The sequence below is a fragment of the Acinetobacter sp. YH01009 genome (genome assembly GCF_013420765.1).
GTDB lineage: Bacteria > Pseudomonadota > Gammaproteobacteria > Pseudomonadales > Moraxellaceae > Acinetobacter > Acinetobacter amyesii.
The window spans coordinates 1-57,671 of the sequence record NZ_VOYE01000017.1 but is presented as its reverse complement, the minus strand read 5'-3'; the positions used below and the strand labels follow the sequence as shown (position 1 = coordinate 57,671).

The 57,671-nt window shown below is 39.6% G+C and carries 58 protein-coding genes and 1 riboswitch (1 of these 59 running past the window's edge); of the genes, 28 read left to right on the top strand and 30 right to left on the bottom strand.

From position 1 onward, the window contains the following. The 3 genes from fumC to FTT76_RS14710 form a co-directional block, all read right to left on the bottom strand. On the bottom strand, window positions 1–1,158 hold the 5' portion of the coding sequence (gene fumC / locus FTT76_RS14720) for a class II fumarate hydratase (protein ID WP_180003739.1). 237 nt of this gene lie to the left of the window's left edge; 1,158 of the gene's 1,395 nt are visible here — the first part of the coding sequence; it begins with the start codon at window positions 1,156–1,158; its stop codon lies beyond the left edge, outside the window. Between the two features lie 198 nt (window positions 1,159–1,356). Next, on the bottom strand, window positions 1,357–2,364 hold the full coding sequence (locus FTT76_RS14715; RefSeq protein WP_180003741.1) for an SDR family NAD(P)-dependent oxidoreductase: 1,008 nt from the start codon (window positions 2,362–2,364) through the stop codon (window positions 1,357–1,359). Window positions 2,365–2,882: 518 nt separating this feature from the next. After that, entirely contained in the window at window positions 2,883–3,479 is a 597-nt protein-coding gene (locus FTT76_RS14710; protein ID WP_180007849.1) for a phosphatase PAP2 family protein, read from the bottom strand. Between the two features lie 314 nt (window positions 3,480–3,793). Between FTT76_RS14710 and tusD the strand changes: the two genes are divergently transcribed. Genes tusD through FTT76_RS14690 form a run of 4 tightly spaced genes read left to right on the top strand, consistent with a single transcriptional unit; the run spans window position 3,794 to window position 5,219 of the window. Then, complete coding sequence (tusD, locus tag FTT76_RS14705; RefSeq protein ID WP_078190984.1) at window positions 3,794–4,162, top strand: sulfurtransferase complex subunit TusD; 369 nt, start codon at window positions 3,794–3,796, stop codon at window positions 4,160–4,162. Window positions 4,163–4,207: 45 nt separating this feature from the next. Beyond that, on the top strand, window positions 4,208–4,558 hold the full coding sequence (locus FTT76_RS14700; protein WP_078193833.1) for a hypothetical protein: 351 nt from the start codon (window positions 4,208–4,210) through the stop codon (window positions 4,556–4,558). 13 nt (window positions 4,559–4,571) lie between these two features. Beyond that, window positions 4,572–4,859, top strand: coding sequence for a DsrH/TusB family sulfur metabolism protein (locus tag FTT76_RS14695; protein WP_078190986.1), 288 nt, complete (start codon window positions 4,572–4,574; stop codon window positions 4,857–4,859). Between the two features lie 48 nt (window positions 4,860–4,907). Continuing rightward, window positions 4,908–5,219: a TusE/DsrC/DsvC family sulfur relay protein gene (locus FTT76_RS14690; protein ID WP_111884335.1), complete on the top strand. Its 312-nt coding sequence runs from the start codon at window positions 4,908–4,910 to the stop codon at window positions 5,217–5,219. Window positions 5,220–5,301: 82 nt separating this feature from the next. Here the strand turns inward: FTT76_RS14690 and FTT76_RS14685 are convergent, their stop codons facing one another. Beyond that, window positions 5,302–5,781, bottom strand: a complete 480-nt coding sequence (locus FTT76_RS14685; RefSeq protein ID WP_180007850.1) for a helix-turn-helix domain-containing protein — start codon at window positions 5,779–5,781, stop codon at window positions 5,302–5,304. 149 nt (window positions 5,782–5,930) lie between these two features. Beyond that, the gene (locus FTT76_RS14680; protein ID WP_180007851.1) at window positions 5,931–6,830 is read right to left on the bottom strand and encodes a LysR family transcriptional regulator; all 900 of its coding nucleotides are present in this window, start codon (window positions 6,828–6,830) and stop codon (window positions 5,931–5,933) included. A 97-nt stretch (window positions 6,831–6,927) separates the two neighbouring features. Between FTT76_RS14680 and FTT76_RS14675 the strand changes: the two genes are divergently transcribed. Then, on the top strand, window positions 6,928–7,380 hold the full coding sequence (locus tag FTT76_RS14675; protein ID WP_180007852.1) for a CidA/LrgA family protein: 453 nt from the start codon (window positions 6,928–6,930) through the stop codon (window positions 7,378–7,380). Beyond that, entirely contained in the window at window positions 7,377–8,087 is a 711-nt protein-coding gene (locus FTT76_RS14670) for an LrgB family protein (protein ID WP_171262654.1), read from the top strand. The genes FTT76_RS14675 and FTT76_RS14670 overlap by 4 nt, the downstream gene beginning before the upstream one ends. A gap of 64 nt (window positions 8,088–8,151) precedes the next feature. Here FTT76_RS14670 and FTT76_RS14665 read toward each other — a convergent pair whose 3' ends face one another. From FTT76_RS14665 to FTT76_RS14595, 15 genes are all read right to left on the bottom strand, one after another. Then, window positions 8,152–8,898, bottom strand: coding sequence for an adenosylcobinamide-GDP ribazoletransferase (locus tag FTT76_RS14665; protein WP_180007853.1), 747 nt, complete (start codon window positions 8,896–8,898; stop codon window positions 8,152–8,154). Continuing rightward, window positions 8,895–9,518 carry a histidine phosphatase family protein gene (locus FTT76_RS14660; protein ID WP_180007854.1) on the bottom strand — a complete coding sequence of 208 codons (624 nt, stop codon included), beginning with the start codon at window positions 9,516–9,518 and terminating at the stop codon, window positions 8,895–8,897. The genes FTT76_RS14665 and FTT76_RS14660 overlap by 4 nt, the downstream gene beginning before the upstream one ends. Next, entirely contained in the window at window positions 9,519–10,571 is a 1,053-nt protein-coding gene (gene cobT, locus FTT76_RS14655; protein WP_180007855.1) for a nicotinate-nucleotide--dimethylbenzimidazole phosphoribosyltransferase, read from the bottom strand. It abuts the gene before it with no gap. Then, window positions 10,568–11,089 (bottom strand): bifunctional adenosylcobinamide kinase/adenosylcobinamide-phosphate guanylyltransferase, encoded by a 522-nt coding sequence (cobU, locus tag FTT76_RS14650; RefSeq protein WP_180007856.1) that lies wholly within the window; start codon window positions 11,087–11,089, stop codon window positions 10,568–10,570. The genes cobT and cobU overlap by 4 nt, the downstream gene beginning before the upstream one ends. After that, window positions 11,086–11,760 (bottom strand): 2'-5' RNA ligase family protein, encoded by a 675-nt coding sequence (locus FTT76_RS14645; RefSeq protein WP_180007857.1) that lies wholly within the window; start codon window positions 11,758–11,760, stop codon window positions 11,086–11,088. Before FTT76_RS14645 ends, cobU begins: the two co-directional genes overlap by 4 nt. 191 nt (window positions 11,761–11,951) lie before the next feature. Further along, on the bottom strand, window positions 11,952–14,123 hold the full coding sequence (gene mtlD, locus FTT76_RS14640; RefSeq protein ID WP_180007858.1) for a bifunctional mannitol-1-phosphate dehydrogenase/phosphatase: 2,172 nt from the start codon (window positions 14,121–14,123) through the stop codon (window positions 11,952–11,954). Window positions 14,124–14,359: 236 nt separating this feature from the next. Further along, a complete protein-coding gene (locus FTT76_RS14635; RefSeq protein WP_180022103.1) occupies window positions 14,360–15,580 on the bottom strand; it encodes an MFS transporter in 1,221 nt (406 codons plus the stop codon). Between the two features lie 111 nt (window positions 15,581–15,691). Further along, a complete protein-coding gene (locus tag FTT76_RS14630) occupies window positions 15,692–17,959 on the bottom strand; it encodes a TonB-dependent receptor (RefSeq protein WP_180007859.1) in 2,268 nt (755 codons plus the stop codon). 15 nt (window positions 17,960–17,974) lie between these two features. Further along, the gene (locus tag FTT76_RS14625; protein ID WP_257224561.1) at window positions 17,975–19,246 is read right to left on the bottom strand and encodes an MFS transporter; all 1,272 of its coding nucleotides are present in this window, start codon (window positions 19,244–19,246) and stop codon (window positions 17,975–17,977) included. Continuing rightward, window positions 19,222–19,614 (bottom strand): hypothetical protein, encoded by a 393-nt coding sequence (locus FTT76_RS14620; RefSeq protein WP_078190999.1) that lies wholly within the window; start codon window positions 19,612–19,614, stop codon window positions 19,222–19,224. The genes FTT76_RS14625 and FTT76_RS14620 overlap by 25 nt, the downstream gene beginning before the upstream one ends. Further along, window positions 19,611–20,243 carry a GNAT family N-acetyltransferase gene (locus FTT76_RS14615; protein WP_168378659.1) on the bottom strand — a complete coding sequence of 211 codons (633 nt, stop codon included), beginning with the start codon at window positions 20,241–20,243 and terminating at the stop codon, window positions 19,611–19,613. The genes FTT76_RS14620 and FTT76_RS14615 overlap by 4 nt, the downstream gene beginning before the upstream one ends. A 54-nt stretch (window positions 20,244–20,297) precedes the next feature. Continuing rightward, a complete protein-coding gene (locus FTT76_RS14610) occupies window positions 20,298–22,133 on the bottom strand; it encodes an IucA/IucC family siderophore biosynthesis protein (protein ID WP_180007861.1) in 1,836 nt (611 codons plus the stop codon). Then, window positions 22,133–23,590, bottom strand: a complete 1,458-nt coding sequence (locus FTT76_RS14605; protein ID WP_180007862.1) for a lysine N(6)-hydroxylase/L-ornithine N(5)-oxygenase family protein — start codon at window positions 23,588–23,590, stop codon at window positions 22,133–22,135. Before FTT76_RS14605 ends, FTT76_RS14610 begins: the two co-directional genes overlap by 1 nt. Then, on the bottom strand, window positions 23,583–25,367 hold the full coding sequence (locus tag FTT76_RS14600) for an IucA/IucC family siderophore biosynthesis protein (RefSeq protein WP_180007863.1): 1,785 nt from the start codon (window positions 25,365–25,367) through the stop codon (window positions 23,583–23,585). The genes FTT76_RS14605 and FTT76_RS14600 overlap by 8 nt, the downstream gene beginning before the upstream one ends. A gap of 590 nt (window positions 25,368–25,957) precedes the next feature. Beyond that, entirely contained in the window at window positions 25,958–26,227 is a 270-nt protein-coding gene (locus FTT76_RS14595) for a hypothetical protein (RefSeq protein WP_168378663.1), read from the bottom strand. 392 nt (window positions 26,228–26,619) lie between these two features. Between FTT76_RS14595 and FTT76_RS14590 the strand changes: the two genes are divergently transcribed. Then, window positions 26,620–27,519 carry a hypothetical protein gene (locus tag FTT76_RS14590; protein ID WP_180007864.1) on the top strand — a complete coding sequence of 300 codons (900 nt, stop codon included), beginning with the start codon at window positions 26,620–26,622 and terminating at the stop codon, window positions 27,517–27,519. A 344-nt stretch (window positions 27,520–27,863) separates the two neighbouring features. On the opposite strand, the gene ybaK is transcribed toward FTT76_RS14590, so the two are convergent. Further along, window positions 27,864–28,331: a Cys-tRNA(Pro) deacylase gene (gene ybaK, locus FTT76_RS14585; protein WP_180007875.1), complete on the bottom strand. Its 468-nt coding sequence runs from the start codon at window positions 28,329–28,331 to the stop codon at window positions 27,864–27,866. 154 nt (window positions 28,332–28,485) lie between these two features. On the opposite strand from ybaK, the gene FTT76_RS14580 reads away from it, so the two are divergent. The 7 genes from FTT76_RS14580 (at window position 28,486) to FTT76_RS14550 (ending at window position 35,359) form a co-directional block, all read left to right on the top strand. Further along, a complete protein-coding gene (locus FTT76_RS14580) occupies window positions 28,486–29,388 on the top strand; it encodes an acyl-CoA thioesterase II (RefSeq protein WP_180007865.1) in 903 nt (300 codons plus the stop codon). An 81-nt stretch (window positions 29,389–29,469) separates the two neighbouring features. Then, window positions 29,470–30,105, top strand: coding sequence for a CDP-alcohol phosphatidyltransferase family protein (locus FTT76_RS14575; RefSeq protein WP_168378667.1), 636 nt, complete (start codon window positions 29,470–29,472; stop codon window positions 30,103–30,105). A 47-nt stretch (window positions 30,106–30,152) separates the two neighbouring features. Then, window positions 30,153–31,907, top strand: a complete 1,755-nt coding sequence (locus FTT76_RS14570; RefSeq protein WP_180007866.1) for a bifunctional alpha/beta hydrolase/class I SAM-dependent methyltransferase — start codon at window positions 30,153–30,155, stop codon at window positions 31,905–31,907. 18 nt (window positions 31,908–31,925) lie between these two features. Continuing rightward, the gene (locus FTT76_RS14565; RefSeq protein WP_180007867.1) at window positions 31,926–33,278 is read left to right on the top strand and encodes a phosphatase PAP2 family protein; all 1,353 of its coding nucleotides are present in this window, start codon (window positions 31,926–31,928) and stop codon (window positions 33,276–33,278) included. Next, entirely contained in the window at window positions 33,275–33,703 is a 429-nt protein-coding gene (locus tag FTT76_RS14560) for a hypothetical protein (RefSeq protein ID WP_180007868.1), read from the top strand. The genes FTT76_RS14565 and FTT76_RS14560 overlap by 4 nt, the downstream gene beginning before the upstream one ends. A 61-nt stretch (window positions 33,704–33,764) precedes the next feature. Next, the gene (locus FTT76_RS14555) at window positions 33,765–34,415 is read left to right on the top strand and encodes a 1-acyl-sn-glycerol-3-phosphate acyltransferase (RefSeq protein WP_180007876.1); all 651 of its coding nucleotides are present in this window, start codon (window positions 33,765–33,767) and stop codon (window positions 34,413–34,415) included. After that, window positions 34,415–35,359, top strand: a complete 945-nt coding sequence (locus FTT76_RS14550) for a phosphatidate cytidylyltransferase (protein ID WP_078191012.1) — start codon at window positions 34,415–34,417, stop codon at window positions 35,357–35,359. Before FTT76_RS14555 ends, FTT76_RS14550 begins: the two co-directional genes overlap by 1 nt. 459 nt (window positions 35,360–35,818) lie before the next feature. Here the strand turns inward: FTT76_RS14550 and FTT76_RS14545 are convergent, their stop codons facing one another. After that, window positions 35,819–37,024 carry an alkane 1-monooxygenase gene (locus FTT76_RS14545; RefSeq protein WP_180009503.1) on the bottom strand — a complete coding sequence of 402 codons (1,206 nt, stop codon included), beginning with the start codon at window positions 37,022–37,024 and terminating at the stop codon, window positions 35,819–35,821. A 181-nt stretch (window positions 37,025–37,205) separates the two neighbouring features. Between FTT76_RS14545 and FTT76_RS14540 the strand changes: the two genes are divergently transcribed. Beyond that, a complete protein-coding gene (locus FTT76_RS14540) occupies window positions 37,206–38,156 on the top strand; it encodes an AraC family transcriptional regulator (RefSeq protein WP_180009502.1) in 951 nt (316 codons plus the stop codon). A gap of 4 nt (window positions 38,157–38,160) precedes the next feature. On the opposite strand, the gene lpxB is transcribed toward FTT76_RS14540, so the two are convergent. After that, window positions 38,161–39,333 carry a lipid-A-disaccharide synthase gene (gene lpxB, locus FTT76_RS14535; RefSeq protein ID WP_180003784.1) on the bottom strand — a complete coding sequence of 391 codons (1,173 nt, stop codon included), beginning with the start codon at window positions 39,331–39,333 and terminating at the stop codon, window positions 38,161–38,163. A gap of 106 nt (window positions 39,334–39,439) precedes the next feature. Beyond that, window positions 39,440–39,700 (bottom strand): helix-turn-helix domain-containing protein, encoded by a 261-nt coding sequence (locus tag FTT76_RS14530; protein WP_180009501.1) that lies wholly within the window; start codon window positions 39,698–39,700, stop codon window positions 39,440–39,442. Between the two features lie 387 nt (window positions 39,701–40,087). Between FTT76_RS14530 and FTT76_RS14525 the strand changes: the two genes are divergently transcribed. The 3 genes from FTT76_RS14525 to FTT76_RS14515 all read left to right on the top strand — a co-directional run bounded on the left by FTT76_RS14525 (window position 40,088) and on the right by FTT76_RS14515 (window position 42,785). Next, window positions 40,088–40,984, top strand: a complete 897-nt coding sequence (locus FTT76_RS14525) for a sulfite exporter TauE/SafE family protein (protein ID WP_078193863.1) — start codon at window positions 40,088–40,090, stop codon at window positions 40,982–40,984. A gap of 127 nt (window positions 40,985–41,111) precedes the next feature. Then, complete coding sequence (locus FTT76_RS14520) at window positions 41,112–42,203, top strand: 3-deoxy-7-phosphoheptulonate synthase (RefSeq protein ID WP_143221612.1); 1,092 nt, start codon at window positions 41,112–41,114, stop codon at window positions 42,201–42,203. Window positions 42,204–42,260: 57 nt separating this feature from the next. After that, window positions 42,261–42,785, top strand: a complete 525-nt coding sequence (locus FTT76_RS14515; protein WP_078191020.1) for a protein tyrosine phosphatase family protein — start codon at window positions 42,261–42,263, stop codon at window positions 42,783–42,785. Here the strand turns inward: FTT76_RS14515 and ispF are convergent. After that, complete coding sequence (ispF, locus tag FTT76_RS14510; protein WP_168378679.1) at window positions 42,773–43,261, bottom strand: 2-C-methyl-D-erythritol 2,4-cyclodiphosphate synthase; 489 nt, start codon at window positions 43,259–43,261, stop codon at window positions 42,773–42,775. The two genes, FTT76_RS14515 and ispF, sit on opposite strands and share 13 nt — an antisense overlap. 100 nt (window positions 43,262–43,361) lie before the next feature. Between ispF and FTT76_RS14505 the strand changes: the two genes are divergently transcribed. Then, window positions 43,362–44,012, top strand: a complete 651-nt coding sequence (locus FTT76_RS14505) for a hypothetical protein (protein ID WP_180003787.1) — start codon at window positions 43,362–43,364, stop codon at window positions 44,010–44,012. A gap of 93 nt (window positions 44,013–44,105) precedes the next feature. Here the strand turns inward: FTT76_RS14505 and FTT76_RS14500 are convergent, their stop codons facing one another. After that, the gene (locus tag FTT76_RS14500; protein WP_168378681.1) at window positions 44,106–45,347 is read right to left on the bottom strand and encodes a D-amino acid dehydrogenase; all 1,242 of its coding nucleotides are present in this window, start codon (window positions 45,345–45,347) and stop codon (window positions 44,106–44,108) included. A 133-nt stretch (window positions 45,348–45,480) separates the two neighbouring features. Next, window positions 45,481–45,571, bottom strand: a riboswitch (glycine riboswitch). Between the two features lie 231 nt (window positions 45,572–45,802). On the opposite strand from FTT76_RS14500, the gene FTT76_RS14495 reads away from it, so the two are divergent. The 3 genes from FTT76_RS14495 to FTT76_RS17695 all read left to right on the top strand — a co-directional run bounded on the left by FTT76_RS14495 (window position 45,803) and on the right by FTT76_RS17695 (window position 47,274). After that, window positions 45,803–46,576, top strand: a complete 774-nt coding sequence (locus FTT76_RS14495) for a hypothetical protein (protein WP_180005657.1) — start codon at window positions 45,803–45,805, stop codon at window positions 46,574–46,576. A 163-nt stretch (window positions 46,577–46,739) separates the two neighbouring features. Next, window positions 46,740–46,934 carry a hypothetical protein gene (locus FTT76_RS17700; protein WP_180005656.1) on the top strand — a complete coding sequence of 65 codons (195 nt, stop codon included), beginning with the start codon at window positions 46,740–46,742 and terminating at the stop codon, window positions 46,932–46,934. Window positions 46,935–47,010: 76 nt separating this feature from the next. Next, a complete protein-coding gene (locus FTT76_RS17695; RefSeq protein ID WP_252725827.1) occupies window positions 47,011–47,274 on the top strand; it encodes a hypothetical protein in 264 nt (87 codons plus the stop codon). A gap of 102 nt (window positions 47,275–47,376) precedes the next feature. Here FTT76_RS17695 and FTT76_RS14485 read toward each other — a convergent pair whose 3' ends face one another. From FTT76_RS14485 to prmB, 3 genes are all read right to left on the bottom strand, one after another. Beyond that, window positions 47,377–47,892 (bottom strand): GNAT family N-acetyltransferase, encoded by a 516-nt coding sequence (locus tag FTT76_RS14485; protein ID WP_180009500.1) that lies wholly within the window; start codon window positions 47,890–47,892, stop codon window positions 47,377–47,379. Window positions 47,893–48,300: 408 nt separating this feature from the next. Beyond that, the gene (gene aroC / locus FTT76_RS14480; protein ID WP_180009499.1) at window positions 48,301–49,395 is read right to left on the bottom strand and encodes a chorismate synthase; all 1,095 of its coding nucleotides are present in this window, start codon (window positions 49,393–49,395) and stop codon (window positions 48,301–48,303) included. Window positions 49,396–49,408: 13 nt separating this feature from the next. After that, window positions 49,409–50,419 carry a 50S ribosomal protein L3 N(5)-glutamine methyltransferase gene (gene prmB / locus FTT76_RS14475; protein ID WP_180009498.1) on the bottom strand — a complete coding sequence of 337 codons (1,011 nt, stop codon included), beginning with the start codon at window positions 50,417–50,419 and terminating at the stop codon, window positions 49,409–49,411. 309 nt (window positions 50,420–50,728) lie between these two features. On the opposite strand from prmB, the gene FTT76_RS14470 reads away from it, so the two are divergent. From FTT76_RS14470 to FTT76_RS14445, 6 genes are all read left to right on the top strand, one after another. Beyond that, on the top strand, window positions 50,729–51,034 hold the full coding sequence (locus FTT76_RS14470) for a hypothetical protein (protein ID WP_078191029.1): 306 nt from the start codon (window positions 50,729–50,731) through the stop codon (window positions 51,032–51,034). A 158-nt stretch (window positions 51,035–51,192) separates the two neighbouring features. After that, on the top strand, window positions 51,193–52,566 hold the full coding sequence (locus tag FTT76_RS14465) for an AarF/ABC1/UbiB kinase family protein (RefSeq protein WP_180005577.1): 1,374 nt from the start codon (window positions 51,193–51,195) through the stop codon (window positions 52,564–52,566). 241 nt (window positions 52,567–52,807) lie between these two features. Next, complete coding sequence (locus FTT76_RS14460) at window positions 52,808–54,094, top strand: acyl-CoA dehydrogenase family protein (protein WP_171263801.1); 1,287 nt, start codon at window positions 52,808–52,810, stop codon at window positions 54,092–54,094. 29 nt (window positions 54,095–54,123) lie between these two features. Then, window positions 54,124–55,323 carry an acyl-CoA dehydrogenase family protein gene (locus tag FTT76_RS14455; RefSeq protein ID WP_180009497.1) on the top strand — a complete coding sequence of 400 codons (1,200 nt, stop codon included), beginning with the start codon at window positions 54,124–54,126 and terminating at the stop codon, window positions 55,321–55,323. Between the two features lie 88 nt (window positions 55,324–55,411). Beyond that, window positions 55,412–55,897 carry a GNAT family N-acetyltransferase gene (locus tag FTT76_RS14450; RefSeq protein WP_180009505.1) on the top strand — a complete coding sequence of 162 codons (486 nt, stop codon included), beginning with the start codon at window positions 55,412–55,414 and terminating at the stop codon, window positions 55,895–55,897. 334 nt (window positions 55,898–56,231) lie between these two features. Then, window positions 56,232–56,816 (top strand): lytic transglycosylase domain-containing protein, encoded by a 585-nt coding sequence (locus FTT76_RS14445; protein ID WP_180005579.1) that lies wholly within the window; start codon window positions 56,232–56,234, stop codon window positions 56,814–56,816. 84 nt (window positions 56,817–56,900) lie between these two features. Here the strand turns inward: FTT76_RS14445 and FTT76_RS14440 are convergent, their stop codons facing one another. Further along, entirely contained in the window at window positions 56,901–57,341 is a 441-nt protein-coding gene (locus FTT76_RS14440; protein ID WP_180009496.1) for a hypothetical protein, read from the bottom strand. Between the last annotated feature and the right edge of the window lie 330 nt (window positions 57,342–57,671).

Genomic DNA, 57,671 nt, shown 5'->3' with positions numbered 1-57,671 from the left:
ACAGTGGTCATTAAAGCTATTACATGCATCACCGAGGAGTTGAATAGATTGCAATAAGTTAAAGGCAATAACAGGCATAAACACGTTTAATTCAAAGTTACCCGATGCACCGGCAACATTAATGGTTGTGTCATTTCCAAGTACTTGAGCAACCACCATTGTCATGGCTTCACTTTGAGTTGGATTGACCTTACCTGGCATGATGCTTGAGCCTGGTTCATTTTCTGGAATACGTAGCTCACCAAAACCACAGCGTGGGCCACTGGCTAACCAGCGCACATCATTGGCGATTTTATTTAAACTTGCAGCAAGTGTTTTTAAAGCACCCGACGCGAATACAGCTGCATCACGCCCTGCTAGTGCTTCAAATTTATTTGGCGCAGTGACAAATGGCAGACCCGTTTGTTTCGCAAGTTCTGCTGCTGCTTTTACAGCATATTCAGGATGTGCATTCAGACCTGTACCGACCGCTGTACCACCTAGTGGTAATTCATACAGTCCTTCTAAAGCTTGATTTAAACGCTTCAAACCATGATCGAGCTGTGAAACATAGCCGCTAAACTCTTGGCCTAATGTTAAAGGCGTTGCGTCCTGTAAATGTGTACGGCCAATTTTAACAATATCTTTAAAATCGTTAGATTTAGCTTCTAAGGTATTACGCAGTTTTGTTACTGCAGGAATTAAAAGCTCATTGATTTGTAGACTTGCAGCCACATGAATTGCGGTTGGGAATGAATCGTTGGTCGATTGAGCACGATTGACATGATCATTGGGATGGACAGGTTTTTGTGAGCCCAACGGATTACCCAGTTTTTGATTGGCAATATTGGCAATTACCTCATTACAGTTCATGTTACTTTGCGTACCTGAACCAGTTTGCCAAACTACCAGTGGAAATTGTGCATCCCACTGCCCTGAGATCACTTCTTCGGCTGCATTGACGATATAACCAGAAAGTTCCTGAGGGATTTGACCCAATGCTGCGTTAGTAATCGCTGCTGATTTTTTAACGAGACCCATTGCACGAATCATTGGACGTGGTAAACGTTCACCACCAATTTTAAAGTTTTGCAAACTACGCTGTGTTTGTGCACCCCACATCGCATCGCTAGGTACTTCAACATCGCCCATTGTGTCATGTTCAATACGTGTTTGCATAAATGACCTCATATCCTTATCTATAAAATTGAACGTCTGTGCAGAATCAAATTCTGCTGATAAATACAGTTTAGGTAACTTGTTTAGACTTGTAAATAATAACCATTATCAATTATAAGTGGTTTATTTGATAATCTTTATCGTGATTTTATAAAGAAAATCATGCACGATGATTAAATTCACCCAATACAAGACGAGTTAATTACCTCTTAATGTTTGTTGATAGAAACGCCATTCATCTTCTAGCATTTTCTTTAAATCTTGTTCAGGCTGCCAATCAAAAGTACTTTTCGCTTTCTGTGTACTTGCCCCAAGCTGGTCATATTCATGGCTTGGATAAAAAGTAGATTCGACAGTCTTAATCTCGGCCTTAGTTACTTCTGAAAGCGTATCTAATAGTTGCTGTATCGAAACCAACTCACCTGAAATATTAAAAGCCTCACAGGCGAATTGCTGCTGCGACAACCATTGCAAACATTGCCACACCGCCTTACAACAGTCGAGTACATGCAAGAAACTCCGTTCCACAGTACCATCTCCAGTTTTAGCTTGTTTGCGAAGTTCGATAAAATCTCGTTGTAAAGCCCCAACTTGCATCGCTAGTGGCACGATATTTTTTGGCAATGGCGCTACAAACTCACCTAAAACTGCATGCTCGAAAGCACCTGCGACGTTTCCTAAACGCAAAATCGCAATTTTCCACTCATTATCCGTACGTGCAGTATCCCGTATAATTTCTTCCACCATTTGTTGAGATTTCACATAGGGATTTGGATAGGTAAAATTAATTTCTGTGTCTTCTGTTAATTCTGCCGACGACTGACCATATACCGCTAAACTTGATAAATGGATCAGTGTTCGTACACCTGTTCGCTGCATGGCACGCAGCAAACTCATGATACAACTGACATTATCATTATAATATTCAAGTGGTTTAAGGACGGATTCTTCCAATGACTTAAAGCCTGCCGTATGAATGACAGCATCGACGGTATATTGTTCAAATACTTTATTGAGTGCGGGAGTATTGCGAATATCGAGTTTGACAAAAGGCACATACATGCCTGAAATAAATTCTAGTCGTTCAAGTGTTTGTAAATTTGCATTGGATAAATTATCCACAATAATGACTTCTTGACCTTGAGCCATTAAACTCAAGGCTATATGTGAGCCTATAAAGCCTAAACCACCAGTCACTAAAATCATTGTTTAGATACTCCTTATAGTTATCAAGCTTTTACAACTCTTTGGCATCATCTTGGTGTCGTCACCAACTTATCTACAGATCTAAATTTTGAAACTTCGCCTCAGCATTTTTCATGAGCCGAACAATCTGCAAGAGCATTCTAGTTTTATCTTACTGCTTTAGAATTTTGACTGTGTTGCAGTTATGGATATTAACTGTATTTGATTTACGACAAATGACCTCGCTAGCGATTCATTTTGAAGACAACACAATTAGTCGTGGCATTTGAGTGAACGCGTTTAGAAGAAGATATTTAAAAATAATCGCACTAGAAAGCATATTTCACAGCAATAAAAAGTATTAGAAGTGATCTACTCGAATGAGCAAATAGCATTGAGCAGTCTGACTATTTTTTGAGGTATAGGATCTGGATGTGAACGCCAGATGAATCATCAGAAATATTCATCTGGCAAGATGTTGGCAATGTAACTATAACAGCAGCAAACGTTTGAAATCGCAAATATCTAAGCAACTTAATTTAGCGGATATAGCCTTTTTTGATCATGGCTGAGAATAGGAACTCGTAAACTTTTAAGATCATGCTCACCAAATAAAACCCATATTTTCGCCATAAAGACAGTCCAACAAAATTCAGCAAAACCGCAATGATCAGCGCCCCTGCCATATCCATTGGATAATGCACACCTAAATAGACTCTCGACCACGCCACAAGAAAAGCGAAAGCTAGAAATACATAGCCGACAGCTTTTTGCTTTGAAAAAATATAAGAAAATGCAATCGTACTAAAAAACAGCATGTGATCACTCGGGAATGATCCATTCGGTGAATGTTCTATAATCGTGCGTCCAACATCCAAGACAAAGGGTCTAGGATAGTAAAAGAAACTTGAAATCACTTGGCTGATTAGAAATGCGACAATTGTAAAAACAGTGGCTTTAACGATTTGTTTTTTGGTGTCAAAACTGCCTTTAAACCAAGCCAAAAACATCAAAAGAATCACGATATAAAATAGATCATTGGCTATAAATATGGCAAAAGAAATAGTGAAATCTAAAGCATTGTCCGAAGCATTGATTGAATTAAATAAACTTAAATTAAATTTCTCTATATTCATGAGATGGTTTAAAAAATGAAAAGATCATAGCACTCTGTAAAATCAAAAATTGCGTTTTATTCATATAAAGATTTTTCAGTATGTAACCGTAGAGTTTATTTATGAAAAAGTGATGGCTCGAGGCTGAATCCAAATTAAACCCAATGTTATACCAATCGTTCTATTTGAAGAAAAATTTGCAATGGCAGTGCTGCCTAAATAAGCAAAACTGTGCAAATATTCAGATCATTGAGTAAATCATTGTATACTAGCTTTTTCTTCTGAACTCAGAACAAACTGTCGATCTAGACCGTTTATTCATTTAGTGAATTTCGATGAGTACTCTATTACTAATTACCTCCTCACCCACTTCGATATTGGCTTGGCATGCTTTGGGTCTTGCCCAAGCGCTGAAGCAAAAAGGCGAAAACTTTCGGGTTTTTTTCTATCAAGATGGTGTAAATGTCGCAAATGCCCTGCAATGGGTGCCAGATGATCAACGCAAACTCAGTAGTGAATGGCAAAAACTCGGCATTCGTTTACCTGTTTGCGTAAGTGCAGCTCTCGCACGTGGGATCACAGATCAGGAAAATGCACAGCGTCACAATATTCAGCAACATAATCTAGCTGAGCAATTTGAACTTGTGGGCCTAGGCGAACTCGCCGATGCCGTACAAGCTGCTGACCGTTTATTGCAATTCTAAGTATTTTGATTGCCGCGCATTTGTAGCATTGAAAAGGAAAATTACGTGAAATCTGTACTGGTTGTTTTAACCCATGCAAATCTTGCAAGCTTACAAGTACATGAAAGTCTTTCTGCGACCATGGTGCTTGCAACCTTCGGCTGTGACGTTAAAGTGTTGCTCAAAGATGCTGCGCTGAGCTTACTTCAGGCAGAACAAGAGTTTAGTCAGCTCAAGCATGCGTTTAAACTCGCTTCCAACATGGTTGATAGCTTTGAGTTTTACGATCTCACCCCGATTTATATTGAACAAAAAAATTCACAGCATCCTTTTGTGATCAACAGTGAACAAGAACTAGAGTTTGTTCAATTCAATACTGAATTAATTCAACAATTTGATCATGTGTTGTATTGGTAAAAGAGGAATGATGATGTCAAATTCTACGCTGTATTTAGTCCAAGCCAGCTATGCCAATACCCTACAGCACATCCAGCAGTTAGCCAGTTTAATCAATCCTGAAGATGCAATTATCTTGATGGGTGAAGCAGTCTTACATATTGCAGATGAACAAATTCAGCAATTTGGCACATGTTATGTACTTGAAAATGATGCTGAGATTTTAGGTAAAAGTATGAATTATAGTCATATGAAAGTGATCGACTATGCCGCTTTTGCTGATCTATGCCTTAGATTTAAACGATGTATTTCACTCAAATAATTTGAGTAAAAGCGATCCATTTCTACAATCTTCTCTTTTGGAATGAATATGAATCTTGAATTAGACCAAGATGGCCATTTGGTGGATTACACTATTTGGAATGAAGCTGTTGCCCAAGAACTGGCTAAAAGTTTAGAACTTGAGTTAAGCCCTTGGCATTTTGAAGTTTTACAAGCTGTACGACAGTTTTATCAACAGTTTGGTCACTCACCGGCAACTCGCCCACTCATTAAATTTTTAATGAAAACCGTGAGCGCTGATATTAATAATGCAGTGTTACAAGACAAATTTAACACCGGTTTGGTCGCTCGACATTTAAGTCGTTTAGCGGGCATCCCTAAACCTGCAAATTGTTTGTAATTTTAAAGTAATCTAAATACTGCTTAGGCTATTTTGGCTATATGGATGCAAATCAGCATCTTGAAGAAAGCCATAAAACAGCTTAGGCAGGTTTTAATTGATTGAGAGCGATGTAATAGGCTTGGGTAAAAACTGGTTTGACCTGTTTGGCTTGGATCGGTTCTGCACAACATGAACACACTAAAACGGGTTTAAACTTTTCACCACATGTCTGATGGACATATTCAACAGGTGATCCCAAGCCCTGATCCATATATTGATCGGCCCAATGTGTCATAGCTAAAAGGATTGGATACAAGTCTAAGCCTTTTTGCGTCAGTCGATATTCAAAACGTTCCTGACGCTCGACATAAGCAACTTTGGTTAAAATACCCTCTTCAACCAAACGCTTTAATCGGTCGGATAACACATGACGCGTCACACCGAGATTTTGTTGAAAGTCATCAAAACGTCGAATGCCCATAAATGCATTACGGATAATCAACATGGTCCAACGATCCCCTAGCACTGAAAGCGCACGAGCGATTGAACACGGTTGTTGACCAATATCATCCCATTTCATTTTATGAACCATCAAAAATAACGACCAACACCCAATTTAATTCATGCCTGTTGATTTTGCAAAATCCTTTTCAATAATCTTTGATGTACAAATCATAAATCCACCATCGTTTCAACGCATTCATTTTATCTGCTTGATCTGTAAATGAACTAAAAATGTATTTTGTCTTTATTGTCCTCAATTATTTCTAGCCATGCACGCGTTGCGGGACTCATGGCAACAGTGGTATTCCAGGCCATACTGAGTTTCCAGTCTAGGTTTGGATTTTCTAATTCAGCCATATGGTATTTTGCCGCATCAAGTTGTTCACAATAAATTTTAGGCAGGAGTGCAATCCCGACATTTGAATCTACCATTTTGGCGATGAAGTCCCACTGGCTACTTTTACACACTACATTGGGCTCAAATCCGACGTAATTTGCCGCCTGTATAATGATGTCATTGAGTGTGAAGGTATCGTCATACAATAAAAAGGATTCTTCTTTTAATTCAATCAACGAAACGGTTTTTCGCTTACGCCACTGTGAGTTTTTTTTGGACAATAGACACAAAGGTGACTCCATCACTGGAATACCACTCAGCACCGGTTTCAAGTGACCCAAAATAATCCCGACGTCGACCTGTTTTTTTAAAATGGCACTTTCTATACCTGTCGCCCCAACCTCAAAAAAGCTCAGTTCAATATTGGGGTATTTTTTATGAAACAGCGCGATTAACTGACTGAACAACACTGATGCCAATGGCGGTAAACCTAGGGTCAATTTACCTTGTTTTAAGGCACGAACTTGGGTAACGGTATCAAGCATCCGTTGTTGTTCATTCAATATCACTAAGGCATGCTGATAAATCTGCTCTCCCATATAGGTGAGCTGTGCTTCCCTTTTTCGACCTGCTTCTCCTTTATGAAATAAAGGCACGCCGATCTCGTCTTCTAACTGACGAATTAATTTACTAATGGTCGGCTGAGTGACAAAAAGCGCTTCTGCTGCATGACTAAAACTCTGTTTTTGTACGATGGTCACAAAGACTTTTAGGCTTTTAATGTCCATTATTATTCCATTTAAGCATAATTAATAATTAATTATTCATAATTATACAGGGTATGCACTTTTAAAATAGCGTCATCTCCTATTCTACTGTCGTCTCATGGATACGTTTCCACAATCTTCTTCCAAAATTACCCAGTTTCTCAAGACCTTAGCGCAGCTAAGTTTATTGATATTGATCTGGTGGATCGGCTCTTGCATTCAATCTTGGTTTAACTTGCCGATCTCTGCTGGCGTAATTGGTTTATTACTGCTATTAGCCGCATTATTGAGTGGTTTATTTAAAATGCAATGGGTTAAACAAGGCTCAGATTTTATTTTGGCTGAACTGGTTCTATTCTTTATCCCCTGTGTAGTTGGATTAATTAAATATCAAGATTTATTACTCAGCTCTGGCTGGCAGTTAATTTTAGCCGTGGTACTGGGTACCGTCTGTGTCATGGTGTTTACAGCATTTACGGTTTATTGGGGCTTTAAACTCGAGGCAAAACTTAAAGCGAAACACCAAACTGCGACAGATCATGATGTCAACACAGCAGGAAAAACCTTATGAACGATTTTGGGTTGAACAGTATCTCAGTGTTGTTTTTCGTCCTGACCCTTGTCGGTTATATTTTGGCGAAAAAGCTACATCGTAAGTTACCGTATATGGTTCTTTCCCCTGCACTATTCGTCCCGTTTGTGCTGATTATACTCATGCTTTGCTTTCATATTTCATATGACACCTATATGCAAGAAAGCCAATGGATTGTATGGATGCTCGGCCCGGCCACTGTGGCCTTTGCTATCCCCATCTATGAATATCGACAAATTATCCGTCAGCATGCGCTGAGTATTAGTTTAGGCATCGTGATTGGTATGTTAGCAGGAATTATCAGTGCTTTTTATTTGGCACAGTTATTTCAATTTGACCAAGAAACGTCTTATAGCTTGATGGCACGTTCCATTTCTACGCCATTTGCCATGGAACTTACCTCAAATATTGGGGGCTCAGTAGAATTGGTGATTCTATTTACCATGATTACTGGGATTGCCGGCGTGGCTTTGGCTGACCTAGTTTTGGCTGGGCTTAAATTGCATTCACGCTTTGCGCAAGGTGCGGCTCTTGGCAATGCCGCACATGGATTTGGTACAAGTAAAGCATTATCACGTCATAAAGAAGAAGGTGTTGCAGCCTGCTTGAGCATGGTACTTGCTGGGGTCTTTATGGTATTGCTTGGGCCATCACTTATTCATTTGGTCATTTATCTATTGGGATAAATAAAAAGCCCAGTGCAATAGCTGGGCTTTTTAAATGATGATTTAAACTGTTTCATCTGTAAAACTATGCAGCTAAATAATGTAGTGCAATGACAAACGCTAAAAGACTAGATACCTCAGTAATTTCAATCGCAGCACCAATTGTATCGCCCGTCACGCCACCAATACGCTGAATAAATTTCCATCGCAAATACAGTAAAGTACAAATAAACGCGAATATACTCACCACTCCAGTCCAGCTAAAATACAAACATGCACTTAGGCAGAGTATAAAGACCAGGTATGCCGACTTTCGTGGAATAGTTGCTGCTATCGATGAACCCAAGCCTTTTTCACGAACATACTGAGTTGTTAAAAACAAAAATAAAGGGGCTAAACGACCTAATACTGGAAATACAATTAATGCCAAATACATTTGCTGTTGTAGCAAAACATAAAGCGCCGACCATTTGAGTAAGCAAATCACGACGAGACTCAACACACCAATCGGCCCACATGCAGGGTCTTTCATGATTTTAAGTGTACGCTCGGCATCACCAAAGCCACCGACCCACGCATCTGCCGTATCTGCTAAACCATCTAGATGTAAACCACCTGTGAGCCAAATCCAGACCACAAGCAAAATACTGCTAAGTAAGATGATCGGCAGGCTGTGAAATGTGAAAGCAAGCAAGGCAAGAATGCCGCCAATCAACAATCCCACCGCTGGATAAAACAGCAAAGACTGTCCATTTTGCTGTTTCGATGGCATCGCTTTGAGTTGAATCGGGAAAGTCGTGAGAAACTGGAGAGCAATCCAAAAAGGTGTCATTCACTTTGCTCCAAAATACGAATATTTGCACGATTTTTCACAATGAATGAATTTAATTGTCCCAATTCGGCAGTCATTTTTAATAAATCATCTAAATGACTTTGCTGTGCCATACATTTTAATAATTTAATCACACCACCATGGGAAACCAATAAAACGCGGTCCCAATGATGCTGTTGAGCCTGCAAAACTAGCTCATCTAGACCGCTTAATATCCGTTGTTGAAATTGCTGAAGACTTTCTGCATTCGGTGGCGTAAATGTACTTGGACTTTGCCAAAACTGTGCGAGTAACTCTGGGGTGTTTTCATAGATATGCTTGGTTGATACTGCTTCCCAGTCACCAAAATGCATTTCTTGAAACTTCGCATTTTCAAACATTGGACGTTCAAGTTGTTGAGACAGTTCTAAAGCAAATAAACGGCAGCGCTGTAAGCCAGAAGTGACGATGACATCCCAGCTCGCTAAACCTTGTGTATGTATCACGTTCAATACATCATCTATGGTCTGCTGCATCTGCTGCCGACCATTTTGCGTCAAAGCATCATCTGTAGAGCCACGTAAGGTATGGCTCAGTTCAGTCTCACCATGACGCAATATATCTAAACGGAAATGTTCCATTTAAACTTTTTCACCAATCACAGCAGCTTGCGCGAAAGTTGCCATATTGTTATGTAAACGACATGCCAAACGAATTAAACCCAAGGCTGCACCGGCACCGCTGCCTTCACCTAAACGTAAATTCAACTTTAAGAGTGGTTCAGCTTCAAGGGCTTGAAGTAAACGTTGGTGCCCATATTCAGCCGATTGATGACCAAAGAGCATCCATTCACGTACAGCAGGATTTAAACGAACAGCGACCAAGGCAGAAACCGTACTAATAAATCCATCCACGACCATTGCTAGTCCCAATTGCGCACAGCGAATGTATGCTCCAACCATCGCGGCAATTTCCAAACCACCTACAGCACATAGCGCTTTAAAGACATCTTGGCCGACATAGTCCTGATGTAAAGCTAAAGCTTGATCAATCACTTGTTTCTTATGTGCCAATTGTTCAGCCCGAATACCTGTACCGACACCTGTCAGCTTTTCGGCCGGCTCATTAAATAAAAAACATGCAACAGCAGAGGCCGAACAGGTATTGCCAATGCCCATTTCTCCAGCGACATAAATAGACGCACCTTCAGCGATAGCATCTTCAACACTTTTACGACCAAGATTCATCGCTTCAATACATTGTGATTCGCTCATCGCAACAGTTTTAGCAAAGTTTGCCGTACCTGCGGCAATACAGTAGCGCTCAACCCCTGCATATTCATAAGCATCACCCACCGAACCACAGTCAATCACTTGTAGTTTGGCTTGATACTCACGTGCAATGACACTAATACATGCTCCACCTGTCGTGAAGTTTTGTAGCATTTGGCGTGTGACGGCTTGTGGGTAGGCTGAAATATTTTCTTCCATCACACCATGGTCACCGGCAAAGATGGTGATCCACGGAAAATCGATATTGGGCTGATCCGTGTTTTGTAATGATGCAAGTTGTACCGCAACATTTTCAAGTTCTGAAAGCGAGCCAGTAGGTTTGGTTAGCTGTAACTGGTGATTTGACGCCTGTTGCTTAGCTTCGATACTCGGATTTTGACAGGGTTCTTGCCACCAGTTCATGCTTTATCTCCTTTTAAGATCATTGGAAAACCTGCAACACAAAACACCACATGGTCAGCAATTTGACCAATTTGTTGATGTAAGCGCCCAGATTCATCGACGAATTTTCGACTGATTTGTCCCATGGGAACAACGCCCAGCCCAGTTTCGTTACTGACTAAAATAATGTCTGACTTTAATATTGGCAGCACCGTAAGTAATTTTTGGCATTGATGCTGTTGAAAATCTGCTTGTTCATGCAGCAATAAATTACTCATCCACAGCGTTAAACAATCGATAAGAATGGTTTGATAAGCCCGATCTATTTCAACTAAGCGATCAGCTAAATACAAAGGCTCTTCAATCAGCCCCCAATGCTCAGGACGGTCTGCTTGATGATGCTGAATTCGCTCCTGCATTTCCTCATCATAGGCTTGTGCTGTAGCCACATAGATGACGGCTTGAGCACTTTCTTTGGCTTTTTGTTCTGCAAGTCGGCTCTTACCTGAACGTGCCCCACCCAAAATGAAATGAATCATGACTGTGCCATCTCTATATTTTGTCTAAACTGATGTTGATAATAAGCACTCAATGCCCCTTGTAGTACTTGAGCCTGATAATGACCAAAAGTCAGCTGCTCGCTTTCAAAATCAAAGCTGTGCTGTTCAATTTGTTGGATTCTTTCAAAAATATCATCGCTATTCCATGCCTGTTTATACAAGCCCAATGTGATATGCGGACAATATTCGATTGGTGCAATTTCATTCGAACTTAAATTCAAAGCTTGACGTAGATGCTCTAACTTACGCTCTAAATCCACAATTTCAATAAACAACGCGCTTTGAAAGCTATTGATCTGACCTGCACGTAACCGAATATTAGATAGCGATAACTGTCGAAGTTGTTGTTGGTGCAGTGCCAATTCATCTGCTGAGAAATTATCATTCCATCGTTGTTCAACATGATCGATTAATTGGGTTTTATTTAACTCTTCAAAAAAGCCACAAATAAACACGGTGATATGAAATTGGCGCGTATTCGGCGTGTATAAAATATCTGAAAACTGCGCTCGAAGTGCTGTGAGATATTCCAATAATTTAGGATCCTGTATTTCTAGATACCACAAAGCATAGTGCTGACGACCTTGATGCCAATCGGGATAATCCTGATTGAGCGTCGGTACGACTTGCGTTGAAGGTTTTAGAAACACAGATAAATCACTTTAAATTCAATCTGCTTTATTAAAGCATGAATCAAAACAGACTTTACCCAATTTTGATTTAGTAATATTCAGTTAGAACTGAAATTCATTCATCTAAGACCTCTATTTAAGAAAAAAAATGCCGAGTCATACTCAGCATTTTGATTCAATATACATTGCGCACAGATATGCGTTATATTTTAGGCAAATTTCGCAGTACCTTTCTGATCTTGCGTTACAGCATGGTTTTTCCAAGATGTAAACTGCTCTGTGGACTGATCAGAAAAATGCTGCAACTGTATCATTACATTGGCCTCAATCTGTTCGATCCGTTGCAGTTGTTCAAGCTCGTTGGTCTTTTTCAGTTCTGAAAATTGCAACTGGATAAAGTTGATGACCTGATCCATCGAACATTGATTTACACTCATGGCATACATCAAACCATAGACAATTCCTTGTTGTAGATGTGTTGTCTCCAGTCCATATTTCACATTGGTCGCCAACGAGCCCAACACTCGTTCATTAATTGCAAGTTTACGTAAAGGATCTCGTGCCACACGCGCACATGGGTCTTTATACGCATGTTCACAAGAGTTTATAAAGCTTTCTGCCAATCGTGTTAAATCAAAAGCACGATTAGGTAAGCATCGTGCTAAACCAGCCTGCACCTCGTCAATGAGTTCATGCATAAATTGATCAACACGATGATCTGCAAGTGCCACACCTATGGTTTGATGATTGAACAGTGCAGATTGCCAAGCCAACATGGCATGTACGCCATTCCATAAGCGATTTTTGATTAACTGGATATCTTCAATATGATCGACCAAAATCATTTGACGCATTTTTTCTAACAAAGGACTGTTATTTTCTACATAGATCGGCATGTCAGATTCTGCGTTAAATAAAATTAAATCCATGCTTTGCAGTATATGACTTGGGTGGAAATTTCGACGCATATCCTCAACATATAAAGTGGCTTGACGTTCCTGATCAGGATTTAATTTCGTCGCATCTTCTAAGTCTAATTGAGCATTCACTTCAACTTCATCTAATTGAAATTGTTTGAAGATATTATATTTTATACGGAGCTGACGATATAAGTTTTGGTCACTTAACTTAGATACCATGCGGTTGACCACGGTATCGCAAAAATAGTGTTGTTGCATGATTTTCTCTGCAACAACCGCTCCAGCAAGCTCAGTTAAAGCCTGTTTTAAATGTGACATTAATAATTGTTTTGCTCCGACTTTGTTCAAAATGATCAGCATCGTTAGAGGTTCGATGGCTTTCTCATCATGTGCAATATGTCGTGCATACAGGCCTTGTGCAATGGTTTTGGCCTCTTCTGCAATCGCTTTTTCAGGCAAACAGATGGCAACCAAACTTGACTCTGTGTACATCTCTTGCATCTGCTGAATATTTTCAGCATCAATGACTGCCATGTTTTCAATGCGTTCGTCATAAGACAATTGACCATAGCGAATACAATAGGTACCAAATGCATTGACCGCAGAACGATATAAAGGGTTACGAGTCGATGCATAAATTTTTTTCGGGCGTGTATAACCATCCCAATGCGACAAAATTTGTGCTAAATAACCACCACCAATCGCCCCAAAACCATGAATACCGACTGTGAGTTGATTGAGTGTTTGTGGAAAAGCCTCTTGCACAAGTGGCATCTCTAAATGCGCGGTGAACGGATCAAGTTCCGTCAAGCAGTCATACATACATTCATAATAATATTTGGCTTTGGACAGCATGTTTTGATTGGGCGATTTAATATCTTTAAACAGTACGGTAATACCGCCAGCGTCAAAGGCTGAAGTCACACCATTTTCCGAATCTTCAAACATCAAACAATCAGCAGGACTTAAATTCAGCTTTGCGGCAGAACGTATAAATATTTCCGGATGCGGTTTACCATTTTCAACTTCATCACCACAGACTAAGACATCAAAGAACTTATACACATTGGCATTGATGAGATACTCTTCTGCGATTGCGCGGCGACTCGATGTTGCTACGGCCATTCGTAGTCCTGACTTGCGTAAGCGTTCTAAAACTTGAACCAAGCCTTTTTTGATCGGTACACCAAACTGACGAACATGCTCCAGCTCTAATTCATCTGCACGTTTGCGAATATCTGCGTATGGAATGTTTTCATCATATTCGGCTTGGGCCAATCGATGCGCGCTTTGTGCACTTAGCCCCAAACAATTCATCAGATACGATTCGGAAAACTCAACACCGGTCAATTCAAGAGATGCCTGTTTCAATGTTTGAAACCGTAAACGTTCAGTATCAAACATTGTTCCATCCATATCAAAAATGGCGCCCAGAACCAAATCATTATTAAATTTAAGCATTTAACCTCCGTTATTTTTTTATGTAAAAAGAATAACGGAGAAAACTATTGATTCAGTACTTTGAGAATTAATGAAACAATTGTGGTTATTTTTTAATCAAAAATCTTGCTTTTAAAATCTATTTTGTAAGATCAATCACCGATCAAGTAACATCATGTAATCAAAACCATCTATTGGCAGGATAGTCCTATCTTCACACCGACCTATTGAAGTATTTATACAACTCGATGCATATTTCACTCAGTCACTCGCTTCACGGTTTGAGTTTTGGTTTGAAATAAAAAGAATACGATCAGACCGAGCATCACTAAAAATAAAAAATAATACGGAAATTCTTTGTGCCACTGGTATAAACCCGTGCTAATCAGTGGCCCGACAACAAAGCTCAAAGCCTGAGTGGCTGTACACCAACTTGCCACCTTGGTCTGTAACGCACTGGGCGCCGTTTGCGCTGCACCCGTTGTAAATGCAGGGATTAAACACGCAACCGATATACCATATAACAGGTACGTGGCTTGGAATATCCGTAATTCATTGGTGAAAACCGAAATTAGCAAGGCTGCAGCCATGCTAAACAGCCCAACCCACAGTAAGCGATATACAGACCAATTTAAATATTTAGAAATCAGTGTTTGCATCACCACCAAAGCAATACCCACGATGAGAGAACACTCTGCAAAATGCACTGCGCCTTCTGCAGCAGTCATATTAAAGCGGTCTTGAATATAAAACCCGGCCGTTAAATTTACGGTCACGATGGCAAGATAGAGACTAAATCCCAACATTAACCATGGATAGCATTGCTGAATGCTCAAATCCGTAGATGCTGCCTCATGCTTTTCTGTCACTGGCTTTTCAACGCTATGCTGTTCGGTATGTCGGTCAAAGCTGAACACCAAGACCACAGAAATCAACGCTAAAATAATGATTGCTGCCCAAAGCGGCGTCATGATTCCACCAAAGCCCAGCAGCAAGGTGGTTAGAAATGGACCAATGATCACGCCTGCACTATTTAATGCACCGAATTTTGACATTGCTTGTGAACGCTGCTGCTCATTGCTAAAACGGGTCATCACATAAGTTTGCAAGGCAATCTGTGGCATCGCCATAAATACCCCAGTCGCTGCGCGTGACAACATTAATAAACTAAATAGCAGCAACATCCCTATATGAACAGTAAGGCCATACATCAACACGGCTGTAAATAGCCCCCATGTCACAGCCATGCCCACAAAACCGATACTCAACAGTTGATAAATCGAAAACTTGGATTGATTTTTTGAAATGTAAATGGCACCGACAGCCATCAGCAGCGCACCGACGGAAACCATCGCGCCACCTTGTAGCTCAGTAAGTTTTAACTCACGAACCAATGGCGCCAACAGCGGCAATATCATCGAGAAACTTGCACCATTGGCAAGACTGGCAGCAATAAACAGTTTATTATTTCGATCCATTATTTTTGTTATCCATTTTTAATGGCTACGTTATAAACAATAGAGGTGACTTAAGCCACCTCTATTTTGTAAGTCACGATACCGTGCTTTAAACCTGATTCAGGCTTTAAATCAGTATTTCACCGTATAACTTAAACCGTAGGTGCGACCTTGAGCCGCTAGGCTAGAAATTGGGCCATAGACAGTTTCAACCGACTGACTGTATACCGACTTATAATCCGTATTCCACACGTTGTAGACACCAAAGCCCACATTACCCGGTCCTACTTTTGCATTGGCAATCACGTCCATCGTTGCAAAGCCTTTAATTGACGCTGCTGGAGCAGATCCATATTTCACAGCGTCTTTTTGGGCTTTGTCTGTACCGCCAATCGCTAAAGCTTGAACACGTAGGCTCATGTCATTATCAAATTGCCACTCTGAAAATGCTGTACCTTTTAAAGGTGCTACACGAATGGCATCCAATTCTTGCCAGTCACCTTGGGTATTTTTAAATTGGCCCGTGGTATATGCAACTGTGCCCCCAACCGTCCAATTTGGTTGAACTTCATAACTGGCATTGGCTTCGACACCATAGATACGTTCATCGGTATCAATAACATCAATGGTGTAATTCGGCGCACCAAATTTCAGGCTTTTATCTGAGTCATTATAAAAAGCCGTGACTCCTGCATTTAAACCACCGGCATTTTGTACACGCCAACCGAGTTCATAGTTATTGACTTTAATCGGGTCAATGGTTTGGCTATTAATCACAGAATTTGCCGGCACATCGCGCAGCATACGTTGCACATCGGGCAAGTTTGAACCTTGTGAGAAATTAGCAAACACTTGCTGTGCATCTGTTAAGTGATACACCGCGCCAACATTAAACAGCGTTGCATCATGTTTTACTTTGCCGCCATTCAGTGTTTTCGCCACATAACCTGGGGTTAAATCTGCAGTAATTGCTTCCATATAAGGCACAGATGAATCGACATCGCTTTCTACACGTTCATGGCGAATGCCTGCTTGTAAGCCAAGTCGGTCGGTTAATTCATATTGCGCTTGGGCAAATACGCCAAGTTTTTCTGTTTCAACATCTGGGCCAAAGGCATAGTAGTTAAACGGCTGATAACTCAAACCATTACTTTGAATAAACGTTGCGCTGTCATACATTTGGATATTTTGTTGATCTTTTTCATTTTCATAGTCCACACCATAGGTTAAACCCAGTTCACGACCATTTAAGTTAAGATCTTTTTGTAGAGCAACACGCGCGCCTAAAACATCGATATCGGTTTCTGACTGATACACCAAGAAGAGTTCAGGTGCCATTTGACGTGCAGATGGGAACCACCGTGCTTTTTCATTTCGATAATAGGTTTCAGCGTTTAGACGGTGGCCTAAAATATCTTGATTTTCATATTGTGCGTTGACGCTATAACGTTCAGTTTGTGGTTGTTCAGCAAGTTGTAAGCCTTTTACCGCATTTAATGACAACGGCAGCTTGCCACCCACGGGCTGTGAGCGCAGCGCATTTAAATTTGGACCATAGTCAGGGCCATAGTCACTATCTTGCTCATCATTATAATATTGCGCGCCAAAACTCAGCGTTTGACCATCGGCAATTTTCCAACTGACACGACCATTTAGATCTAAAGTGTCGGTATCTTGACGGTCTGTTTGTGCAATTTCAGGTCCAATACGGTTGCCATGACTATCTTGTATTTCACCACGTTTGGTATAGCTTGCACCTAAAGTTCCGCGTAAATTGCCTTGATTAAAGTTCATGGTTTGTGCAGCTTCATAAGCCAGAGCATCAGACTTAAAGTTATTACCAGAAGTAACACCGACTTTCGTTTCAAAACTCAGCGGTTCAGATCCACCTCGTTTGGTGATGATATTGATAATACCGCCTGTCGCACCTGAACCATAAATACTACTTGCGCCAGAGACCACTTCAATTCGTTCAATCATCGACGGGCTAATACTCGCCAGTTGTCGAGATCCATCACGATATCCCGTTTGCGGCACACCATCGATCATGTATTGCACCACACGTCCACGCATGGTCATCCCATAGTTAGACGTTGTACCACTCGATGGAGTCAGTGATGGCACCAATAAACCAACAATATCAGCTGTGCTTTTACCTGCATTGGCTTGTTTTTCAATTTCTTCTTTAGGAATGCTGTACACCGTACCCGCAATATCTGCAATGCTTTTCGCAGAACGAGTTGCCGTCACAACAATCGGTGCCATTTTAGTAGCTACTGCAGTTTGTGTTTCAACTGCAGTATTTTGTGCTGTGTCCGTTGTGACGTCTTGTGCATAAAGCTGAGTGCAAATTGCAAGGCTGAGACACGTCAGTTGCATCGGTAGAGCTAAACGTTTCATATTCTTTTCCATTTCTTAGAGTTCCGATTGAGTCGGAAGTGTTTGAGTTTTAAAATTTTGTGTTTTTAAAACAATGCGCTGACTAATTAAGACGCTGATTACTGAGCCAATTGCCAATACCAAGTAAAAATGTCCATAGCCTAATGATTTTGCGAGAAAGCCTGAAAATGCACCGCTAATGAAGTAAACGAGCAATTCAAAGCACACTAATATGGTGAAATCGGTACCCGCCTGTTCTTTAGAACTGGTCTGCATGAAATAGGCATAGAGTGATGTCATGGCGATATAACGAATGGCTAGCATCAACACGACAAATAGACCTAAAAGCAGATGCCATTGATTCAACCACTCCAATACAACGGCTGCCCCAATGACGGCATATAGCAATGTACGTAACCATCCTGCCCAGACCAACAATTGCGTCGCTTTGATTTTTTTCAGCAATACAGCTGCACTAACAGCTGCAATCAGACCGACACCGGCACCGACCACAGACATCAACACCCCGATCTGAGACAGTGACCATTTTTGATCGATCAACATGGGATTCAGCATTGCCATAGCGGGTGCTTCCACCACGCGATAACAAACGATGAGCAGCAAGGCCCAACGAATCGCAGGTCGTTTAAACGCTTGTCGTAGGCTTGGTTTGGCTTTGGCAATTTGAGTTTGTGGTTCTTCTTGAATAAAAAACACAGCAAACATGGTTAAAAATGTCAGCAGCGCTAAAGTTGTGAGCGCTGACTGCCAACCCCAATATTGGTAAATCCATAAAGTTGCAGCGCCACCAAGCATGCTACCGACGGCCACCCCAATGCTCTGTGCCATACTGCCCAGACGGTAATTGCCTTCGGTAAATTTCTCTACGGTATAACCATCAATCGCAATATCTTGCGTTGCCGCAAACGTTGAAATCCATAAACCAACAATGACAAATAAAGTCAGCCCATAAGAAAACTGCGTAAAGGCTAAAACCAGTACCCCCAGTACCAATGCGATTTGCGTAAACAACAGCCATGTTTTACGTTTACCGAGTTTTTTGACATAGAGCTGATCGATCCAAGGCGCCCAAAAAAACTTGAATGCCCATGGAATATAAAGCAGCGATAACATGCCGATCCAGCGTAAATCTACCCCTTGATGTCGTAAAATGGCAGGCAAAGCCACATTGTAAAAATACAAAGGCAATGCATGTGCTAAGTACAAAATAATCACGACGCTCAAACTCAGGACTGAAATTTGAGATGGTGAAATTGCATGATTTAATTTTCTTGAGTGTTGTTGCATATCCACCTCTGCACTGCCCATTGCAGCGCATCAGACTGTTCTAATGAAACGTAATAAGGCACACGCCACGCTGCATGCAGCGCGGGTGTATTTAAACGTTTGAAGTCATCTGGATCTTGCGCAATACGCACCAGACCCAAACAATATTGAAAAAAGAGATGTTTAAACTTCTTGTACCAAACGGCCTGTATTTGCCGATATTCTTCAGGAAAAGTCGTTCCCTCAGCCGTTTGCATAACCAAAACAAAGGGCTGACTTTTCAGAAAAAAGCGCTCAACTTGAGTCAACCATTGTTCAAACTCTTCCACTGAAACATGCGCTGAAAAGCGCATGTCCAGTATGTGCATGTGGGTGCAGCGATAACTCATGACACCGCCTTAGCTAGTTGCTGATGCTGAAATGCCTTGGAGTCGTTTAAGTAATGACCAAATTTTGAATAAAATGTTTCTCTAAAGCAGTAATACAACATGGCGGTCTTTTCAGGCATTGGGATTAGGCGCTGCGCTTCATAGCACATGTCTTCAACTACGACGGCATAAGGCTTCACACTATGATCAGGCTCTCCCACAATCTTGGCTGATGCAGCATTTTCAAAGATATAAAAACTCAATAAACGCATGACGGGACGTAAATAGCCTTTACCAAAAACGGACTTTTCACCAAATAACAAATGCCAACCTAGATCAAGCTCATCACCGTCGTAGTACAAACCTAATCGATCCCGTTTTCCTTCGTAGATCTCTGTGTAGCCCACATCTTCACCATTTACCCCCACAATCAAAATTCGGTGATGATCATCTGCCAGCATTTTTTCGTAATACACTTTTAGTTCAGTTTCTGACTTATTGAGCTGCCACTGTGGAATAACATGCGGTTCATGCATCCATTTATGAACCAAAGCCATATCTTCTGGATATTGCATTTGTCGTAAGTAGTATTGCGTCTCATTCTCATGGTATTCATAAAAATCAGGTAGTTGTCGTGATAACGTTGTCATGATGTCGTCCTTTAAATTTGTTTAATCTTTTCTGTTCTTAGCTCAAAAATCTGTTTATGACGCAATACGATTAGTTGTCGTTTTCTGTTCGGCGGTATGCTGTTGTTTCGCCCACTGATTTAAAGTGCTTGGACTCACAGGGTTTGCAATAGGATCTAAAAATACAGGTACTGGTCGTTCTGCTTCGTCGTTATAACTGGTAGTAAACAGTCGAACACGGTTCAGACAAATTTTCTCGAAACGTGGACGGAACATACTGAATTTTTCAATACGATCTGCCAATTCAGGATGTGCCTGATGAAATTCGTCAATCACGGTGGAGATGGTTTGCCAAAACTCAAGTTCTGTATGCTGTGGATAATCTTCAAGGAAGACATTAGAGATATAGCGGTAATGCACCATGAACAAACCTGTAAAGATAAAGTGACTAAGTTCTTCAGCAGGATGGCGCAGTAAAATTTGCCCTTCAGTTGGTAAATTTTCGAGTTCAGGAAAATCTTCATCAACTAAATTGACATCATCAATAAAGTCCTTCAGCACCATTTTTTTCGGTAAGCCATTTTCATGGATCAACATGGTGTTTTCACCGTGGGGAGAAAAAGCCAAACCATATTTGTATAAACAAATCAGTAGCGGTGTTACACAAACTTCAGCAAAACGTTTCAGCCATTGCAAAGGGGTCAAACCTGAAGCCTCAATCAACACGGATAAAATAGACCGACCATTTATGTCTCGATGCAACAATGCTGCTTGGGAAAGTGCTAACTGGTGTTCACCAATACATGGCTCGACACTTTCACGCCATAAACAACCAAACAATTCTTTAAATTGGTAAGGCGCACCGTCTATCTGATCAAAACATGGCTGTTGCAAAGTTAAACTTGCAACTTCACCCAAAAATGCTACCTGTGTTTTTTGCAGGTCTACATCATGATGTTGAATGTCCTTCAGCCAAGCGGTCACCGCAGGTGCAGCTAAATTTCGTTTTGAAGGCAAACCTCGATATACCGCCGTATTAAAGATACTGACAGGTAACTTTACATAATGACGTTCAGGATGACTGGTATTGCATAAAGTACGAATTGATTGCATTGGCGCATAGTCATCTTGTCCAATGTCCAGCTCTACAATGCGCTGATCGACGATTTCATTGGCATAGGTCGGGATTAACCACTGATGCCATTGCCATGCATGTACAGGAATAAAGAAATACTCAGCAGCATTTAAGGCGTTGTCCGCCAATTGCTGTTGAAAATCGTGTAATTGCGCAGAATTCAATTCATGGCGATATAAGCTTTTCGCATACCAAGCCTCGGTCGAACGAAACTCAGCTAAATCACGATGAACAGCTAACCACAGAACTTTGACCGTTGGAGAAATCTCTGGTGCTGAGCTTAAATAATCATCATAGCCAAAGCCCATACGCCCCTTACTCATAATGAGCCATGGGTGTCCACGTAACATGCCTTCAATTTGATAGTGTGGCGCTGACAGCACAGCCTGACTCAGCAATCTTTGCTCATCAAAAACATGTGCTTCAGCCAACCATGTATTGTTCATTTCTTTAATCAAATAGGCCTTGGTAAAAGGTTTCACTTCAGCTTGATTTGAAAAGGCACGAATAAATTCATGTAGATTCCATGCGGGCTGTGCTGTCGAATCACCTAAATCTCGAACACTCCCTTCAACTATACGCCAATGCCCAAGCAGAAACTGAGTCGCTTCAAATTGATACGTTTTATCATCCAGATTGAGTTGCCAAGTGTTATTTTCCACTGGCTGAATTTGAATAATTTCTTCATATAAAAATTCAGCAATCGCCATTTCAATCAGTCTTTGCCCTGCACGGCGCCACTGCGTTTGATTTATCTGTAATTTTGCAAATGTCATTATAATTTCTCGAGTTTAACCGCATTCTGTTCTTGCTTATTCGGCATTGTTGTATTGCGGTTCATTGCATAGTTGGCAATGGTTTTTTTTACGGAAAATGGTCTTTGGATATTGGTTGGCGCTGATTTCTTTACAATGCCCATACTGTGCATTTCAGCATTTTCACTGGGTGAAAAATGTTGGAAACTTTGCGCTTGATCACCTAAATCGTATAAGTCAAAACCCAATAATTGATTGGCAATGATCGCTGCACGGTGAGCACCCAACCCTAAATCAGGAGTCCCGACACCGTGACTGTGCATTTCCTGATTTTGAACAAAGATCTCCCCAACAGCGTCATGCTGTACGCGGTAGTCCTGACTGATTTTCCAGCGACCGAATTCATCACATTGAATCAGTGGTTTTAGATATTTGAGATATTGCCACTCTGGACTGTGATATCCCGTTGAAGCCACGACAAAGTCCGCATCTAGATAGAATTGTTCTGCCGTGACTTTATGCTGAAACTGCAAACGGATGCCCGCACCATGAGGCTCGGCATCGACCAAACCCACCTGAGCATGTAAATGCGTCTGTTGAATATTTTGACCAATACTCCGGTGATATAGTTTTTGGTAAATATCACGGATGGTTTTTGCACTGATGCCCTTATATAACAAACCTTGTTGTTTCAGTTGTTCGGCTTTATTTTCAGGACTTAGTTGATAAAAGTGCGTAGTATAATCCGGACTAAAATGCTCTAAACCCAGCGGCGCATATTCCATCGGGAAAAAACCATTAGAACGGGTCAGCCAATGCAATTTAAACTGCGCTGTTGTCGTCTGATCCTGCAAATATTGACGATCAAACAGATCCATAAAGACTTCGGCCGAAGACTGGCCTGATCCCAGTACAACCACATTCCCTTTCATGTGATTTAACGCTGCATTGCAATAATTTGCAGAATGTAAGCAACGCTCTGGATATTGCTGTTGAATGTCTTTTAGACACTGTGGTAAATGCGGAACATTCCCCGAACCAATGACCAAATTTCGGCATTGATAACGTCTAAAACGTCCATCTTGTTCAACCATGACTTCAAAGCCTTGCTCTTGGGCATAAATGGCTTTTACGGTTGATTGATATTGAATATGCTCTAGTTGGTCTGCAACCCATTGACAATAATGGTTATATTCACGTCTAGGAATCTGAGCTTGTTCTAAAAAATAGAATTTGTATAAACGCTGCTGCGCCTTTAAGTAATTTAAAAAACTAAAAGGACTGGTTGGATCGACCATGGAAACCAGATCGGCCATAAACGGCACTTGCAGTACTGTATTGGGCAATTGCATACCCGCATGCCAGTCGAACTGTGGTTTCTTTTCAAAAAATTGATACTGCAAATGATTTTGCTTATGTAGCAAACTCGCCAAACTAAGGTTAAATGGCCCTAAGCCTATCCCAATAAAATCAAGCATATTGCACATCCTTCTGTTCCACACATAAAGGATTTGGCAACTGTACATAAACCGATTGCTGATCGACTGGGGCAATCAATTCATCCAGCTCATACAAGCGCGTCAACAGATTACCCTTATACGGCAAGGTCGGCTGATACAGTAATGAATGAATCAATGAACTTTCTGGATATGCCCGATGTAAGTCCAACAGTTCATTTTGCAATATCGATATCAACACTTGCTCTGTGACATATCCAGTTGCACCAATTGCATTGATAATGCCGAATAAAGTATTACCAAAGAAATAATAGCTAAAGCGCTCATCGACAAAGGCTTTGGAACCCACGGCATGCGCTTTTTCTTGCAACTCTGGAAATGCGCTTAAGACCTCACCTGCAAGTTCTTCGATATAGTAAAAGCCTTGATTGTCACGCAGCCATAGATATTTAGGCATTGCATGTTCAAGCTCAAGTAAGACATTTTGCTGATGTGATTCAAAAGCCATTCCGTATTGATGGTACATATACATCAGTGGTTTCAGACTAATTGCCAAAAATTGTTTAAACCAATTGATCGCAATGGCGCTTTGATCAAGTTCAGGTTGTTGTTTTGCGATTTGTTCAAATAAGGCATTAAAACGGTTTTTGGGCTGTGCAGGATGATCTTGGCACAATGATGCAATACAACTCACCTGCTGCTTTTCACTGAAAGGCTGATCACGGAAAATACAAATAGTTTCATTGACTATTTCATCATCTATACTCAATGCCATCCAAGCAGGATCATTCACCGCTTTGAGCGTTGGGCATTGCTGTAAAATACGCTCACCAAGACTTGAATGCCAAAGTCGATGGGTCATTTCACCACGGTGGCATTCTTTGGCAAGATTGACTCGGATTGAATTGGTGATCATTACAGATAGTGACGGTTTTAACATCCACGGCGCTGCAAAACTTGCCATGGTGCGTACCGAAGTTGTTGGGGAAAATGCCCAACCTTTCTCGCCAAAATCGATAATTTTTAATTTGGTTTTTAAGTTTTTAAACCATGTTTTTGACTGTAAATAACGTGCTTGCCAAGGATGCAAAGGCAATAACTTATAATGCGAATAAGCATTCAGTAGCGCTTGATCTGTTTCTGATAAATGCCATTGCAATTCGCTTTTCAATTGCGCTGATACAGCTTGATCTAAAGCTGAACCTTCTTGAATATATTCTGGAGCTACCAACCAATAATGCAGTTGGCTTAGACCTTTGGCTTCTGGCGAATACCTTTCCCAATCTTCATGCACAAAACCGACCCGACTTTTCGGTGCAGGATGCATGCTGTGCCCTAAAATTAAAGCTTGTTCCGATTCAATGAAACTTTGTTCCGCTTGGACCAAAGCCTCAAAATCATGTTCACGTAGTGTCAAAAATTGAATAAGCGCTTCACGACTTTCGATCCAACGCTCTAATAATGATGAAGCATCCAGTGTATGACCTGACTCTTGTACGAGCTGTTCAAGCAATAAATTCGCGATCGCGGTGATACTAAATGACAGTTTCTGTCCTTTATTAAAAACGTATGGGAGATCTGCAAGACGATGTCTACCAACAAGGCTGACATAAGATAGTGGTACAAATAACTGTGATTGAATGCAATCTAAAGGGATGCATAACAACGTCAAGCCTTGGCTAAACGTCAATTGTGATGAATTCTGTTGATACTTTTCCAGCAAAATACCTTTACCGGTTTCTTGTGAGTATGCATTGACAAGATGCTGCATCGCCAAGCGATTAGCAAGCTCTTTCATCTGACCATATCCTCTATTTTTAAGCTTTTCCAAGCTTTGTCATGTAATTATGTTTCTTTAACTGTGCAAGTCATGCTTAGTACGCTGGCCAGCATGAAACTATGTTAATGATAATCATTATTGTTAATAATTGCATTTTTGTGAAGATTTGCTACAGGATTGCAAATTTGGTCTTATCTCTATGTATTTAAAAATTAATTTTTTTGATATGAACTTTTCTGTTTTTATTTATACAATTTTCTGAAATGGAACTAAATGATAATTTTCTCATTTAGCATAGAACAAATGAATCGAATTGCTTATTTTTTAGCCAAATTATCACATTGTGCAACTTAAACTAAAAACCCATGTCTTTTACATGGGTTTTTATATTCTGCTTTGAACCAAGCTTTTATTTAAATCAAAGAACGAAATGTGCAGTTAAATTTTAATCATTGAAGACTTTACTGGCATCATACTGATCATGCATCTTTATTGACTATAAGCATGCATTTCATAACAAACACCTACTGATTTCTGATCCATATCTTCTATTCAGACTGGCTATACAGCATGAATGATGAATATGTACTCAAACGATTTGGTTGAAATCAATCAATTGATTTAACAACCCAATCCAAAAACTTGTGCTTATCAAAAAAGTCTGGCGCAGCATTCGCAAATACACTTTTTTCTCTGTTGTTAAATATTCCTTTGTAATAAAAAGACCTATCTGCGGTAAATTTTGACTCATCCCCTTCATGTAATTCTTTAAAGAAAATCGATAACTGCATAAATCGACTTTTAGACGCTAAACCATGTTTTTCTAATACAAAATTATAGATTTGCTCAATAATCGCTTTAGTATTTGAATAAGGCATTTTGTTGTCTCTTTATTAGATCGCTCTTTCAAATTACAGCTTTTAAATTAAAATACAACTGTTTTAGTCGGATTTTAAATACCTATTTTTTATAGGTATTTTTACATTTAAATATAATTAAGCACTATTAATGAATGAGCCTCTAAACATGAAGTTTTACTAAATTCTACTTCTGCAACTTCATGGATTTTCGTTATTCAAAGCTAAAAATAAACCCACATTTGGCGAGCATTTTGTACTAACTGAATTAAGACAATTTCGTCCACTATTACAGAAACATCTTAGATACCCTGATCTAGGTCTAATTCTCAATTTGCACTTCTAACTTTGCTTTAATACTATTCACCTAAGCACTTAAAAAAGCATATAAGCGGATCCAAGAAACATTACATATGAAATTTAACTTCAGTTTTGATATAGCCCTCTTTACAACAATATTTACTATTTACTTATTTGTTTGCGGTTACTTTTACTACGATGGTTTAATCAGCTACTACGGATTTAATCAAGTTTCACTTGGCATATCTATTCAAGACTATCTAATGTATGGATGGGTAAACGGTATGTCAGGGCTAGTAGTAGGCTTCTTAATACTTTTACTCGCTGCTTTGGTACATACTGTCTACCAAAATAATTTATATGAAGTGATGATAAAATTTATATTTGTCTTTATTACATTTATCCTTCTCTTTATTTTCAACCTGATTTTTAAAAGGATCTTAGTAAAATTGTGGCAAATTTTACTAACTATTTTTATCTATACCATTAATAGCAAAATACAAAAACCTTTATCAATTGTAGGCTTATTTTGGATTTCTCTTGGGCAATTTACGCTCAATATCATAAAACCTGCAGCTAAAGACGCCATTGATTCATCAGAGAAATTTCATAATTTTGAAGTCATAGAACACAGTGAAAAAATTGATAAAATTGTTCAAAGTGGTGGAATTTACTATGCATATTTAGTTGGTTTTTATATTTTATTTTTCACATTTACTTTTTATGTTATTAGTATTGGTAAAGATGCCCGTAAAGAAGCTGAAAATGAATTTAATAGCACAAAACATAATCAAATTATCATTGACGATGCCCTCATTACTGATTGGCTCGAAGCTAAAAAACTAACTATTACATATCCAGCTAAAGCTAAAGTTATCCATTGTGGCACGCAAAAATGTCTAATTGCCCTGCATACATCAAATTTAAAAGATGCGAATGGGCTCACTTTAAATACAAAACAAAACTACTTAATAAAGCTTGTAAACACTGAAAGTTATGTTGAATTAAAATAAAGTTATCTCTCGTGATTTTGTGCATAATTAATAAACTTGCACCTGAAATATTATGCAGAAAAATAAGTATCGAACATTTAATCAACACCCCAGACAGCAGCTGAAAATCTAATAGTAAAAGTTGTAATTATCATCAACCAAAATTTTTCGGCTGTTCCGAGATAACTAAATTTTCGCTTAAAAGAGAAGATGAGTTGTGATTATATTCCTAAGCATCTCTTCCGTACACTTGATGCATCATCGAACCACAAAGCCGCTCTATGCGGCTTTTGTTATTTTATAGATTTTGAAGTGGAAGGTATTCCCTCTAAATTCACTTAAATTTAAGTAGTCAAAAACCACATTTAATCATCAATCACATCAGCAAAGTTTGCACCCAAAACTTTTGCTAAATCTTCGGGTTTTAAACCAATATCCAAACCACGCTTACCACCACTGACATAGATTTTAGCTAAGTTCTGTGCGGAAGCATCGATCACAGTTTTTAAGCGTTTTTTCTGTCCAACTGGACTAATACCACCAACCAAATAACCAGTTAAACGCTCTGCATCTTTTGGATCGGCCATTTTGAGTTTTTTACAGCCAAATGCTGTGGCCACTTTTTTCAAATTCAGCTGATATTCCACTGGCAATACGGCAACAAAGTAATTTTTATCGTCCGTAACCATCAATGTTTTAAATACTTCATCGACCGTTAAGCCTAGTTTTTCCGCAGCTTCTAAACCAAAACTTTTTGCTTCTGGGTCATGATCATATTCATGAATGGTAAAGTCGATTTTATTAGATTTTAAGAGTTTACATGCAGGTGTCATTGCTTTTTCGTCATTCCATTCGGACAACTAGGAAAACTCGATTATAAGCCTATTCTAGAAAGACTGGCGAAGACTTTTATATTTTTCATGAACATGGCTTGTGCAATAAGTTCGAGTTGAATACATTTAAACAAAGCAAAAATTTCAAAAAAAGATGACAACACTGATTCAAGACCTCATCCAATTATTATCTGTAGTGCCCAAAGAGCAGGGCTACTTTTTAGCACAAAGTAAACCACTGTTTGGTGACCATATTTTTGGTGGACAATTACTTGCTCAGAGCATAGTCAGTGCATCCTATACCTGTACACTCCCACTCCACTCTTTACATGCCAACTTTACTTCTGCGGGTCATGCAAATCATCCCGTATTATTTAAAGTCGAAAATTTACGTGATAGCCATAGTTTTTCTACACGACAAGTGACCGCCATACAGCATGGCAAACCAATATATATGGTGATGTTGTCCTATATGAAAAACGAAATGGGTATGGAGTATCAAATACCTGAACCAGATTTGATCCAACAATTTCCACCAAGTAGCCTCAAAGAGGAGCAATTCTATAAAGCGCAAATCCAATCATCTATTTCACCTGAATATCTATCCACATTTTTACAGCCTTTTCAGCTTATATCTAAACCAATTGAATACGTGCTGACAGATTTGCCACCGTCCGGTCAAGCTTCTGTCTTAAATCAAAATCAATATGCAGAATATTTAAAACTCCATGATGCCTTAGATGCCCAATTTGACCAACTTCATATACATCAGGCCATTGCAGCATACTATTCAGACTATAATTTATATTCTGCGGCGCTCAAAACACATGGTTTAAATTATCTGTCTCCTGAACTCATCGCAACCAGCCTTGATCATTCGATGTATTTTCATCATACCTTTCGGGTGGATGATTGGATTTTCTATGACATGAATACCACTCGAACCTCGCAATCACGTGGGCTTAGTCATGGGCAAATGTGGCAAGATGGAAAATTAGTCGCAAGCACCACACAAGAAAATTTAATGCGTTATACAGGCGAATCGTCAGCCTTGTGACAATCTTTAACATTCAAATTCTTGTTAAGTTAAGCATCAATCGTATAAAATTCATGCAAATCATACCGCTATAACAATAATATGCCTTCGATCTACCAGCTTAAGCCTGCATTTCAAAACCTGCTTCGACCTTTGGTTAAATCACTTCATCATCTTGGTATTACAGCAAATCAAGTAACACTACTGGCAATGTTCATTTCGCTAGCTGTGGCATTTTTTATTTATATCTATTTTTCTCACAACGGTATTGGCATTTTACTGTTGATTTTCCCCGTGTGGATGCTTATTCGAATGGGCTTCAATGCCATAGATGGCATGCTGGCACGTGAGTTCAACCAACAATCCAAACTCGGTGCTTTTTATAATGAATTATGTGATGTGATTTCCGACTCAGCACTCTATTTTAGTTTAATTTGTTTTGCTTTTATTCAAGCTGAATTACTTATTTTAACCTGTTTTCTCGCCATACTTGCCGAATATACCGGTGTGATGGCGCCATTAGTGGGGCAAGAACGTCGTTACGATGGTCCAATGGGAAAAAGTGACCGCGCTTTTGTATTTAGCATCATCTGCGTCATCATCGTGACCTCTTCTATATTGAATGTTGGCTTAAATACATTGTCTCTTATCTGCAATAGTATTTTGATTATTACCATCTTTTTATTATTTATTACGATTTATAACCGCATTAAAAATAGCATTATCAACCCACAATAAATTTCAGTTTAGATCGTCAGTCGATTCATTATTTTGAGAACAACACAATGTATAACAATACTCAGCATACCTTTACGAGCCATGATGGAACATCCTTGTTTTATCAACATTGGGAAAATAGCAGTTTAAAAAGCAACCGTAAGAAAAAAGCGGTGATCTTATTTCATCGTGGCCATGAACATTCGGGACGAATGGCGCATTTGGTCAATGAATTGAATTTGCCTGATTTTGATTTTTTCGCTTGGGATGCGCGAGGTCACGGTAATACTCCTGGTGAACGAGGAGATGCACCGAGCTTTTCTGCATGCGTTCAAGACATTCAATATTTTGTTCAGCATATAGAACAAAATTACCAAATTCGATCAGAAAATATAGCAATTGTAGCTCAAAGCGTTGGCGCTGTTTTAGCCGCGACATGGGTGCATGATTATGCCCCTAAAATTCGTGCTTTATGCCTTGCCTCGCCTGCATTTGACATCAAACTCTATGTGCCTTTTGCAAAACCTGGCTTAACACTTCTCAATAAATTCGCTGGCAACTTTTTTATTAATAGTTATGTCAAAGCCAAAATGCTGACGCACGATACTGCACGTGCGCAGAGTTATGACACTGACCCGCAAATCGCTCGGGCCATATCGGTCCGTATGCTGCTGGGTCTATATGCAGCCTCAGATCGAATCGTTAAAGATGCACAAAATATTTTTGTTCCTACTCAAGTCTTATGTTCAGGATCTGACTTCGTGGTGCATCAAAAACCGCAATTGGCGTTTTATCAAAAACTCCCTCATCCATTGAAGGAATTTCACGTCTTAGATGGTTTTTATCATGATACTTTGGGTGAAAAACATCGCAAAATCGCCACAGATAAAATCCATCGCTTTATTCAACAATGTTTTAAACAACCCTATTCCGCACCTAAACTTTTAGATGCCGATAAAATTGGCCCGAGCTGTGCTGTAGCAGAAACCTTAAGTTCAACGCTTCCAAAGCATTCTTTAAAACATGCATTTTGGAGCTTAACCAAACAAAATCTTAAAATTGGTAGTCTCTTTTCCAAGGGTTTAAAAATTGGTGAAGAGACAGGATATGACTCCGGCAGTACCTTAGATTTTGTCTACAGAGATAAATCAGAAAGCCAAAATGCACTGGGTAAAATCATCGATCGACAATATTTAAATGCGATTGGTTGGCGTGGTATTCGCGTTAGAAAACAAAATATTGAAGCGCTATTAACGAAATATGCTTCTAAGTTACATGATGACCAACACGCGGTACGGATTATGGATATTGCTGCAGGCCATGGCCGATATATTTTAGATGCTGTACAAAAACTGCCTGAGCAGCCTGAATCCATCCTGCTTAGAGACTATAGCTCGATCAATGTACAAGCAGGTCAAGCAATGATTGAGCAAAGAGGTTTAAGCCAGATTGCCAATTTTGTAGAAGCGGATGCCTTTGATGCCACTTCATTAGCCAGTGTTGAACCTAAACCCACTCTAGCCGTGGTCTCAGGTTTATACGAATTATTTAGTGATAATGATTTACTCAGACAGTCCTTATCCGGCTTATGTCAGGCCATTGAGAAAGATGGGTATCTCATCTACACAGGTCAAATTTGGCATCCGCAACAAGAGTTTATTGCCCGTGCTCTGACCTCACATCGCCAAGGAGATGCATGGGTGATGCGTTTACGCTCACAAGCAGAAATGGATGCATTAGTTGAGCAAGCTGGTTTCAAAAAAATCGATCAAGTTATTGATGAGTTTGGTATTTTCACCGTTTCCGTTGCACAAAAAATTTAAGCTTGGACGGTCAATCTTATGCATAAACTGGATACTGAAAAAGGAACTTGGAAATACGGCCTACTGTGTTTGGCATTTCTGGCACCTTTTTTCTTCTTAAGTTATGGTTTTGCCAATCAATACGCTGCGGGCTTAGCTTCCGTACCTGTTATCGTCTTTGAATGGGAAAAATATATTCCACTTTGGCCATGGAGTATTGTGCCGTATTGGTCGATTGATCTGTTCTATGGTTTGTCTTTATTACTTTGTTGGAATAAGTTTGAATTAAAACAACATGTACTGCGACTATTTTCGGCACAAATCCTTTCAATCAGCTGCTTTTTACTTTTCCCGCTACGTTTTAGCTTTGAGCGCCCCGAACTCACAGGTTTTTTCGGGCTGTGGTTTGATGTCTTGATGGGCTTTGATAAACCGTTTAATCAAGCACCCTCTCTGCATATTGTGCTACTGGTGATACTTTGGGATTTTTTCCGTCGGCATAGCACAGGTAAGCTAAAATATCTGGTAGATGGTTGGTCCTTTTTGATTGGTCTCTCAGTTCTAACCACTTGGCAGCACCATTTTATAGATATTCCAACAGGTTTATTGGTCGGTGCCTTATGTTTATGGCTATTCCCGATGGCTGGCTCTGCGCCATGGGTTCAAAATAAACAAAGTCGGCTAAGCTTAAAGCACATTAAAATCGGCATCCTTTATCTGTTTGCTGCCTTATTGTGTAGCGCAATCGCACATGCAAAAGGTTGGTGGCTTTGGCTGCTCTATCCTGCAAGCAGTCTGCTTTTAGTTTCGTTTGCATATTTATTCAATCGTCCCCATTTTTTTCAAAAACTCAGTCATGGTGATATGACCATTGCTGCAAAAATATTGTTTGCGCCTTACTTTGTATTTGCTTGGATCAATAGCCGAATCTGGACCTATCGCCATCCTGAAGATTCTAAAATCATCAAAATCAATCAGAGTTATATTTATTTAGGTCGCTATCCGTCCAAACACGTCATGCAGCAATATGATGCTTTACTCGATTGTTGCGCAGAATTACCCACTTATCCAAAATGCTCCTATGCTCAAAACTTGAGTTTAGACCTGATTCCTTTACAGGCCAATCAGCTACATAATGCTGTAGAGTCTTTAGAACTATTCTTGAAATCTAATAACAATGATGAAGCACAAAACATCTTGGTCTTCTGTGCTTTGGGATATTCACGAAGTAGTGCTGTAGTTGCCGCATTATTATTGAAACAACATCCTGAATATTCAGTCGAAGATGTTTTACGGATTATTCGCCATAACCGTCCTTGGGTTGTGCTTAAAACACCGCAAATAAAACATTTAAATACTTATCGTTTAAAACTTAAAGGACTTGCACCATGAATTTACAACTTGTGGTGCTATCAAAGTTGTTGCAATCCACCACTGGATTGCTCATTTCAGCTTATGTAGCAGCGATCCTCACGCTCTGGCTCATTATCCAGTTTGGTAATGTGATGCTATTCGATTTGCTATATATATTAATTTGTCTAGTTTTGCTCGGAATACAACATTATTTAAGCCTGAGAATCAAATTTGATTCGGCACTTTTAGCCACTGTCGCTGAATACAGCCAAACTCAAAACCTTGAACAAACCACCAAGGAGCTGGACTTAAGTTTAATCAACTTAAAATTAATGCCTGCAAATAAATGTGGTCGCGCATGGGAGCTGCGTGAATTAGGTTGTCTGGCTTTATTTAAATGGCAGATCTTTGTGCTTTGCTTGCAATACATCGCATTCATCTGCATATTTTTACTGTATAAATAATTCACAATAATTTGAAACCATGCCAAATCCATTAGACACTTCAGGGAATGCTCACTCACCAATGAAAGGTAATTTTTTAAGCCGTTCAATTGCTCGCTATATTGCCTTTCTCACTCGTCGTGGTGCGCGGCTGCTCACGGGTGCGCGGAGTCTCTGGGTCGGGTGCAAACCGGTTATGAAACAGCGTATTTATTATGCAAATCATAATAGCCATATCGACTTTATTTTACTTTGGTCATCACTGCCGACAGATCTCAGACGGAGGACCCGTCCTGTAGCGGCTTCGGATTATTGGTTAAAAGATGGCTTTCGACGTTTTCTCATTCAAGACACGTTTACTGGCGTCACTATTCAGCGAAATCGAGAGCAAAATCAAGACCCCTTAGAACCGATCAAAACCGTATTAGCTCAAGGTGACTCGATTATTTTCTTTCCTGAGGGTACTCGAAATTTAAATGATGACGTTGAATTATTAGCCTTTAAAAGCGGCTTATTTCATCTCAAAAATCAATTTCCTGATGTTGAAATCGTACCGGTATGGATCTCTAATTTAAAACGTGTCATGCCTAAAGGCGCGCTTATACCATTGCCATTATTATCTACCGTTATTTTTGGCAAACCTTTAGAAGCCCATAATGAACAGAGTAAAACTGAGTTTTTAAACTACGCTCAGGACGAATTACTCAAATTAAAAGCATTGGAGTATCAATAATGGAATTCACCAATGCGCAAATGACCTATGTATTGTTTGGTATCTTTGCGGTTATTTTGATTATTGCCTCAACCATTGGCTCAATACTAAAATTTAAAGCGGGTTATGCGCCGGCACCGGTCATCGACAATTTAAATGCGCGGATCAATGCATGGTGGGTCATGTTGTTGGTACTTGGTGTAGCAATTTCATTAGGCAAAATTGCCTTTGTGATCCTGTTTGCGTTGATTTCACTCTTTGCTTTACGTGAATTTATCAGCTTACTTCCAACCCGTCGCGGTGATTATCTTCCTTTATTGATCGCTTTTTATTTTGTCATCCCTTACCAGTATTACTTGGTGTATATCGACTGGTACGGGCTATATTCGATTTTTATTCCGCTGTATGTATTTCTTCTTATCCCTATCGCTACACTCAAAGCCGAAGATACCACGCGATTTTTAGAGCGCAGTTCAAAAATTCAATGGGGTCTGATGATCAGCGTATTCTGTATTTCGCATGTGCCTGCGCTATTAAACCTCAAACTTCCCGGATTTGAGGGTGAAAAAATTTGGCTAGCAATCTGGCTGATCATGGTGGTACAAGCCTCCGATGTCTTGCAATATGTCTGTGGCAAGCTATTTGGAAAGCACAAAGTCGCACCGATACTTTCACCATCTAAGACCGTAGAAGGATTAATCGGAGGCATTGCTTTAGCCACTGCATTAGGTGTTGCTATGTCATGGCTTACACCCTTTAGCTATCTACAGGCTGCATGTATTGGTTTTATTGTTTGTATATTTGGTTTCTTTGGTGGACTTGTCATGTCAGCCATTAAACGCGATCGTGGTGTAAAAGATTGGGGACAGCTCATCCAAGGCCATGGTGGCATGCTCGACCGAATTGATTCCATCTGCTTTTCAGCACCGATTTTTTTCCACATTTTGCGCTATTGGTGGTCTTAAGAAATGACTAAGTTTTAAACAGAAAATTTGGGATTTTAAATGATGTTACGCACGTAGAATTACTTTTACATTTTAAAGATGATTTTTAAGTCTATTCGACGGAGTCATACATCTAAGGATTGAATAAAGATCTTAGCCTTCGGCTGGAGATACTCTTACGAAGCGTTGTTTCTTATTCGGCAAAATGAGAAGCGTGCTTCATAAGGAAACCATCTTGCGGTGCAATGCACCTCACCGACAAAACTCGTTCACTAACGTCTAATTATTCAAAGAATCGCAGAAACATTTTTGATTACAATAAGTCTTGTCTCAAACAATTTCGGATGACGTTACCGTGTATCGTTCTTTTATTTGAATCAACGTGCGCTTCTGATGTTACTGCGTAGCATCGGTTAATAATACGCACAATAAAAAATCCCAACTAAACAAGCTTGGGATTCTTCTTATCAGGTATTCGATTTAAACGTCTGAAATTGCAAACTTTTTAAAAATACTTGCACGACGTTTAGGATGAATATTGGCTTTAGTTAAATCACCTTGATAGTGATCATAGACACGTTTATCCATCATCTTAAACCAAATAGAGGGTACTAAAGCAGGAATTAGCATAGTGGCATAGCCGCTAGGCAACTCTGGCGCTTCGTCAAAATGTCTTAAAGCCTGAAATGGACGTGTCGGATACGCATGATGGTCTGAATGTCGCTGTAATTGATACAAAAATAGATTGGTCACGATATTATTGTTATTCCAACTATGTTCAGGCATGGTTCGCGCATAACTTCCATCCGCTTTTTGCTCACGCTTCAGGCCATAATGTTCAATATAATTAATAATTTCAAAAAGGCTGATTCCATACAAGGCCTGTGTAACTAAATACGGTGTCACGCCTTTACCAAACATTTTCAGCATCGAGGCATGAAAACCAGCACTCATCGCCCAACCATGAAACAGCTCATTGTCCTTCGAAAAGAAACTTAAACCTTTACGTTTTAAGCGTTGTTTCTCAATCTGCACCGCCGATTTAATTCCACCAAATACAGTGCGTGGCCAAAACTCATAAAAGGTTTCGCCCATTTTTGAGGATGCAGGATCTTCAGGTGTTGCCGCACGTTTATGGTGTCCATAAGGATGTTCAATGCGGAAATGGCTATAACCCAAAGGTGCGAGCGTCGCATGTGCCCAATAATGGTCTTTTTTATGAGGTCGATGGCAGAGTTCATGTGCTGTATTTACACCGACGCCATTGATGGCACCCATCGAAATCCCAAGTAGAACTTGATCTAATAATGAAACATCTTTACGGGTAACCACATAGCCAGCAAAAGCATTCGCTGCCATTTGCAGTGGAATAAATAATTTGACGATCCGATCATAATAGGGATCATTCACTAAAACTTTGATGTCATCATCTGTCGGGTTATTGGCATCATCACCGATCAGTGCATCTAGTGCAGGAATAATGACATGCAGTAGAAGCGGCCCGCCCATGGCAAATAGTTTTTTTGTCGGTTTTGGACCAAAATGATAACCCGCCAAGATCCCCATACCAATGACTGGTAAACCTGGACTCAATAGCCAACCATAACGTTTTTTATCTAAAACACTACCGATTTTGCTTTCTAACTGAGCGAGCTGCTGTTCATTTAATTTTACTGGTGCATTCATGCGCTAGACTTCCCTAATTACTTCTTCTGTGTTTATATTCGTAAAATATGGGCAGCCAGAACAGTTTTAAGCGTCCAAAAAAACTATGTGATCGTCTTTGGCATTTAAGGATAAATGTTGACCTTTAAGCACATAGTGACCATCTATAAATACAAAATTGATATGAGTAAATATTTGAAATATGGATGCTTTAAGTAAAATTTTTGATGATATTCATCTCCACCGATCTGAATATATTTATTTGAGATCAAAGCATCCTTGGGCTTTTCATTTTCAAGATCACAATGCCATGGTTGCGTATGTGGTGATTCAAGGTCAGTGTGTTTTGCATATAGATCAAGAGCAGGTTTTGCTTGAAGCTGGCGATCTTTGCCTTATTCCCTCAGGGCAAAACCACCACTGCAAATCTATACAGTCTGATGTCTTGGTCGAATCAATAAACATCACGCCACTGTTTCAAGAGCAACGAAATAAAACCATTGAATTAAATTCTACTGAGTCTCATGAAGCAGAAGAATTATTTGTACTAGCGATCCGTGGACATGTCGACAGCATTATGGCAAAGCCTTTAGTGAATGCCCTCCCCACGCTGTTACATACACCACATATCATGAGCAGTACCGCACCGGAATGGTTGCAAATTGGCTTACATTTTCTGGCCGTTGAAGCGCATCAGATCCGTCCAGGCCGTGACAAAATTTTGGATCATTTGGTGAGTATTTTATTTATCGAATGTGTGCGTGATTATATTGCAGCCTTGTCAGATTCAAGCAGTTGGTTGCATGCCTTGAGTCATCCTGAATTATCCAACGCTTTGGCCGCGATTCATGAACAACCGCAGCATGCTTGGACTGTCGAAAGTTTGGCAGAACAATGTTGTATGTCGCGTTCTAAATTTGCCAGTTTATTTACTCAAATGCTCGGTGAATCACCACTCGCCTATTTGCAGCAACATCGTTTGCGACTGGCAACACAGCACTTACAAATGGGGCAACTCACTATTCAGCAAATTGCCCATCGTATAGGTTACTCATCTGAAACGGCATTTAGCCAAACTTTTAAAAAGTTTTATGATCTCACACCGAGCCAGTATCGACAGCAGCATCAGCTCGCAAAAACTGAGTCATCTTAAAGGTTTAATCTAAAAGCTTTAAAATCGCTTCCACAGGGTTTTCACTGTTACCTGAAAGCAGTTGTTTATGCATGGTGATGTGCTGCATCACTTGAATTTGCGATTTTTCAGCATCCATCAAGCTTTCAATTTCTGCTGCTAATTTTTCAGGCGTTGCATCATGTTGGATGAGTTCCTGAATCACCTTTTTGCCCGCAATAATATTTGGCAATGAATAATACGGAATTTTGATCAGCAATCTCACCACATGATAGGTCAGCCAATTTAACTTATAAAAGGTCACCATTGGACGGTGTAAAAGCATCGCTTCTAAAGTCGCTGTACCCGAAGCCAAAGCGACAATATTCGATGCGTTCATCACCTGACGGCCAATTTTAGATTCGGTATCGGTGTTTTCCATCAAGCGAACTTTGGCTTGTAATGCTTCAGGAAACTGCTTGAGCAACACTTCGATTTGCTGTTTACGTGCATCATTGATTGCAGGAATCAGGAATACATAGTCTGGATGCTGCTCCGTCAAAATCTTTGCGGCAGACAGCACCAAAGGCCCTAAGCGCTCAATTTCCCCGCGACGGCTGCCCGGAAGTAATGCAATGTGTTTTTGATGCTCATCTAAGCCTAACTCGTGTTTAGCCGCAACGAGTGGATTATCTAAAGGCAACTGACTTGCCAATGGGTGTCCGACAAATGCAGCCGGAACTTGCCATTTTTGGAAAAACGCTTTTTCAAATGGAAATAAGCAAAGGACTAAATCAATACTTGCTTTAATGCCATGTACACGCCCTTGACGCCACGCCCACACTGAAGGGCTAACATATTGTACTGTTTTAATTGGTAGCTGTTTTTGCTTCAAGCTCTTGGATAAACGCAAATTAAAATCCGGCGCATCAATCCCCACAAAAACATCGACAGGATTTTCAGTCCATTTTTCAACCAGACCATCGCGTACAGCAAAGAGTTTTTTAATATCTTTTAAGACTTCAACAATCCCCATCACCGATAAAATATCCATCGGATAATAGCTGTTAAAGCCTTCTGCAATCATTTGCGGACCACCGATGCCTTCAAATTCCGCATCGATCCCTTGCTCTCGAAAACTACGGATAAGCTTGGCGCCTAATGTATCCCCGGATACTTCCCCAACCACGATGCCAATTTTCAGTTTCCGATTTTGCAAAAGTCTGTCCTTTTAACTCAATGTTCTTTAGCTATAGATTCTATACGAGTCCTTCACAAAGTTAATAGATTTCCAAAAAAAAGCTGCACGTCTTTAATTCAACATTTTAGGAATATTCATCACTGCTATTTAGCTGCTGATTAAAATTTTTCCGCCAATGGTTCGGATTTGTACCGTATTTATTCTTAAACAATTTACGAAATAGCACTGCGGTATTAAAACCTGCGCTTTCCGCAATTTTATCAATCGAATAATCTGTCACTTCAAGCAATTCAGCCGCATATCGCAGTCTTTCATTGTTTAACCAAGTGACAATAGGTAGTCCTGTCGCATGTTTAAAATGTCTGGTCAGTGTCCTTCTACTCATATTGGAATAATGGCGAAACCTTATCTTTTTAAGGCGTATGAGACTTAGCAGCAGTGGAATTTATATACACTGTTGCATATATCGATAAATAACAAATCAAAAGCTTAGAATTGAAAACCTACAGTGCATTTAGGTATTGGATATCCACTTCAGATATTCAAAGCCTTATATTCAAAATTTATGATTTCACTGCAGCATAATCTCCATTTTAACTATTAACTACTTGAGAAAACCATAATCAATAACTTAGTTTAGATAAAATTCATTTATTTCAAAATTAATGACATTCTTTATCTATTTTTTTCACAAGCAAATCACTAATCGAGACAACGACTTATATCAATTAGTCATAAGATATGCACGTTTTTTGATATTTGGCATTCAGCGATGGTCGGTCCTTTAGAGTTCATTCTGGCAGGTGTAATTGTAGGTTTCTGCGTAGGTATTACCGGTGTTGGTGGTGGTTCATTGATGACCCCGATCCTGATTAGCCTATATAAAATTGAACCCCACATTGCGATCGGTACAGATCTACTGTATGCCGCAATTTCAAAATTTTGTGGTTCTTTAGTCCATGCCCGTAAAATGAATATCGTTTGGACCATTGTCATTTGGCTTGCAGTCGGCAGTATCCCTGCGTCATTTGCGACCCATTGGGTACTGGAAAACTATCTCAGCCAATCGACACATTACAAAACCGTGTTAACCATGTTTTTGGGTTTTATGCTGACGATTACAGGGATCTCAATTATTTTCCGTGGTCATATCGAAAAATTCTTTAATAAATTTCGAAAAACTGATCAGTTGGATGATATGAGTGCGGATCTTGAACGTATCAATTTCCAAGCTAAAAATAAGCGTGCATATATCATCATCATGGGCATTATTTTAGGCGTATTCGTTACCCTATCGTCTGTGGGTGCAGGTGCCTTCGGTATTATGGCTTTGGTACTTATGTTCCCGAATTTACCAATGATTCGTATTATCGGCTCTGACGTCGTACATGCCGTGCTTCTTACACTGGTTGCAGGCTTGGGTCATATGAGCTCAGGTAATGTCGATTTTCATTTATTGGGTTGGTTATTGGTTGGTTCTATTCCTGCAATTGTGGTCGGAACTTTAATCAGCTCACGTTTACCTGAAAAAGTCATTCGTAAAGTCTTAGGCATTACCTTGTTTGTTTTAGGCATGAATTTCATCATTAATCCAGTAAAATCAAAACCTGTCGAAAAACCAACAACTGCAATGTTGATCGCACCGACGGTGAATAGTCAGCAGGTTTAAATTAACTGCCCGATTCATCACTTTTTTTTCAGAGACTTATTGATCTTTTTTATAACATTTGAATGCTATATTCATGTTATATTCGGCTCACGAAACAACCTTTTGTATAATCAAACCAGTGACGGCAATGAATACTTTACAGTCAAATTCTATTACCCAAAACGACATTGATGACGTGAATGTAAAAAGCATTCAGCCTCTTGTTACTCCTGCAGAACTAAAAAAAGAGCTACCTCTGACTGAAACTGCCTATCAAACAGTCCTTAAGGGCCGTGAAACTGTACGTAATATTTTAGATGGAAATGACAAACGTCTTTTTGTTGTCATTGGTCCATGTTCAATTCACGACACAGTCGCTGCACATGATTATGCTGACCGTTTAAAAGTTTTAAGTGACAAAATCCAAGATACGATTTATGTCGTGATGCGTGTGTATTTTGAAAAACCACGTACCACTGTTGGTTGGAAAGGTCTAATTAATGACCCAGATATGAACGACTCTTTCAACATCGAAAAAGGCTTACGTATTGGTCGTAAACTTTTACTTGAATTGAATGAAAAAGGTTTGCCTTGTGCAACTGAAGCGCTCGATCCAAACTCACCACAGTACTACCAAGATCTTATCTCTTGGTCAGCGATTGGTGCGCGTACCACTGAAAGCCAAACACATCGTGAAATGTCTTCTGGGCTTTCTTCACCAGTTGGCTTTAAAAATGGTACAGATGGCGGTTTAACCGTTGCGACCAATGCCATGCAATCTGTTAAACATGGTCATAGCTTCTTGGGCTTAAGCGACCAAGGTCAAGTTTCTGTTATTCGTACCAGTGGTAACCCATATGCACACGTTGTACTTCGTGGCGGTAACGGTAAACCAAACTACGACGCAGGTTCAGTTGCAGATGCTGAAGCGGCATTAGCCAAAGCAAAAGTTAGTGGCAAAATTATGATTGATACCAGTCATGCAAACTCAAACAAAGACCCGTACCTACAACCCCTTGTACTCAAAAATATTACTGAACAAATCCTTGACGGAAACAAGTCAATCGTGGGTATTATGGTAGAAAGTCACTTAAAAGGTGGTCGTCAGGATATTCCTGCCAACCTATGTGACCTCGAATATGGTAAATCAGTGACTGATGGCTGTATCGATTGGGATACGACTGAAAAAGTCTTGTTAGAGATGCATGAAGCACTTAAAGACGTGTTACCGACACGCTAAGTGAATGAAAAACGCCATCTTCGAGATGGCGTTTTACTTTGAAGGATTATTTGTCAGATGAATGAAATCGAAAATGCGTTAAGTCACATTGAAAACTTCCAATATATACATGAACACTTATTAACGTCCGGTCAACCATCTCCTTCTGAGCTTCAAACGATTAAAGAATATGGTGTTTCAACGGTTATTAATTTAGCACTAACCGATGCATCCAATCATATCGAGCATGAAGACCGCATTTGCCTAGATCTAGGCCTGAACTATATCCAAGTTCCGATCTCTTGGGATACCCCTTCAGATGATCAATGCCTTTTAGTACTCGATATGATTGACCATTTGGTTCAAGGTCAAACGGTTTGGCTACACTGTGCGAAAAACTTCCGTGTCAGCAGTTTGATGTATTTATATCGTCAATACTATATGGATGTTGATATGCCAAAGGCTCAAGATTTGATGCATCAAATTTGGGAACCCAATGAAACATGGACAGGTTTAATCCATGCGGTTGCCTTACAACTTCAAGGCCGTAAAGCAACTCAAGATTTACAACATGCACTGATCCATCCAGATCATTTTGCGTGAGAAATCAGTACTGTTGCAGTAGAAAGAATACCCTCTTGGCGACCAGTAAACCCTAATTTTTCGGTGGTGGTCGCTTTGATGCTAATTTGTGTGACTTCAACATCCATAACATCTGCGATACTTTGACGCATTTCTAAATTATGTTTTGCTAGTTTAGGGCGCTCACAAGCCACGGTAATATCAGCATTATTAAGTACATATCCACGATCTAAAATCAGTTGGTAGACGTGTTTTAAAAGTACTCGACTATCGGCACCTTTAAATTTTGGATCTGTATCTGGAAAATGCTGACCAATATCTCCAAGTGCCAAAGCACCTAATAATGCATCACAAAGCGCGTGCAGTACCACATCACCATCTGAATGTGCTTTGAGTCCATGTGTATGTGGAATTTGAACACCAGCAAGCGTTACAAAGTCACCTTCTTCAAATGCATGCACATCCATGCCCTGACCGATACGAATTTGAGCTATCATGCTTGAGTTCCTTGAGAAAATAATGATTGAAATCTTGTATTCACGCTTTCTATTTCGCTATAGTGTGGGCAAGCGCAACATAGTGAAAGTATAAGCGATCATGCTGTTGAAAACTGAAATAAATATCATCAAAAAATTCGGACTGGTTCTGCTCATAGGTTCTGGCCTAGCGACGTTTACGCATGCAGAAAAGATAGACTGTGATCATGCCAATACTCATGCAAAAAAAAATTACTGTTCTAACGGTTTTGAAGAACAACGTGAAAAGCTAGATGGGCTTTTTTTAACAGCGCAGTTGATTACCGATGCCCCAATACGCTTGCTGATAGATACGCAAAAATTATGGTACAGCCGAGTTCAGCAATGCAAAAACTTGGAGTGTTTTAAACAACAATTCGAGCTTCGCTATGAAGATTTGAATATTTATACCTCAATGAACCAAAGTTTAACGCAGCATTATCTTAAATTTGAAAATGGCCATTTTGCGACATCACCTGTACATTTAAAAGTGCATCAACTGGGCAAAGACAGCATCAAAATCGAAGGTATTGCCTATCGTAATCCGAACAATCGAGTTGAAACACAAACCATTCCATTTTTAGCTTACACAACACCCGAACAAAAAAATCAAATCACCGATAATGAACACGACTGCAAATATCAGTTCAATTACAGTAAAGCCTTACTCTCAGTAAAAACTGAACAAAAAGGCTGTGAACGTTTTGCAGGGATTTATCGCTTATATGATTAAGATCAATTTCAAATGACTTAGAAACATACAAAAAAGCCTCAACATTGAGGCTTTTTTGATATCTACAATTTTTTGATGTCTACAATATGTCAGTTAAATCGGATGTGTTTGCTGCACTTGCTGGCTAATCATTGCAGCTGTTGCCGCAGATAAAGTCCATCCAAGGTGACCATGCCCTGTATTATAGAATATATGATCACGCTTACCTGCATGCACTACAGGCATCATATTGGGCATCATTGGTCGTAAACCCGCCCATGGCACCACATGTTCTGTTGATAGATTAAAGTTACGATTCGACCAATCAATTAAGGGCTGAATGCGATCTGCACGAATGTCTCGGTTATAGCCATTAAACTCTGCCGTGCCTGCAACACGTAGTCGATTTGCACCTAAGCGTGAAGTCACAATTTTGGCACTTTCATCCAACAGACTCACCCAAGGCGCATTGGTCTGACTTTGTTCATCATTTAAGTTTATGGTGATTGAATATCCTTTGACTGGATAGACATTTACACGGTCACCGAGTTTATGCGCAAGTTCATAACTGCCTACACCACCACAGACCACCACAGCATCTGCCTCAAGTAAGGTATTTGCATCAGGATGTTCCATATTTTCATCACTGGCTTTTAACTGAACATTGACACCTTTTGCATGATGTTCAAAGTCAGTCACCTCAAAGCCCCACATATATTTCACATCAAAGCGTTCTGTTGCTTTGGCAAGCTGCGTCGTAAATTTATGGATGTCGCCCGTGGCGTCCCCTGGGCAATAAAATCCACCATAGTATTCACCTGTCAGACTAGGCTCAATGTCACGGATTTCAGCTAATGTCACAGGATGACGCTCTAAGCCACCCTCACAGAGCATATTATTAACTTGAGTCGCCACCTCATAATCATGTTGATTATGAAAGAAATGTAAAATGCCGCGTTTTTCTAAATCAAACTGCAAGTTTTCATGCTCAGCAATTTCAAATAAACGCTGACGTGCCATCAATGCAAGACGGACGGTCTCGTGAGTATTTTCACGGTAATCTTTAATATGCCCCATAAACTCAAAGAGCCATGAATATTTGTGTAGATTAAAACTTGGATTTAATAATAATGGCGCGGTTTTTTGTGACATCCATTTGATGCCTTTCACTACCGTTGCTTTTTGGTTCCAGACTTCAGCATTACACGCTGATAATTGTCCACCATTGGCAAACGACGTTTCCATCGCAGGATAAAGATGTTTATCGACCACAGTGACACGATAACCGAGTAATCCGAGTTCGTAAGCTGTCGTTACCCCAGTAATACCTGCACCAATCACAACAATATGACACATATAGGCTCCTTGGAAATTATATTTCCTATGTTCGCCCCATCTGTCATTGTTACCTGAGAGCTTTGGTTCCTTGCGAAGCAATGTGAACCTTCCCCTTCGGTGAGTAGGTCTAGCCTACTTCTCTCCAGATTTTTATATGATTACAGTCCTTTTGCCTGAGAGTTTCCTGGGGGAACTTGCTCCTTCGGCGAGCACGATCTGTGCTTCTCTCCTGCAATCATCCATTCGTTTTTTTATTCGGCATTCATCTTGGTATTGCCTTAGTTAGATATGAGCAATATTTGTACCAAATCTCAAGTCCTATTTGGGTCAATATTGTTAAATAATATTTTTATATCGATTTAAGTTGTTAGGTTATAAATTTAAAATCAATTTTTTTATACCTAAATACTTCATCTTTAAAATAAAGGTTTAAAATACTGAATGAAATTTATATCTAGAAAGATTGAAGTTTTATGTCGGATTCTACCCTTTTCTCTTGCTTTGCATCTGTGATCAAAACACATTCTATTGAAGAATTAACTCAAAGTGATTTACTCCGTCTTAAAACTCTGGGAACTATTCAAAGCTTTTATGCACCATTCGAGGCCATAAATCATGATGCAAAAGTGGTCATCGTCGGCATCTGCCCAGGCCAACAACAATGGCGTAATGCATTAATTGCAGCGAAGGACGGCGTAGAGCAGCAATTATCTGAGGAAAACATACTTAAACTTGCCAAGAATAGTGGTGCTTTTAGTGGTCCTATTCGTAAAAATTTAACTCAACTGCTAGATCATATTGGATTACAGAATCAATTAGGCATACAGACCACTGCAGAGCTATTTAGCAATCATCAAGATATGGTGCAAATGTGTTCGGTTTTACAGCAATGTATTTTGGTCAATGGAAAAAATTATGCAGGCTCAACGCCCGCAATGTTGAAAAATGAATTATTAAAACAACATATTGATGATTATTTTATTCCTATGATTCAACAGCTTCCGAACGCAATTTATATTCCGCTAGGCAAAGGTGTAGATGAGGTTTTAAATTATGTAAGCAGCTTAGGCTATTTAAAAGATCAGCAGATTTTAGCAGGACTTCCCCATCCATCGGGTGCGAATGCTGAACGGATCAAATATTTTTTAGGCGAAAAACCACGTGACCAATTGTCTCGACAAACCAATCCCGAGCAGATTGATAGCGCAAAATCACAGATCTTACTTAAGTTATCTAAATTTCAATGAAATAAGATTTACATCACTTAATAATATTTTTTATTTGAATATCGACCACTTATATCAAAGCAGTGCTCAAACAAAACTAGAAAAGTGTGATGTATTTTACTTTTTTGTTTTTTCTGTGTGAATATGCGCCAAAATAAATATTGCTTATAAAAATAACGCTAACATGGAAAAACACATGAAAAATTATTTAGTTCTAGGATTTACACTCCTACTACTCACAGGTTGTATTACCGTACCTAAAAATAAACCTGAAACAAGAACCTTGAAGCTAAAAGGTGTGAATACCGTTGAAAACAGTAACGTAATCCAACGAACCATTACTCGAGGTCAATTACTGTACTGGACAAAAATGTCCTGAACTTGCAATTGATTAGCAAAAGAATAAAGGTGAGTATGCACTTTCACTGCATTCTTATGATCAACAGCAGCTTGATATGAATGAAATATCTTTTGTGATCGACGGCAAAGTATTGTCTTATCCTGCAATAGGTCAAACAAATTATCGTCGCTTAGATAATTCAAATGTGATTGATTCTTCTAATACCGTGATGATCCCAGATACTGTGCTTAAACAATTTTGTGACGCAAAAGATATTGCGGTGATTATGAATACCAACCAAGGTGAAATCGCACACTATATGCTAAAAAACCAAAAATCATCAGATGCCTACCGACTATTTTTACGTGCTTACTCTTAAGCCCAAATAGTCTAAAATCAAAATCCCAAAAGTTAGTGTATGTTTTTTGGGGATTTTTTATTCATCTCGCTTTATAAATTGATCAAATGCATCACATGATCTTTATTTTATTCGTTTAATTAATTGTTTAATTGTCAGTTCACATATCGGTTGACCCACCTCTAGATGAAGAGGATAGGCTTGATTTTCATCTGTTATGTTATAGCCACGTCGTTGATAATATTTTATTAATTCTAAACGCCGATCAATCACATACATGACAAATTCTTCAACATTGGGTTCCATCAACATCGCTTGTTGTTCTGCAAATTGCAATAATTTTTTTCCTAAGCCCTGAGCTTGCTCATTTGGATGAATTGCAAAATGACCAATTTCACAGCTCTTCCCATGCATTTGAATACCAATACACCCCATGATCTGCGCATGTACCGACTCAATCACATATAAATGAAAATCCCTTTTTTGTAAGAGTTGACTGAGTTGAGACACATTTATTCGATTTCCTCGAACAATATGATGTTCTGTCGTCCAACTCTTGGGATGATTTTCCCGATAGGCTGTATTCATTAAGCTTTCAAGCTGCTGAATATCACCAAGTAAAGCATTTCGTATATTCATATTTTTTTGCTATTTATTTTCATAGGCCTAGTTTACCGAAATAAAAAAACCAGACAATTGTCTGGTTTTTTTATGCAATTTTCTCATCAGTGTGACTTGCTAAAGCTATTCACCAACCGCGTTCGGAACAAAGCAGCGCTTTGTTATTTATCCACTGTGACTCGCTAACGCTACTCACCAACCGCGTTCGGAACAAAGCAACGCTTTGTTATTTATACACTGTGACTTGCTAAAGCTATTCACTAACCGCGTTCGGAACAAAGCAACGCTTTGTTATTTATCCACTGTGACTCGCTAACGCTATTCACTAACCGCGTTCGGAACAAAGCAACGCTTTGTTATTTATCTACTGTGACTCGCTAACGCTACTCACCAACCGCGTTCGGAACAAAGCAGCGCTTTGTTTCCTCACTTGGGTTCAATTGGGGCAAATGGTGCGACTACATCCGCATTTTGTGCGCGGTTACGCATGAAGTGATCCATAAGCACAATTGCCAACATCGCCTCTGCAATTGGTGTCGCACGAACACCGACACAAGGATCATGGCGACCTTTGGTCAACACATCTGTATCTTCACGATTAATCGTAATGGTTTTACCCGGCGTAGTAATGGAAGCTGTTGGTTTCAAGGCGATCGCAACACGAATGTCCTGACCACTCGAAATACCACCCAAAATGCCGCCAGCATGGTTTGCCAAGAAACCATCCGTAGTTAACTCATCACGGGTTTCATGACCAAACTGCTCGGCAACACCAAAGCCATCACCAATTTCAACACCTTTTACAGCGTTGATGGACATCATAGCATGTGCAATATCTGCATCTAAACGATCAAATACAGGCTCGCCCCAGCCAACTGGCACTTGTGTCGCAATAATTTCCAGTTTAGCGCCACAGCTCGTTCCTTGTTCACGAAGTGACGTTACTAGAGCTTCAAAACGTGGGACGGCATCTGCATCACCACAGAAAAATGGGTTATTCGGAACTTCATTCCAGTCCAATTTCTGTGCTTTTTCGGTACCAATTTGCGTTACATGACCACGAATTTCGATGCCGAATTTCTCAAACAAGTATTTTTTAGCAATCGCACCTGCAGCAACACGCATCGCAGTTTCACGAGCACTCGAACGGCCACCACCACGATAATCACGGAAACCATACTTATGTGTATACGTATAGTCTGCATGACCCGGACGGAAGGTTTGCGCAATGTTGCCATAATCTTTTGATTTTTGATCTGTGTTACGGATCAATAGACCAATCGATGTACCGGTTGTTTTGCCTTCAAATACGCCTGAAATAATTTCAACTTCATCGGGTTCTTTACGCTGAGTCGCAAACTTAGATGTGCCCGGCTTACGACGATCCAAATCCTTTTGCAAATCGGCTTCAGTCAGTTCAATACCCGGTGGAACCCCATCTACAATGGCCATCAGACCAACGCCATGAGATTCACCACAAGTCGTTACACGGAAGAGTTGCCCTATACTATTACCTGCCATGTCAAACGACTCCTTATGCTTGAACAGATTGAATGAATAAATCTCGGTATTCGCGGCATTGAGCAGCAGTCAATGCAAAGATACCTGTACCGCCTTTTTGGAACTGTAACCAATAAAAATCAACGGTATTGAAGTTTTGACGCATTGCCCATTCTGAGTTACCCACTTCGATCACAATTAAGCCATCTTCAGTCAGGTAATCTGCAGCTTGTGCCAACATTTTACGTACAAGATCCAAACCATCTTGACCCGCAGCAAGCGCCATTTCAGGTTCATGGTGGAATTCTTCTGGTAAATCTGCCATGTCTTCAGCATCCACATACGGTGGATTCGACACGATTAAATCATATTGATTTTCTGCTGGAATTTTGGCGAATAAATCAGACTCAAGTAAAGCCACTTGATATTGTTTATTGTGGTGTTCACAGTTAATTTGCGCCACTTCAAGTGCATCTTTAGATAAATCTGTTGCATCAACTTCAGCATCTGGGAATGCATAAGCTAAAGCAATCGCGATACAACCTGAACCCGTACACATATCTAAAATGCGCTGAGGAGTTTTTGGACTGGCATTTTCAGGTAGATTATTAACCGCAGCACCCATTTCGCCATTTTCACCTAAGCAATATGGCGCAAAACGGTTTTCAATCAACTCTGCAATTGGAGAACGTGGAATCAGTACACGTTCATCGACATAAAATGGCTTACCAAAGAAATATGACAAGTTTAGTAAATAAGACGTCGGAACTTTTTCATTAATACGACGTTCTAACAATGCTAAAAATTCTGCAACTTCACTTGGCAATAATTTCGCATCTAAGATTTCCGCATCTGCATTCCAATCTAGAGATAACGTTTGTAAAACCAATGCTGAGCTTTCAGCAAAATAGTCTTCTGTACCTTGTCCTAAGTGGGCATCATATTGACGTAAAGCTGTTACCCCAAAGCGGATATAATCACGAATTGTAGATAGGTTTTCAGCTGCTTCCTGTAAATGTTCAGGGCTAATAGTCGGTCGATCCACTTAAGGCGTCTCCAGTTCATAATTTTTTAAACGCCCTATGATACCTTGTTTTAATGCTATTTATAATAAAAATACGGCATTATTCACCGCTTGAAAGCATTTCATAACCGTATATATGAGGTCTGATACATTCGCTGAAATGAAATGTGTACTTTATGCCTTTCAGCATTCTATAAAATCTAATTAGATGAAAATTACGAATAAAAACCAATTCAAGCTCAATTGTTTAGCAATTTGTACTTGATCCTAAGCTTTATTTTCTTAAAATCATCCCCATACAAACAGTTAAATTTTAAATGCGGAGCTCCAATGAGCTATAAGCACAATAACCTCATGGCTATGCGTCAAAGCTATTGGGAAGACACTCAGTCTTTAAACGTGCAAACTGAAAAGGCATTTTTTCAGCAACTGCTGATCGAACATCAAGTTTTCCCTGATGCGAGTCTAGAAAACGCACGTACCCTATTTTTTAGCTTACCGAGCATTATTATTGTCAAAGGTTATGCTGCCGGATTTAAAGACGAATCTGTCCAACATCTTATTCATCAACATATTGAAGAACATAAAGCCGCATTGATGCAAAACGATACGGTAAAAATCAAATATCGTTTATAGTTTTCTTTTCCAATGTGCCTGTCTACGTGGCATCTTGCTTAAGTTTGCAAATGCTTACTGCATATTCAGTAAGTTGAACTATTTTAATACGTTAAGAAACGTTAAAATTAGCTACAATGTATTTTTCTGCGAATTGCTGATTAAAGGATTTAATTTACATGTCAGATCAGAACGATAAGCTCAAACACTTGAAAACGTCTTCTATGGATCGACGCTTATCTATCGCAAAGGCATCGCTACTTGCGGGAACTCGTTGGGCAGCATCAAACGCCACTTCTATTTTTTCGAGTGAAGAAGAAAAAGAGAAAAAGCGTAAAAAAGCCATGAAAGATCAGGCTGAATATCTCGTCGCAGAAATTGGTAAATTAAAAGGTTCAATTGTAAAAATTGGGCAAATGATGGCGTTGTATGGTGAACATTTTCTACCTGAAGAAATCACCCAAGCCCTCAATACCCTTAACAATCAAACAGTCGCATTGGCATGGCCAGCCATCAAAGTACAATTACAAAATCAACTTGGCTCAAAACTTGATGATCTCGTGATTGATCATGAGCCGCTTGGTACAGCATCTTTGGCACAAGTTCATCGTGCAAAACGTAAATCTGATGGTTTAGAACTGGTATTAAAAATCCAGTATCCGGGTGTGGCTGATGCTATCGATTCAGATATGAATCTATTCAAAAACATGCTCAAACTGACACGAATGGTGCCCCAAACGCGTGAATTTGATCAGTGGTTTGATGAAGTTCGTGAAATGATGCATCGTGAAGTAAATTATAAAATCGAAGCAGATACCACACGCCGTTTTGCTGCACGCTTAAAAGAAGATCCACGATATATCGTCCCGCAAATCATTGAAGGTTATTCAACACCTCAAGTGCTGTGTATGACCTTTGAACGTGGTGTGCCGATTAATAGCCCTGTAATGCTATCACTTCCTCAAGAGCGCCGTAATGCCTTAGGTGAAGCATCACTTGAAATTGCCGTACGCGAAATTTTTGAATGGGGTGAAATGCAAACCGACCCTAACTTCGGAAACTATTTGGTCCGTTTAGGCAATGGTGCGGATGTGCCAGATAAAATTGTTCTCCTCGACTTTGGTGCGATCCGTCAGTTCGATGAGCATCTATTAGGCGTTGCGCGTAATTTGATTACCGCGGGTTACCATCACAGCTCTGAGCAAATGGTCAAAGCGATGACAGGTTATGAGTTCTTTGATGGTATTCCACAAAGTATTAAACCTGATATGGCTAAAGTCTTTTTGTTAGCGACAGAGGCATTTAGTAGCACTGAAAATAACCCAAACATCCCTGCTGGTGTTATGGACGAACAACAACGCTATGACTGGAAAAAAAGCCAATTACATAGCCGTGTGATGCAACAAGCGTCAAAATCGATGGCATCTCGCTATTTCTCAGTTCCACCTAAAGAGTTTATGTTTATTAGCCGTAAATTTATCGGTGCATATACCTTTATGACCGTCATTGAAGCAAAAACCAATGTTCGTCGTATGATTCAAAAATATCAATAATCATTCAATACAGACCTTAAAACTTGGCTGACTCAAATGTCAGCCAAGTCAATTTTAAAATAACAACACTTTTAAGCCTTTTTACTTTTCTATTCTTAATTAATCATTTAGCTATCAAATCCCACCTAATCTCGCCGTTTATCTTTGACAATCATGCATGTCATTTATGACATGGTTTTTCTATCTTTGGCATGTCAGCATTAAATAAGAACAGCGCAAATGGAAAACAACAATGACCAATATGGTAAACAAGGCACAAGGATTTGGACTCTCACTTTTAACGAAAATTGCCGGAAGTGATGTACTCGATCAGTTTAAACTGCGCAAATTTGTTGAAAAATCTTTGTATCAAAGCTCAAAAGCTGGTTTTAAAACCCTGAGCCAGACGCAAAAAGTATTTCAGACCAACAAAGATGTGCATAAGCAACGTTTGCCTAATCAACAAAAATCATTATTTGATTTAAACCTGACTGAAGAACAACAAATGACTGCTGATGCGATGCAGCAGTTTGCCACAGAAGTCTTGTATCCACTTGCTCATCAAGCCGATCAAGAGGAAAGATTTCCTGAAGCGTTATGGCAACATATCCAAGATCTAGGTCTAAATTATTATGCCTTACCTGAAGATTTGGGTGGCGTCGCGGCAGAAAAAAATATCATTAGCAATATCTTAATTGCTGAACAATTGGCTGAAGGTGACTTTAGTTTAACAGCAGGTTTACTGTCGACGTTTAGCTGTATCAACGCCATTACCCAATGGGGTTCCGAATCTGTTCAAGCAACCTACTTAGCGGCATTTGCAGATGATTCAGCCCTACGTGCAAGCTTTGCGGTTCAAGAGGCAACAGCGGCATTTAATCCCTATCAACTTAAAACTCACGCGATTGCTGATGGCCAGCAGTATAAAATCAGTGGGGAGAAAACCTTAGTCCTTCTAGGCGAACAGGCAGATGTGCTGTTAGTGAGTGCCATGCTCAATGGACAGCCTGAAGTTTTTATTGTGCAACGCGACCAGAGCATTAGCGCAAAAAAAACACCTGCTATGGGTTTGAAAGCCACTGAAACGGTAACTTTAAAATTTGATCAGACCCCTGCCCAACGCTTAGGAGATCAAGATTTCAATTACACCTCATTTATCGATCTTGGCAACTTAATGTGGTGTGCCATGGCTGTTGGCACCGCAACTGCAGTCAAAAAATATTGCATTCAATATGCAAACGAACGTACAGCTTTTGGAGAGCCAATTTCGCACCGTCAAAGTGTGGCATTTATGATTGCAGATATGGCAATCGAAATTGATGCCATGCATATGCTCATCCTCAATGCAGCAAGCCTAGCCGAAGCCGGCAAGCCTTTTCATCGTGAAGCCTATTTAGCTCGCGTGCTATGTGCTGAAAAATCGATGAAAATTGGGACCGATGGCGTGCAAATATTAGGTGGTCACGGCTTTACCAAAGAACATCCCGTAGAACGTTGGTATCGAGACTTACGTGCCACAGCGATTCTTCAATCTGGCTTGCATGCTTAATTCAGCAAAATAAAAACAAGGAAATGTCCATGAACTTACAAAATCCGAAAAAATTTAAATTGCTGATCGACCAAGCCCATGAAGTCGCATTAAATGTTCTACGTCCTATTTCACGTAAATATGACAAAGCCGAACATGCCTATCCTAAAGAGTTAGACATGTTATCTTCCCTCGTCGACGGTATGAATGATGGCGGAGATGGCATGAATGCAGGTGCTGCCGTCAATAAACGTGGTGACACAGACACTGGTAATAAAAACGGTGTCAATATGTCGACAGCCCTCAGTATCATCGAGATGTGCTATGGAGATACAGGCCTGTTGCTCAGTATGCCTCGACAAGGGCTTGGAAATTCGGCTATTGCAGCAGTAGCCAATGATGAACAACTAGAACGCTTAAAAGGAACTTGGGCCGCTATGGCCATTACAGAACCCAATTGCGGCTCTGATTCTGCTGCTATTCGGACAACAGCGACGAAAGATGGCGATGAATACATTCTCAATGGGGAAAAAATCTTTGTCACCTCGGGTGAGCGTGCTGATTCCGTGGTGGTTTGGGCAACGCTAGATAAAAAATTAGGCCGTGCAGCGATTAAATCCTTTGTTGTTGAAAAAGGTACGCTGGGCATGACTGTAGAACGCCTAGAACATAAATTGGGTATTAAAGCTTCTGATACGGCTGCCATTAGCTTTGTAGATTGTCGTGTCCCTGCTGCAAACTTATTAGGCAATGCTGAAATTGATGTAGCAAAGGGTTTTGCTGGGGTTATGGAAACTTTTGATAATACTCGCCCACTCGTTGCCGCGATGGCTATTGGCTGTGCCAAGGCATCTTTAGAGCGAATTAAAGAAATCTTTAAAGATGAATTAGATGAGCAGTATTCAACACCGATCTTACAAAGCTCGAATATTGCTGCACAAATATATCGAATGGAAGCAGACTGGGAAGCAGCACGTCTCCTCATGCTCAAAGCCGCATGGATGGCCGACAACAAAAAACCAAACTCACGTGAAGCATCCATCGCTAAAGCAAAAGCAGGCCGTGTAGGTAATGAAATCACGTTAAAGTGTGTAGAACTCGCAGCGGCTGTCGGCTATAGCGAAGATGAATTATTAGAAAAATGGGCACGTGATTCAAAAATCCTCGATATATTTGAAGGCACACAGCAAATTCAACAATTAATCGTTGCACGTCGTGAACTGGGTAAAAGTTCAAGCGAATTAAAGTAATTTTTTGCTTGAGTAATTTTAAACTTAGAGATGGATTTTTTTATAGGATCAGTCTATAAACAATCCATCTTTTTGTTTTTCGATGATTATGTTTCAGATCCGACCACTTCAACTTGAAGACAATGTAAGCATTGCCAATGTCATTCGCACAGTTTCCAAAGAATTTGGATTAGCACCTGAATCAGGATTTGCCGTTGCAGATCCAATTTTAGATGATTTATATCACGTCTATACGCAAGCAAATGCACAATATTGGGTTATTGAAAATCAACACGGTACAATTTTAGGTGGTGGGGGCCTTTCTCCTTTAGTTGGAGACTCAAGCATTTTAGAAATCCAAAAAATGTATTTTATGCCTGAATTACGTGGTCATGGCTTAGCCAAAGATATTTTAGAACTTTGTTTTCAATTCGCCAAAGATCATAATTTTAAAGCGTGTTATTTAGAAACTACACATACACTTGGGCAAGCAGTGAAACTTTATGAAAAAGTAGGATTTCAACACTTACAAGCTCCCAAGGGCAATACAGGTCATAGCCAAGCATGCGAAATTTGGATGCTTAAAACGCTTTAAACTCAGATTCCACTAATACCTCTGAAAAGAGTTATAGCTTTTCCAAATAGGGATATTTAATGAGTGGATATTCTAGTTTTTTATAACTAAAGTTCTCGGGATTTGAATGCCCCACAATCTTAAGTAAGAATGTAAAGAGAGAAATACTGACTCAATTAACACGATCTGTTTTTCTCTCTTCACTTAAAAAATCATGTAATTTGAGTACATTTCCATCAATTCTTACAATTTCACTGTACAGAGCATCTTAAGAAAATATTGACCTCTAAGTCTCCAGTTCATAATATCGCTTTAGAAATTACACTTAGCCATGATTATTTTAAAGTGAATATAAATGCAGAATGTACTGAATAAAACTCGCCTTTCAACTCGTCTTTCGTCGCTCCTAAACGCTCACAGCTTAAAGTTTTCAACTGTTATTATATCTGTAACCCTGATTTCTGGATGTTCATCACTAGGTGGTGGCTCTGTAGAAAAACGTGCAGTTAAACTTTCATCAGGGATCCAAAAGGCCTATTCAGTCAATCCTGAAACTGCAAATCGAGTGTCACCCTACATTGTGCAAACTGCCGATCAATACAACTTAGATCCTTTACTACTGGCTGCCGTTATTCGCCAAGAATCAACTTTCCGCCCTTATGTCAGTTCTCCTGCAGGTGCAGTCGGTTTAACTCAGGTGATGCCACGTTATTGGCAAGCAACATGCCCTGGGGATTTATATGACGAATTAACCAATATTAATTGTGGGTCATTTATTTTAACTAAATATAAAAATGCGGCAGGTAGTATTCCAAAAGCTTTAGCCTACTATAATGTCGGACCTACTGCTTATAACACCAATCGAAAAATGAAAAAACAAGGCAAACGTTATGCAAAACAAGTTAAAGAACATCAAAATAATTTAAAAAGTTCCTTATAATTTCTAAAAATTTAATCTTTTATTTAACCATATAGACCTAACTAAGCTTAAGAGGATAAATTTTGTTAGGTCTAATCTCTTCAATTATTTCATAGATTGACGCATTTTATCTTCATCAAAATATTGCGCAAATGATGCAATACGTTTTTCAACAATTGGATTTTTCATCAGATTTTCAGCTGCACGATTTCCCAATAGTTCAAATGCTTTACCTAGAGCATTTGTTCCTTCATTTTCTGTAACAGCTTTGATTTCAGCATTACAACGTTTAGTAAATAAATCTTGAAATAGAATAGCCATATTTTTATCAATTTTTTGTATCTCAACTGGCGTTACTTTACTATATTTAGAAATTTCTGGATGTGCTGAAAATGCCAAATAAATCCAAGCTGTTAAGTTCTGACTCTCTTTTGCTGAAATTTTATTTACCAAACATTCACTTAGTTTACCCTGATACACACCGGCTGTAGTATTGAAAGAAACAAATGCAAATAAAACTGTAGCTAATAATTTTTTTAAAAACATCTTAAATACCCTATATATTATTAAAGAGACAAACGATTTTATTATATTGATTTATTACACATTTTCATTAGCAAAACATTTTAAATGATATAAAAGAGTTCTAGACGAGTTTATTGTTGATCGGCCTTATTCTTTTTAAATATCTATCATTTCCCTGTTTTTTCTTCTGCTTTTCTTATTATTTTTTTCTTCCCTTTTTCCCCACATAAAAAAACACCCCCTGAGATATCAGGGGGTGTTTCGAATAATGAGCTGGCGATGACTTACTCTCACATGGGTAACCCCACACTACCATCAGCGCTAAGAGGTTTCACTTCTGAGTTCGGGAAG

Bases quoted from the DNA above. Each gene is read 5' to 3' on its own strand.
- FTT76_RS14605 (WP_180007862.1), bottom strand. From the start codon at position 23,590: ATGCTTGATTTTATTGGGATAGGCTTAGGGCCATTTAACCTTAGTTTG.
- FTT76_RS14515 (WP_078191020.1), top strand. From the start codon at position 42,261: ATGAATGAAATCGAAAATGCGTTAAGTCACATTGAAAACTTCCAATAT.
- ispF (WP_168378679.1), bottom strand. From the start codon at position 43,261: ATGATAGCTCAAATTCGTATCGGTCAGGGCATGGATGTGCATGCATTT.
- FTT76_RS14500 (WP_168378681.1), bottom strand. From the start codon at position 45,347: ATGTGTCATATTGTTGTGATTGGTGCAGGTATTACTGGGGTAACGACA.
- FTT76_RS14595 (WP_168378663.1), bottom strand. From the start codon at position 26,227: ATGCCTTATTCAAATACTAAAGCGATTATTGAGCAAATCTATAATTTT.
- FTT76_RS14570 (WP_180007866.1), top strand. From the start codon at position 30,153: ATGTATAACAATACTCAGCATACCTTTACGAGCCATGATGGAACATCC.
- FTT76_RS14620 (WP_078190999.1), bottom strand. From the start codon at position 19,614: ATGAGTTATCGCTGCACCCACATGCACATACTGGACATGCGCTTTTCA.
- FTT76_RS14450 (WP_180009505.1), top strand. From the start codon at position 55,412: ATGTTTCAGATCCGACCACTTCAACTTGAAGACAATGTAAGCATTGCC.
- FTT76_RS14690 (WP_111884335.1), top strand. From the start codon at position 4,908: ATGAATCTTGAATTAGACCAAGATGGCCATTTGGTGGATTACACTATT.
- FTT76_RS14470 (WP_078191029.1), top strand. From the start codon at position 50,729: ATGAGCTATAAGCACAATAACCTCATGGCTATGCGTCAAAGCTATTGG.
- FTT76_RS14580 (WP_180007865.1), top strand. From the start codon at position 28,486: ATGACAACACTGATTCAAGACCTCATCCAATTATTATCTGTAGTGCCC.
- FTT76_RS14555 (WP_180007876.1), top strand. From the start codon at position 33,765: ATGAAAGGTAATTTTTTAAGCCGTTCAATTGCTCGCTATATTGCCTTT.
- FTT76_RS14495 (WP_180005657.1), top strand. From the start codon at position 45,803: ATGTCGGATTCTACCCTTTTCTCTTGCTTTGCATCTGTGATCAAAACA.
- FTT76_RS14610 (WP_180007861.1), bottom strand. From the start codon at position 22,133: ATGACATTTGCAAAATTACAGATAAATCAAACGCAGTGGCGCCGTGCA.
- FTT76_RS14550 (WP_078191012.1), top strand. From the start codon at position 34,415: ATGGAATTCACCAATGCGCAAATGACCTATGTATTGTTTGGTATCTTT.
- FTT76_RS14675 (WP_180007852.1), top strand. From the start codon at position 6,928: ATGGATACGTTTCCACAATCTTCTTCCAAAATTACCCAGTTTCTCAAG.
- FTT76_RS14545 (WP_180009503.1), bottom strand. From the start codon at position 37,024: ATGAATGCACCAGTAAAATTAAATGAACAGCAGCTCGCTCAGTTAGAA.
- FTT76_RS14680 (WP_180007851.1), bottom strand. From the start codon at position 6,830: ATGGACATTAAAAGCCTAAAAGTCTTTGTGACCATCGTACAAAAACAG.
- FTT76_RS14525 (WP_078193863.1), top strand. From the start codon at position 40,088: ATGGTCGGTCCTTTAGAGTTCATTCTGGCAGGTGTAATTGTAGGTTTC.
- cobU (WP_180007856.1), bottom strand. From the start codon at position 11,089: ATGATTCATTTCATTTTGGGTGGGGCACGTTCAGGTAAGAGCCGACTT.
- FTT76_RS14685 (WP_180007850.1), bottom strand. From the start codon at position 5,781: ATGAAATGGGATGATATTGGTCAACAACCGTGTTCAATCGCTCGTGCG.
- FTT76_RS14670 (WP_171262654.1), top strand. From the start codon at position 7,377: ATGAACGATTTTGGGTTGAACAGTATCTCAGTGTTGTTTTTCGTCCTG.
- FTT76_RS14665 (WP_180007853.1), bottom strand. From the start codon at position 8,898: ATGACACCTTTTTGGATTGCTCTCCAGTTTCTCACGACTTTCCCGATT.
- FTT76_RS14625 (WP_257224561.1), bottom strand. From the start codon at position 19,246: ATGCAACAACACTCAAGAAAATTAAATCATGCAATTTCACCATCTCAA.
- FTT76_RS14590 (WP_180007864.1), top strand. From the start codon at position 26,620: ATGAAATTTAACTTCAGTTTTGATATAGCCCTCTTTACAACAATATTT.
- FTT76_RS14575 (WP_168378667.1), top strand. From the start codon at position 29,470: ATGCCTTCGATCTACCAGCTTAAGCCTGCATTTCAAAACCTGCTTCGA.
- aroC (WP_180009499.1), bottom strand. From the start codon at position 49,395: ATGGCAGGTAATAGTATAGGGCAACTCTTCCGTGTAACGACTTGTGGT.
- ybaK (WP_180007875.1), bottom strand. From the start codon at position 28,331: ATGACACCTGCATGTAAACTCTTAAAATCTAATAAAATCGACTTTACC.
- cobT (WP_180007855.1), bottom strand. From the start codon at position 10,571: ATGAACTGGTGGCAAGAACCCTGTCAAAATCCGAGTATCGAAGCTAAG.
- FTT76_RS14460 (WP_171263801.1), top strand. From the start codon at position 52,808: ATGGTAAACAAGGCACAAGGATTTGGACTCTCACTTTTAACGAAAATT.
- FTT76_RS14520 (WP_143221612.1), top strand. From the start codon at position 41,112: ATGAATACTTTACAGTCAAATTCTATTACCCAAAACGACATTGATGAC.
- FTT76_RS14635 (WP_180022103.1), bottom strand. From the start codon at position 15,580: ATGGATCGAAATAATAAACTGTTTATTGCTGCCAGTCTTGCCAATGGT.
- FTT76_RS14455 (WP_180009497.1), top strand. From the start codon at position 54,124: ATGAACTTACAAAATCCGAAAAAATTTAAATTGCTGATCGACCAAGCC.
- FTT76_RS14485 (WP_180009500.1), bottom strand. From the start codon at position 47,892: ATGAATATACGAAATGCTTTACTTGGTGATATTCAGCAGCTTGAAAGC.
- FTT76_RS14445 (WP_180005579.1), top strand. From the start codon at position 56,232: ATGCAGAATGTACTGAATAAAACTCGCCTTTCAACTCGTCTTTCGTCG.
- FTT76_RS14715 (WP_180003741.1), bottom strand. From the start codon at position 2,364: ATGATTTTAGTGACTGGTGGTTTAGGCTTTATAGGCTCACATATAGCC.
- FTT76_RS14530 (WP_180009501.1), bottom strand. From the start codon at position 39,700: ATGAGTAGAAGGACACTGACCAGACATTTTAAACATGCGACAGGACTA.
- FTT76_RS14540 (WP_180009502.1), top strand. From the start codon at position 37,206: ATGGATGCTTTAAGTAAAATTTTTGATGATATTCATCTCCACCGATCT.
- FTT76_RS17695 (WP_252725827.1), top strand. From the start codon at position 47,011: ATGAATGAAATATCTTTTGTGATCGACGGCAAAGTATTGTCTTATCCT.
- FTT76_RS14505 (WP_180003787.1), top strand. From the start codon at position 43,362: ATGCTGTTGAAAACTGAAATAAATATCATCAAAAAATTCGGACTGGTT.
- FTT76_RS14600 (WP_180007863.1), bottom strand. From the start codon at position 25,367: ATGAAAGAGCTTGCTAATCGCTTGGCGATGCAGCATCTTGTCAATGCA.
- FTT76_RS14615 (WP_168378659.1), bottom strand. From the start codon at position 20,243: ATGACAACGTTATCACGACAACTACCTGATTTTTATGAATACCATGAG.
- FTT76_RS14695 (WP_078190986.1), top strand. From the start codon at position 4,572: ATGTCAAATTCTACGCTGTATTTAGTCCAAGCCAGCTATGCCAATACC.
- FTT76_RS14560 (WP_180007868.1), top strand. From the start codon at position 33,275: ATGAATTTACAACTTGTGGTGCTATCAAAGTTGTTGCAATCCACCACT.
- FTT76_RS14710 (WP_180007849.1), bottom strand. From the start codon at position 3,479: ATGAATATAGAGAAATTTAATTTAAGTTTATTTAATTCAATCAATGCT.
- FTT76_RS14630 (WP_180007859.1), bottom strand. From the start codon at position 17,959: ATGAAACGTTTAGCTCTACCGATGCAACTGACGTGTCTCAGCCTTGCA.
- tusD (WP_078190984.1), top strand. From the start codon at position 3,794: ATGAGTACTCTATTACTAATTACCTCCTCACCCACTTCGATATTGGCT.
- FTT76_RS14660 (WP_180007854.1), bottom strand. From the start codon at position 9,518: ATGGAACATTTCCGTTTAGATATATTGCGTCATGGTGAGACTGAACTG.
- FTT76_RS14440 (WP_180009496.1), bottom strand. From the start codon at position 57,341: ATGTTTTTAAAAAAATTATTAGCTACAGTTTTATTTGCATTTGTTTCT.
- FTT76_RS14465 (WP_180005577.1), top strand. From the start codon at position 51,193: ATGTCAGATCAGAACGATAAGCTCAAACACTTGAAAACGTCTTCTATG.
- FTT76_RS14565 (WP_180007867.1), top strand. From the start codon at position 31,926: ATGCATAAACTGGATACTGAAAAAGGAACTTGGAAATACGGCCTACTG.
- mtlD (WP_180007858.1), bottom strand. From the start codon at position 14,123: ATGCTTAAATTTAATAATGATTTGGTTCTGGGCGCCATTTTTGATATG.
- FTT76_RS17700 (WP_180005656.1), top strand. From the start codon at position 46,740: ATGGAAAAACACATGAAAAATTATTTAGTTCTAGGATTTACACTCCTA.